Here is a 57,522-nt window from a genome sequence, read left to right on the forward strand (position 1 = left end):
TCTTAGTCTGCGCTACACCTACCCGACACCCGTACAGATTCCCTGTCCCTGTGCGTACCTCAATCATCCCCCGAACTGGCACCAACCGCATCACCCACACGAAGACAAAGCCCTCATGTTTCGGACCGAACACCCTGCACCGCAAGCAAACCCGCACCCAACTCACGCCGCCGCCACCCGCACCCAACACCGGCCCCGCATCCCGCCAACCGACCCCGGCCGCCCACCCGCCACTCCGTCGCTGCCGCTTTTGACTTTGGCCCACCACCGGCCCCGCATCCCGCCACCGGGTCCCACCCACGCCCTCTCTTCGTCGCTGCCGCCTTTGACTTGACGCCTAGTTTCTCGGCGCCTTGACATCCCACGACTCCCCGCACCCGGCACTCACCCCACACCATGAGGTCAGGGCCGGAGTGCGAGTTCGACCAGCCTCTCGGTGTGGATCCGGGTGGAGTCGAAGACCGGGACCGGGCTATCAGAGGCGTCCACCAGCAGCGTGATCTCAGTGCAGCCGAAGACGATTCCCTCGCTCCCTCGTGCGGCCAGCGCCGCCATCACCTCCCGGTACACCTCCCGCGACTCCTCGCGGACCTTCCCGAGCGTCAACTCGCCGTAGATGATCTCGTGCACCGCCTCGCGTTCCTCCGCAGTCGGGACCAGCACCTCGACACCGTGCATTGCCATCCTGTCGGCATAGAAGCCCATCTCCATGGTGAATCGGGTGCCGAGCAGCCCGACCCTGGTCGAACCGGCGGCTTTCACGCTCTCGGCCACCGCGTCCACCAGATGCACGAACGGCACCTCGATCGCGTCTTCGATCGCCTCGGCGACCACGTGCATCGTGTTGGTGCACAAGGCGATGAAGTCCGCACCGCCTCTTTCGAGCGCGGCGGCCGCCTCGGCCAGGATCCGCGCGCTCGCCTCCCAGTCGCCCTTGCGCTGCAAGGCCTCGATCTCGGCGAAGTCCACGGTCGCCATGAGGCTCTTCGCGTTGTGCTGGCCGCCCAGCGCCGCCCGGACCGACTCGTTGACGAGGCGGTAGTACTCCGCCGACGACTCCCAGGACATCCCGCCGATCAACCCCATGGTGCGCATCGCTCCATTATGCGCGCCTGACGCGGAAAGGCCGCCCCGGTTTTCGGGGCGGCCCTCCTCGTCTCAGGCTTCGGCGAGGGTTATTGCTGTGGACCAGCCTCCGTTGATCTGGTCTTGCACCTTCATGTGCAGCAACTGGAACGCCTCCAGCGCTCCCGCGTGCTTCAGGCCTCCCACGTCGATCGGGCGCAGGTCCGCGTCCAGACCGAGCCCGACCACGGTCTTCTTCGCGTCCGGGTCGTCGCCCGCCACGAACAGGTCCAGCGGCGTGGAGTTCACCAGCCTCGACGCGAACGTGGTGTTGAAGGCCTTGACCACCTTCGCCCCCGGCGCCGCCTCGGCGATCTCCTCTGCCGCGGACTTCCCGACCGGCGTCACCAGCCCGTCGAAGGTCGTGAAGTCCACCGGGTTGCTGATGTCGACCACGGTCTTGCCGCCGAGCTGGTCGGCCCACAGCCGCGCGATCTCCTTGCTTCCGTCATACGGCGTCGCCAGCACGATCACCTCGGACCCGGCCGAGCTGTCGAGCGGCTCGCCCACCGCGCTGTCGCCGAGTTCGGCGGCCAGGTCGGCGGCCTTGTCGGGATTGCGGGCCGCGATGCGGACCCGGTGCCCGCCGCGCACCAGGCGCAGTCCGATGCCGCGGGCCATGTTGCCCGCGCCAACGATCAGGATCTCCATGTTTGTTCCTCCTTGTTCAGACGTTCGCGGGGCCTCAGGGGGAGGTCTCGGCCTTGATCTCGGCGGCCTTGGCGTCGGGGTCGTCGTTCACCGAGGCCTGCGTGCTGCGCAGCGTCAGGTTCGGCATGAACAGGGTGAGCACGATGGTGACCCCGGCGATGCAGGCCGCGACCAGGAACACCCGGTCGAGGCCGTCGGTGAAGGCCTGCTGGACGACGATCCGCACCGGTTCGGGCAGGTGCGCGACCACGGTGGGGGACTCCATGACCGCGTTCAGGTCGGACTCGTCGAACGCCGCGGCCTGGTCGGCGTCGAGCTCGGAGACGGCCGCCGGCAGGTTCGCGTCGAGTTCGCCGCTGAGCCTGGCGGTCATGACCGCGCCGAGCACGGCGGTGCCGACCGCGCCGCCGAGGGACCGGGCGAAGTTGTTCGTGCTCGTGCCAGCGCCGAGGTCCTCGAGCTTGACGATGTTCTGCATGGCGAGCACCAGCGGCTGCATGAACATGCCCATGCCGATACCCAGGACCAGCAGGTACATGCTGGAGAGCCACAGCGGCGTGTCGACGTGGAGGTTCGTGAACAGCCACAGCCCGGCGGTGATCACGACCGCCCCGGCGACCAGGAACCACTTGTAGCGCCCGAGCCGGGAGATGACGAAGCCCGAGGAGACCGAGGTGAGGACCATCCCGCACATCATCGGCAGCATGAGCAGCCCCGACTCGGTGGGGGAGTAGCCGCGGACCATCTGGAAGAACAGCGGGATGTAGACGATCCCCGAGAACATGCCGACGCCGAAGATGAGCGCGATGACGCTCGCGAGCGCGAACGTGCCCTGCTTGAACATCCGCAGCGGCAGGATCGGCTCCTCTGCGCGGGCCTCGACGACGAGGAACGCGACCGTCAGGGCCGCCGCGGCGCCGAACAGCCCGATGATCACCGCCGAGTCCCACGCGTAGCTGTTCCCGCCCCACGTGACGGCCAGCAGGAGGCTCACGACGGCCGGGACGAGGCAGCTCGCGCCGAGCCAGTCGATGCGGTGCGGCCGGGTCGGGAAGTGGTGGCGGCGCAGGATCTGGTTCACCGCGATCATCGCGGCGAAGCCGAGCGGCAGGTTGATGTAGAAGATCCACCGCCAGTCGACCTCGGCGAGCCAGCCGCCCAGCACCGGCCCGGCCACCGAGGAGATCCCGAAGACCGCACCGAAGAACCCCTGGTAGCGGCCTCTCTCCCGTGGGGAGACGACGTCGGAGACGACGGTGAAAGCGAGCGTGATGAGCCCGCCGCCGCCCAGGCCCTGGAGGCCGCGGAACAGCACCAGTTGCAGCATGTTCTGCGCGAGCCCGGCGAGCGCGGAGGCGACCAGGAAGATCACGATCGCCGTCAGGATCACCGGCCGGCGCCCGTACAGGTCGCTGAGCTTGCCGTACAGCGGGACCGAGGCGGTCGTGGCGATGAGGTAGGCGGTCACGACCCACGTGTAGTCGTCCATGCCCTGGAGGTCGCCCACGATGGTGGGCAGCGCGGTGCCGACGATGGTCTGGTCGAGCGAGGCGAGGAGCATCGTGAGCATGAGGGCGCCGAAGAGCGTGTACAGCTCTCTGCGGCTCATGTTCGCCGCGCTCGGTGCGCTCATAGGTGCGAGCGTATGGCCCGCCTCCGCGGAGGCGGGCCGAAACGGCTCATCTCTTGTTGACCGCCCAGGACCCGGCGGGGACGATGACGTTCCCGACCTGGGCCTCCTTCTCGGTGTGGTTCACGACGAACCGCCACGGGCCGCGGTCGACCACGTCGACGCCGCGGGTGCCGGGCCCGTCGAGCTTGAGCTCCTCGAACAGGCGGTCCCAGGCCTCGTCGACGAGCTTGCACGAGACGTACCAGGCCTCGCCCTCGCCGAAGGGGTTCACCGTGACCGCGGGCTGGTTCTCGATGACGTCGCCGGTGGCGTACTGGGTGACGCACTGGGCGCCGCGCAGCTCCACGAGTTCGCAGAAGCGCTCGGCCGCGCCGAAGTTCCACAGGGCCCGCAGCTCGCCCGAGGGCTGGGGGAGGTGCTCGGTGACGCGGATGCCGAACAGGTCGGTGAGGCCGCCGAGGAACCCGTCGAGCCACACCTGGCAGTGCTCGTCCACCGCCCCGGTGAGGTAGGAGGCGACGAGCCGCCCGCCGCCGGCGGTGAACCAGCGGAGGTTCTCGGCGGCGGCCTCGCTGAGGACGTAGGTGCTCGGGGCGATCACGGTGGTGTACCGCGACAGGTCGCCCTCGGGGGCGACGAAGTCGACGACGACGCCGCGGTCGCGCAGGACGCGGTGGATCTGGGCGACGTTCTCCAGGTAGTCCACCGGGGCCGGCAGGTGCGGGCCCGAGGAGGCCCACCAGGACTCGGGGCTCCACAGGATCGCCACGTCGGTCTTGACCGGGGCCTCGACGGTGTGGGCGATGCCCGGCAGGGTGTTCCCGAACGCGGCGACCTCGGCGAACATGCGGGTGTGCTTGCCGGCGTGGGGGAGCAGCGCGGAGTGCCACTGCTCGGCCCCGCCCCTCCCGGCGCGCCACTGGAAGAACATGGCGCCCTTGGAGCCGCGGCTGATGTGGATCATCGAGTGGCGGGCCATGCGGCCCGGAGCTTTGGCGACCGCGCCGTCCTTGGAGTGGATCGTGGCCGCGGCCTGCTCCATGAGGATCCAGTCCCCGCCGCCGGCCCACGAGCGCGAGAGGTCGGCGTGGAGGGCGCTCTGCTGCTCGGCCCGCTCGTCGGGCGCCGAAGGGTAGGAGTCGAACGCGACGAGGTCCACTTCGGAGGCCCACTGCCACGGGTCGACCGGGACCCACTGCCCGAACACGAAGTTCGTGGTGATCGGGATCTCGGGGTTCGCCGCCCGCAGCACGTCCCGCTGGCTCTTGTAGTGCTCGAGCATCGCGTCGGAGGTGAAGCGCTTGAAGTCGAGCTCGTGCGCCGGGTTCGACAGGTACTGGGTCGCCCTGGGGGCGAGGATCTGGTCCCACTCGCCGTAGTGCTGGCTCCAGAACGAGCCCCACCACGCGTCGTTGAGCGCCTCGATCGTCTCGTACTTCTCCTGGAGCCAGATCCGGAAGGCCCGCTCGGCGTGCGCGGAGTAGGTCGCCGAGCCGTACTCGTTGTGGACGTGCCACATCGCCAGCGCCGGGTGCTCGGCGTAGCGCTCGGCGAGCTTCCCGGCGATCCGCAGGGACGCCTCCTGGTAGGCGGGCGCGCAGACGTCGTAGGTGTCGCGCGAGCCGTGGACCTGCCGCACCCCGTCGGGGCGGGTGTTGAGCGCGTCCGGGTGCGCGAGGGTGAACCACGGCGGCGGGGAGGCGGTCGGGGTGGCGAGGTTGACGCCGACGCCTCCGGTGTGGAGCTTGTCGAGGACGCGGTCGAGCCAGTCGAAGTCGTACTCGCCCTCGCGCGGCTCCAGGCGCGACCAGGAGAAGACGCCGACGCTGACGAGGTTGACCCCGGCTTCGCGCATGAGGTGGACGTCGTCGTCCCAGATCTCCTCGGGCCACTGCTCGGGGTTGTAGTCGCCGCCGTAGGCGAGGCCGTCGACGCCTTTGGGCCAGTCCATGGGGTCCTCCGGGGGATGCGGTCAGTTAGTTGCAAGACAAAACTAACTGCCTCTGGGGTGATTTGCCCAGCCTAATGCGACCCCGGTTCGGATTTCCCTACTGGGCCGCCGACAGCGCCTCGAAACGCTCGCGGCGCAGCCGCTCGGGCCACGTGTCGTCCACCGGCGGGAGCGAGGCCGGGTCCACCCCGACCGCCCACGACAGCAGCAGGTCCGCCAGCTTCGGGTTCCGCGCCAGCGCCGGACCGTGCATGTACGTGCCGACCACGTGCCCCGCCCAGGCCCCCTCGGTCGCCCCGTCGTTGCCGACCCCCGCAGTCACCCGCGCCAGCGGCTGCACCGCCTGGCCCAGGTGCGTGCGCCCGCCGTGGTTCTCGAACCCCGTGATCGGGCCGATGCCCAGCTGCGGCGCCGACTCCCCGGCGATCTCGCCCACGGCCCGCGACGGGCCCCGGTCCGAGCGCAGGTCGAGGATGTTCAGGCCCGCGTAGGCGCGCCCGTTCGCGTAGAACGACTCGCCGAGCAGCTGGTACCCGGCGCAGATCGCCAGGATCGGCTTCCCGGCCTCGGCGGCCCGGATCACCGCGCCGTCGTCGAGCAGCCGCTCGGCCGCGACCGCCTGCGGCCCGTCCTCGCCGCCGCCGATGAGGTACATGTCGGCGGTCGCCGGGACGCGCTGGTCGCTGCGGACCTGCATCGGCTCCACGTCGATCCCGCGGGCGCGGGCCCGATGGGCCAGCACCAGCAGGTTCCCCCGGTCGCCGTACGTCGACAGGAGGTCGGGGTAGAGCCAGACGATGCGCAGGGTGCTCAGTGCCACGGTAGAACGCTCGCTCTCTAGTTGACCCGGTTGAATTCGGCGCGGACGTCCTGGAACGCCGTGTAGTTCGCCACGACCTCCACCCGCCCCGGCGGCACCGCCGCGATCGCCGCCCTGATGTCGTCGACCACCACGAAGTCGACCCCGTCGACCTCCAGGCGCACCGCCAGGTCCGTGCGGCGGTCGCCGGTCACGACCACCTTCCGGCCCGCCAGGGACGTGAAGTCCACGTCGTAGATCCACGAGGTGTCGAAGCCGTCGACCTCGCGGGCGTTCAGCGACAGGACCACCGGCGGGCCCTGCTCGATCATGTCGAACGACTCCAGCCAGCCGGCCGGGTTCTTCGCCAGCAGCAGCCGCAGCTGCCGCCCGTCGCGCTCGACCCTCGCGTACCGGCCCGCCACCGAGGCGACCTCCGACAGCTTCGGCGCCGCCTGCGCCGGGTCCACCCCGAACAGGCTCGCGATCGCCAGCGCCGTGGCCGCGTTCGCGCGGTTCACCCGGCCCGGCAGTTGCAGGTTCAGCTCGTACCGGCGCCCGTCGGGGCCCACCACGGCCTCGCCCTGGTGCGCCACCGACCACTGCGGGCTCGGCCGGTTCAGACCGCAGTTCGTGCACCGCCAGAACTCGCCGAACCGGTCCAGGTGCGAGCCGCAGTTCGGGCAGATCGCCGAGTCGGCCGTCCAGCTCTGGCCCGCCGAGACCCACACCACGCGCTGGCACACCGAGGCGGCCCACACGATGAGCGGGTCGTCGGCGTTGGCCACGATCGTGCTCTGGCCCGCCGAGGCCTGGAGCGTCTGGCGCCACTTCGCGGCCAGCGCCGTGACCTCCATGGCCCGGTCGAGCTGGTCGCGCGAGAGGTTGAGCAGCGCCACGACCTTCGGGCTCGCCGCGTCCAGCAGCTGCCCCAGGTAGTGCTCGTCGCATTCGAGCGCCGCGTACTCGGCCTTCGGGGCCTTCGCCAGGGCGGTCGTGTGCCCGGTCGGCATGTTCGCGCCGAAGGAGTTCGTCGCGACCTTCCCGATCGCCTCCAGGGCGGCGGTGGTGAACCGGGTGGTCGTGGTCTTGCCGTTGGTGCCCGAGATGAGCACGACGTGGCGCCCGTCGGCCAGCAGCTCCAGAAGCCGCGGCTCGACGATCAACCCGACGCGACCGCCGATCACCGAGCCGTCCCCGCGGCCGGTCGCGCGCGAGAGCGCGGCGGCGGTCCGCAGGAGCGCGGTGGCGAATTTCGCGCGTGGGGTCAGATTCGCGCTCATGCGGGCTCGCTTTCGGCTTGATCGGGACCAACGGTTATGCACAAGAGTTTGTCACACGGCCACCGGAACCCGTGATGAGTGGCATGGGAGCGTGAGGCCGCCCGCCCCTCCCCGGCGGCCCCGGGACCGGAGGCAGTCACGGACGCGAATGCGCCTCACGCGCCTGCCTGGCACTCCGCCCCGCGGCCCCCGCCAAAGGCCGCCCCGGGACCCCGCCGGACCGCTTCCCCCACCTTCCTCCACCGCCGGCGGGGCCGACGCTCCACAGTGACCGCCCGGCCGCGCACCGTGCCCGCGACCGGTCGCTTTGCGTGCGCAAGCGACCCCGCAGGACCGATCCGATTGGGGCCCTTGCCACCCGAAGGAGTGAACAATGAGGAAACCTCGCCTCGTGGTGCCGCTGTTGCGCACTCGGCACTCCACCTTCCTCCACCGACACTGACCAGCCTTTTCGCCATGCCCACCACGGAAGTCGCGCCGAAACAACCCCCACGGGTGGTGCGGAGTGGAGTAAGGTGGGGCGCAATGGCGGGACTGGTGGCCCGTCAGCGCGGTCGGGGAGGCCGCGCAGCCTGAGAGTCACGGGGGGTGGCGCCGATGTTCCTCGGCACCCATACCCCGCGCCTGGACGACAAGGGCCGCGTCATCCTTCCCGCGAAGTTCAGGGAAGGGCTGGCGGAAGGGGTCGTGATCACCAAGGGCCAGGAGCGGTGCCTGTACGTGTTCCCCGAAGGGGAGTTCACGCGCATCGCCGAAGCACTCCAGCAGGCCCCCATGTCCAGCAAGACCGCCCGCGCCTACAGCCGGGTGTTCTTCGCCTCCGCACACGACGAGACCCCCGACAAGCAGGGCCGCGTCACCATCCCGCCCCGACTGCGCGAATACGCCGGCCTCGACCGCGACCTGGTCGTCATCGGCGCCTCGAACCGGGTCGAGATCTGGAACAGCGCTACCTGGGACGAATACCTGGAGGCCTCCGAGGAGGCCTTCGCCGACATCGAAGAGGGCGACCTGCCCGAAGGACTGTAGAGAAGGAGGTGAGCGACATGAACGCACCGAATGCACCGCACGTCCCCGTCATGCTCGACGAGGTCCTCGACCACCTCGCGCCCGCCGCGTCCCGGCCCGGCGCCGTGGCGGTCGACGCCACCCTCGGCGCCGGAGGCCACACCGAGGCCCTCCTGAACGCTCACCCCGACCTCACCGTCATCGGCGTCGACCGCGACCCCAGCGCCCTCGAACTCGCCTCCAAGCGCCTCGCCGGCTTCGGCGGCCGCTTCATCCCGGCCCGCGCCGTCTACGACGCGCTTCCCCAGGTGCTGGCGGACAACGGGTTCGAGTCGATGGACGCCGTCCTGTTCGACCTCGGCGTCTCCTCGATGCAGCTCGACCAGGCCGACCGCGGCTTCGCCTACAGCCAGGACGCCCGCCTCGACATGCGGATGAACCCCGACGACGACCTCACCGCCGAGACCGTCGTCAACACCTACGAGCCGGGAGCGCTGGTGCGCCTCCTGCGCGAGTACGGCGAGGAGAAGTTCGCCACCCGCGTCGTCAGCGCCATCGTCGACGCCCGCGCCAAGGCCCCGATCACCTCCAGCAGCGCCCTGGCCGACCTGGTCCGCAACGCGATCCCGGCCGCGGCCCGCCGCACCGGCGGCAACCCCGCCAAGCGGACCTTCCAGGCCCTGCGCATCGAGGTCAACGGCGAACTCGTCACCTGGGAGCGGGCCCTGCCCGCCGCCCTCGACCGCCTCTCCCAAGGCGGGCGCGTGGTCGTCATGTCCTACCACTCGCTCGAAGACCGCATCACCAAGCAGGAGCTGGCCCGCAGGGCCGTCTCCACCAGCCCGGCCGGCCTCCCCGTCGACCTCCCCGGAACCGAACCGACCTTTCGACTCCTCACGAAGAAGGCCCAGCAACCGACTCAGACCGAACTCGACCGGAATCCGCGATCGGCGCCCGCCCGGCTCCGTGCGGCCGAACGCATCAGACCGTCCACAGGAGCAGGAGGCGCACCATGAGCGACCAGCCCTACCGCCGGCCGCAGGCCGACCCCGAGGAGATCATCAAGGCCGCCCGCCGCCGGGCCCGCGCCGCGTCCTCGCGGCGACGGTCCCTGGTCGGCGAGGCGTCCGAGGCTCCCGTGTTCGACGGGAACCTCGCGATGCAGCCCGCCCCGGTCGAAGCGCCCGTCGAGACCCCGGTCGAGAGCCCGGCCTCGCCGCAGCGCGAGACCGTCGTGCTCCCGCGCACCCGGCCGACCGCGAAGCCGGCCCCCGAGCCGGTCGACGTGCCGCGCCCCGCCTTCGTCGGCGGGATCGCGGCCCTGGTCGTCGCCGGGATCGTCGGACTCCTGCTGCTCAACACGGTCATCAACGAGGACGCGTACCACCTCCAGGAACTGCGGGGCAACGCGTCCGAACTCGACCAGACCGAGCAGGCGCTGGCCGACGAGCTGACGAACCTCAACTCGCCCAACAGCCTCGCGGCCGAGGCCGAGCGGTTCGGCATGGAGCGGCCCGACACGGTGACCTACCTGTACCTGCCCGGCGGCGAGACCGTCGAGATGCCCTGGAGCAACGATTAGAGGACGTCGATGACCGAATCGGATCCCCGTCGACGGCGTGACCCCTCCTCGATCAGCCGGGCCCGTCGCTACACGCCTCGCGGACGCACCGTCCGCGAGGCGGCTTCGGCCTCGTCGGAGGACAACCGGGCCAGGGAGAACGGGGCGCGCGACCGCGAGGCCGCGCGCCGCGAGCGCAACCGCGCGGCCGAGACCGGCCCCGCGCAGCAGGACGAGGCCGCCGACCTCGCGGCGAAGCGACGCCGCGAGGCGGCGGCCCGCTCCCGCGAGCGCCGCCAGCGGGACACCGGCACGGTCCCCGACGAGCCCCGCACCCCGCGACCGGCCTCCCGCGCCGCCGCGACCCGCCGCGGCGCCGCCAAGTCCGAACCGCTGCGCCGCAACGGCACCGCGCGCCCGACCGCGCCGAGACGCACCGGCACCGTCGGCGCGCAGCGCCGCGGCGCCAAGCCCACCGGACCGGTCCCGGTCCGCCCGCTGCCGCGCCTGCCCAAGCTCGGCCGCCCCGCGCGGCGGCTGCGCATGGCCTCGGCCTTCGTCATGATCCTGCTGGTGGTCTCGGGGACGCGCCTGATCCAGTTGCAGGTCACCGATTCGGCCGTCTACGCCGCCGAGGCGATGAACCAGCGCCTGACCACCGAGCCGCTCCCGGCCGAGCGCGGGGCGATCCTCGACCGCAACGGGAACCGGCTCGCCTACTCCGTCGAGTCCAACTACATCGCCGTCGACCCCGTCCTGCTCAAAGGGGACCCCGCCGAGCTCGCCGCCCGCCTGGCCTCCCTGCTGGGCCGCACGGCCTCCGAACTGGAGCCGCTCCTGGCGACCGACGAGACCGCGCAGGGCGACCCCATCCGCTTCGCGTACCTCCAGCGGGGCGTGAACCTCTCGATCGGCGACCAGATCCGCGAGATGGAGGACCCGGGCCTCATCATCGGCAACGACGAGCGCCGCGTGGTCCCCGGACACGACCTGGCCGCCAACGTCATCGGCTTCACCGGCCAGGAGGGCACCGGCCTCGGCGGCCTGGAGGCCGCCTACGACGACTGGCTGCGCGGCACCGACGGCGAGGTCTCCTACGAGCGCAGCCAGCAGTCCGGCCTGCCGATCCCCGGCGCCTTCTACCGCGAGGAGGAGGCTATCCCGGGCAAGGACATCCAGCTCACCCTCGACGCCGACGTCCAGTACCAGGTGCAGCGGATCCTGGAGGCCACCGTCACCGAGCACGACGCCGAGTTCGGCTCGGCGCTGGTGATGGAGGTCGGCTCGGGCGAGATGCTCGCGATGGCCTCCACCCCGACCTACGACGCGGCCAACCCGTTCGCGGTGGACGACGAGGAGGCCTACCGCGACTACGCCACGCAGGCCACAGTGGACCCCGGCTCGATCCACAAGGCGATCGTCTTCGCTGCGGCGCTCGAAGAGGGCTGCATCGAGGCCGACGGCACGATGGCGGTGTCGCAGTCGATCAACAAGGGCGGCGAGCAGTACACCGACGGCTACCACCACGGCGACGCGGTCCTGAGCCTGGCCGGGATCATCGCGCAGTCCTCGAACGTGGGCACCATCCAGCTCGCCGACTGCATCGGCAAGGAGAAGCTCTACGAGTACCAGCTGGCCTTCGGGCTCGGCGAGCCCTCGGGCGTCGGCATCGCCGGCGAGGCCGCGGGCATCCTCCAGCCGCCGGAGCAGTGGTCGGGCACCTCGTACGGTTCGGTCCCGATCGGCCACGAGGGCACCGCGACGATCATGCAGATGGCCGCCGTCTACGCGGCGATCGCCAACGACGGCGTGTACGTCCAGCCCTCCCTCGTCTCCCACAAGATCGACGCCGACGGCGAGGTGGTCGCGAACGATCAGGAGCAGGAGACGCGCCGCGTGGTCTCCACCGAGACCGCCCAGGACCTCCAGTACCTCCTCCAGGCGCCCATCGTCGACGAGACCGGCACCGGACGGGGCGCCCAGTTGGAGAACTACCACCTCGCCGGGAAGACCGGCACGGGCGGACTGGTCGTCGACGGCGAGTACGCGCCGGGCAACGTGACCTCGTTCGTGGGATTCGCCCCGGCGGAGGACCCGCAGTACGTGGTGGCGGTGAGCGTGTACGTCCCCGACGGGGGCGGCGGCGGCTCGACCACCGGCCAGGCGTTCAAGGAGATCAACGAGTTCGCGTTGGGGTACTTCGGGGTTCGCCCCGCGGCCGAGCCGCCCCCGGTCTTCGACGTGTGGGGCTAGGGGGTGTCCGGCGCGGGCGTGACGCTTCTCCGAAGTTCTCCCCGAGGGGGAATCGGGGGTCGGCCCCGGGCGTTAGCATCGAAGGCGTCAAGGAAGAAGGAGCCGATTGTTTTGAACGTTGACCCTTGGGCACTGTGTGAAGTCCTCGCCGAGCCCCCGGAGGCGCGGGGTGCGGTGCTGCTGCACTTCCTCGACGGGTTCATGGACGCGGGCCAGGCAGGGCGCGGGGTCGTCGACCACCTGTTCAAGACCTGCGAGCACACGCCGATCGCGTCCTTCGACGTCGATCAGCTCATCGACTACCGGTCCCGGCGGCCGAACCTGACCTTCTCGATCGACCGCTGGTCCGACTTCGAAGCCCCGCAACTGGTGGTCTACCTCATGCGCGACGCCTCCGAGCGGCCGTTCCTGCTCATGACCGGACCCGAGCCCGACTTCGCCTGGGAGCGGTTCGTGGACTCGGTCGAGGACCTCATCGAGCACTGGCACGTCCCGCTCACCCTGGGCTTCCAGGGCATCCCCATGGGCGTCCCGCACACCCGCTCGCTCGGCATGACCGTGCACGCCACCCGCCCCGAACTCGTCTTCGACAACCGCCCGGTGTTCAACGAGGTCACCGTGCCCGGCAACGCCGCCGGACTGCTGGAGTACCGCCTCGGGGAGTCCGGGCGCGACGCGATCGGCCTGTCGGTCCACGTGCCGCACTACGTCATGCAGATGACCTACCCGGCCGCCACGATCAGGCTGCTCGACGGCATCCGCGAGGCCACCGGCCTCGACCTGCCCTCCGACGAGGAACTCGAACTCGAACGCGGACAGGTGGACTCGGACATCGCCGAGCAGGTCGCCGAGTCCGACGAGGTCGCCGACGTGGTGAAGACCCTTGAGGAGCAGTACGACTCGTTCGCCGAGGCCGCCGAGGCCGACGAGATGCTCCAGGACGGACGGATGCCCACCGCCGACGAACTCGGCGCGGCCTTCGAGACCTTCCTGGCCGAGCGCCAACGAGGCGAGGACGACAAGTAAACCGACCGAAAAGCGGGCCCGGCCATCGGCCGGGCCCGCTTTTCCCTTGCGGCGCTACTTGTTGTGCTTCGCCTTCGAAGCGCTGCGGCCGCGCTCCTTCTGGTCGAGCACCACTTTGCGGATGCGGACGGTCTCGGGGGTGATCTCCACGCACTCGTCCTCGCGGCAGAACTCCAGCGACTGCTCCAGCGACAGCGCCCGCGGCGGGACCACGTTCTCGGTCGAGTCGGCCGAGGCCGCGCGCATGTTGGTGAGCTTCTTCTCCTTGGTGATGTTGACGTCCATGTCGTCCGAGCGCGAGTTCTCGCCGACGATCATGCCCTCGTACACCTCGGTGGTCGGCCCCACGAACAGCGTGCCGCGCTCCTGGAGGTTGATCATCGCGAACGCGGTGACCGCCCCGGCCCGGTCGGCCACCAGGGACCCGTTGTTGCGGGTGCGCAGCTCGCCGAACCACGGCTCGTGCTTCTCGTAGATCGAGTGGGCGATGCCCGTGCCCCGCGTCTGCGTCAGGAACTCGGTGCGGAAGCCGATGAGGCCGCGGGAGGGCACGAGCCACTCCATGCGGATCCAGCCCGAACCGTGGTTCGTCATGGTCTCCATGCGGCCCTTGCGGGTCGCCATGAGCTGCGTGATCGCGCCCAGGTGCTCCTCGGGGGAGTCGATGGTCAACCGCTCCACCGGCTCGTGGGTCTTGCCGTCGATCTGCTTGGTCACGACCTCGGGCTTGCCCACGGTCAGCTCGAAGCCCTCGCGGCGCATCTGCTCGACCAGGATCGCCAGGGCCAACTCGCCGCGGCCCTGCACCTCCCAGGCGTCGGGGCGCTCGGTCGGGAGCACCCGCAGCGACACGTTGCCGACCAGCTCGCGGTCGAGGCGGTCCTTCACCAGGCGCGCGGTGACCTTGTGGCCCTTGCCGCCCTTGCCGACCAGCGGCGAGGTGTTGGTGCCGATGGTCATCGAGATCGCCGGCTCGTCCACGGTGATCAGCGGCAGCGCCACCGGGTTCTCCGGGTCGGCCAGGGTCTCGCCGATCATGATGTCGGGGATGCCCGCGATGGCGCAGATGTCGCCGGGGCCGGCCATCTCGGCGGGCTTGCGGGTGAGCGCCTCGGTCATCATCAGCTCGGTGATGCGCACGTTCGACATCGACCCGTCGCGCTTGATCCACGTGACGGTCTGGCCCTTGCGCAGCTCGCCCTCCTCCACGCGGCACAGCGCGATGCGGCCGAGGAAGTTGTCGGCGTCGAGGTTCGTCACGTGCGCCTGGAGCGGCGCGCCCGGGGTGTACTCGGGCGCGGGCACGTGCTCGATGATGGTGTCGAAGAACGGCTTGAGGCTGTCGGAGTCCTCGGGGACCGTCCCGTCCTTGGGCTTGGTCAGCGAGGCGACCCCGTCGCGGGCGCAGGCGTAGACGATCGGGAACTCGATCTGCTCCTCGTCGGCGTCGAGGTCCAGGAACAGGTCGTACGTCTCGTTGACGACCTCGTCGATGCGGGCGTCGGGGCGGTCGGTCTTGTTGATGCACAAGATGACCGGGAGCCTCGCGGTGAGCGCCTTGCGCAGCACGAAGCGGGTCTGGGGCAGCGGGCCCTCGGAGGCGTCCACGAGGAGGACCACGGCGTCCACCATGGACAGGCCGCGCTCGACCTCGCCGCCGAAGTCGGCGTGGCCGGGGGTATCGATGATGTTGATGACCATCGCGGAGCCGTCGGCGGGGTTGGTGTAGTGGACCGCGGTGTTCTTCGCGAGGATCGTGATGCCCTTCTCGCGCTCCAGATCCCCCGAGTCCATGACGCGGTCGTCGACCGCCGCGCCTTCGCGGAAGGCGCCGGCCTGTTTGAGCATGGCGTCGACGAGCGTGGTCTTGCCGTGGTCGACGTGGGCGACGATGGCGATGTTTCGCAGATCAGAGCGTATAGACACGACGACCATTGTCGCTTAAGCAGATGTCGGGCCCGAAGTCAACCCCGGTGATCGCCGACACCTCGCCCATACGGCTCCGCGGGCGTTCGCCGCGGCCGGCCTCCACGAACTGGGGAAGAATGCTCACATTACGGCTTTCCATGAAGGATTATCCGGCAGTGCATAAACTGCCGTGTTATGGGCGTATTCCGTGTATTCATCCGATTCGTAATGGTTCTCGCGCTCGCCGCCGGAGCCGTTCTCGTCGTCGCGCTCCCCGCTCAGGCCGCCGTCACCGGCGCGACCGTGAGCACCGCCTCAGGACCGCTCAACGTCCGGTCCGGGCCCGCCACCGACCAGAAGGTCGTCGCCAGTCTCAATCGGGGCGCCGCCGTCTCGGTCGTCTGCAAGGTCCGCGGCGAGCACGTCAGCGGCCACGTGCGCAATTCCTCGACGTGGCTGCGCCTCGGCGCCGACCGCTGGATCGCCGACGCCTACGTCGCCTGGAGCCCCGCCAGGAACGTCCCCTGGTGCACCGCCTCCGGCAAGGAGGCCACCGGCGCGAAGGTCGCCACCGCCGGCGGCGAGCTCAACGTCCGCGCCGCCGCGAAGTCCTCCAGCGACCGCAGGGGCGCCTACCCCAACGGCACCGCCGTCGCCGTCGAATGCCAGGTCTGGGGCCAGCAGGTCGACGGCACCGCCGGCAAGACCGGCGTCTGGTACAAGATCGGCGACAAGCGCTACGTCTCGGCCGCCTACATCAAGTGGAGCAAGGGCCAGCCGTGGCTGCCGTGGTGCGGCCAGGACCCGCCCACCATCCCGCGCGGCGGCAACGCCGGGTTCATCAAGGCCCAGGCGCCCGCCGCCAAGGCCAGCGACAAGGCCACCGGCGTCCCCGCCTCGGTGACCCTCGCGCAGGCGATCCTCGAGACCGGCTGGGGCCGGGGCGCGCTGGCGCGCGAGGACCACAACCTGTTCGGCATGAAGTGCTTCGGCTCGCCCGGCGCCCACGCGGTCGGCTGCCGCGACTACGCCACGTTCGAGTGCAGCCCCACCGCCGGGTGCTTCGACATCAAGGCCACCTTCCGCGCCTACGGCAGCGTCGCCGACTCCTACCGCGACCACGGGGACCTGCTCGCGAACTGGTCGCGCTACGCCACGGCGATGAAGCACGCCGACGATCCCAAGCGCTTCGCCAAGGAGATCCAGAAGGCCGGCTACGCGACCGACCCGAAGTACGCCGACAAGCTCATCGGGATCATGGACCAGTACAACCTGTACCAGTACGACTAGTCGCACCGACCGCGCCACTCCTGCGGCCGGCATGCGGGCGGGACGCGCGCCGAGACGACCGTCTCGGCCCGCGTCCCGTCTGCGTGAAAGTTGAGTTAAAGGTCACAGTCGCCTCGGAATCCGCAGTACACGGCGGGGTAGCCTCGACAGGCGGCCCGGTGCAGCGGCACTGTCGAACAGCGGGCCTCCCGGAACTGTCGGACCCTAACGTTAGATTTCCACCGTGGCGAACGAGCAGCGTCTTTCAAGAGCGCAGTTGACCGAAAAGCAGCCTTCCTCCGGCACCATCGTCGTGCGCGGCGCGCGGGAGCACAACCTCAAGGACGTCGATCTCGACCTGCCCCGCGACTCGCTGATCGTCTTCACCGGCCTGTCCGGCTCCGGCAAGTCCTCCCTGGCGTTCGACACGATCTTCGCCGAGGGGCAGCGCCGCTACGTCGAATCGCTCTCGGCCTACGCCCGCCAGTTCCTCGGCCAGATGGACAAACCGGACGTCGACTTCATCGAGGGCCTTTCCCCCGCCGTCTCGATCGACCAGAAGTCCACCTCGCGCAACCCCCGCTCGACCGTCGGCACCATCACTGAGATCTACGACTACATGCGGCTGCTGTACGCGCGCATCGGCGTCCCGCACTGCCCGCAGTGCGGCGAGGAGATCGGCCGCCAGTCGCCGCAGCAGATCACCGACCAGATCATGGCCATGCCCGAGGGCACCCGCTTCCAGGTCCTCGCGCCGGTCGTCCGCAAGCGCAAGGGCGAGTTCGTCGACCTCTTCGCCGACCTCCAGCAGCAGGGCTACGCCCGCGCCCGCATCGACGGCGAGGTCTACGCCCTCACCGACGCGCCCAAGCTCAAGAAGCAGGAGAAGCACGACATCGACGTGGTCATCGACCGCCTCGCCGTCAAGCCCTCCTCCGTGCAGCGCGTGACCGACTCAGTCGAGTCCGCGCTCGGCCTCGCCGACGGCGTGGTCGAACTCGACTTCGTGGACGTCCCCGAAGGCGACCCGGGCCGCACGCGCCGCTTCTCCGAGAAGCTCGCCTGCCCCAACGACCACCCGCTCGCCCTCGACGAGCTCGAACCGCGCACCTTCTCCTTCAACGCCCCCTTCGGCGCCTGCCCGGTCTGCCACGGCCTCGGCGTGCGCAAGGAGGTCGACCCCGAACTGGTCATCCGCGACCTGGAGTCGACCATCCGCGGCGGCGCGCTCGCCCCGTGGTCCTCGGTCGGCATGGGCGACTACTTCCTGTACCAGATCGTCGCGCTCGGCGAGGCCGTCGGCTTCGACGTCGACACCCCGTGGGCCGACCTGCCCGCGCGGGCCCAGAAGGCCGTCCTCTACGGCTACGACGAGACCCTCCAGGTGGCCTACCGCAACAAGCGCGGCCAGAAGCGCTCCTACGAGACCCGCTTCGAAGGCGCGGTCCCCTGGGTCGAGCGCCGCCACATGGAGACCGACTCCGAGTGGACCCGCGAGAAGTACGAGCAGTTCATGCGGGAGATCCCGTGCTCGACCTGCGCCGGGGCCCGCCTCAAGCCCGAAGTCCTCGCCGTCACCGTCGAAGGGCTCTCGATCCACGAGGTCTGCACCCTCTCGGTCGCCGACTGCTCCGCGTTCTTCAACGCGCTCGAACTCTCCGACCGCGACACGATGATCGCCACGCCGATCGTCAAGGAGGTCACCGCGAGGCTCCGGTTCCTGCTCGACGTCGGCCTCGACTACCTGACGCTCGCGCGCGCCTCCGGCAGCCTCTCCGGCGGCGAGGCCCAGCGCATCCGCCTTGCGACCCAGATCGGCGCGGGCCTCGTCGGCGTCCTCTACGTCCTCGACGAGCCCTCGATCGGCCTGCATCAAAGGGACAACAACCGGCTCATCGCCACGCTCGAACGCCTCCGCGACCTCGGCAACACCCTCATCGTCGTCGAGCACGACGAGGACACTATCCGCGTCGCCGACCACATCGTCGACATCGGCCCCGGCGCCGGCGAGCACGGCGGCTCGGTGATCTACTCCGGGCCCGTCTCCGGCCTGTCCGAGGCGAAGGGCTCGATCACCGGCGACTACTTCGCCGGCCGCCGCCAGATCCCCGTGCCCGACAAACGCCGCCCCACCGACCCGGACCGCGAACTGGTCGTCAAGGGCGCCAGGGAGAACAACCTCAAGAGCATCGACGCGGTCTTCCCGATGGGCTGCATGGTCTCGGTGACCGGCGTGTCCGGCTCCGGCAAGTCCACGCTCGTCAACGAGATCCTGTACAACACGCTCGCCGCGGAGATCAACGGCGCCAAGGTGGTCGCCGGCAAGCACCGCACCATCACCGGCCTCGACGGGGTCGACAAGGTCGTCGGCGTCGACCAGTCCCCGATCGGGCGCACGCCCCGGTCCAACCCGGCCACCTACACCGGCGTGTTCGACAAGGTCCGCAAACTCTTCGCGGGCACGCCCGAGGCGAAGGTCCGCGGCTGGGGCCCCGGCCGCTTCTCCTTCAACGTCAAGGGCGGGCGCTGCGAAGCGTGCAGCGGCGACGGCACGCTCAAGATCGAGATGAACTTCCTGCCGGACGTGTACGTGCCCTGCGAGGAGTGCGGCGGCGCGCGGTACAACCGCGACACGCTCAAGGTCCACTACCGCGGCAAGACCATCTCGGATGTGCTCGACATGCCGATCGAGGAGGCCTCGGACTTCTTCGAGCCGATCCAGTCGATCCACCGCCACCTCAAGACGCTCGTGGACGTCGGGCTCGGCTACGTGCGGCTCGGCCAGCCCGCGCCGACCCTCTCGGGCGGCGAGGCCCAGCGCGTCAAGCTCGCCTCCGAGCTCCAGAAGCGCTCGACCGGCAAGACCGTCTACATCCTCGACGAGCCGACCACCGGCCTCCACTTCGAGGACGTGCGCAAGCTCCTCGGCGTGCTCGACGGCCTGGTCGACAAGGGCAACACGGTGATCACCATCGAGCACAACCTCGAAGTGATCAAGTGCTCGGACTGGGTCGTCGACCTCGGCCCCGAGGGCGGCGACAAGGGCGGCACCCTCGTGGCGGCCGGCACCCCCGAGGAGGTGGCCGCGATCGCGGCGAGCCACACCGGCGCGTACCTGCGCCCGCTGCTGGGCCTCGACGGCCCCGGCAAGGGCGACGGCGCCGCGGCCCGCAGGGCCCGGTCCGGCAACGGCCGCAAGGCCGCCGCGAAGCGCTGAGCGAGACGAACGAACGGGAGCGACGCGGCCGATTCCGGCCGCGTCGCTCCCGTTTTCGGTCCCGTGGCGATGCGACCATGCCCGGAGGTCCAAGGGCGGCACGGGTATCGGGGGAGCGGTGTACGAAGGCGCGCAATTCGCTGGGCTGCTGCTCGCGAGCGCGGCCGCCGCGCTGCTGGCCGCTCCGGGACTGCGGCGCACGGTCGAAGCGGCGACCGCCCGGCGACCCGACGCGCTCCCCATCGCGGCGGTGAGTGTCGCCGTGGCGTTGCTGATCGCCTGGCGCGCAGAGGGAGCGCTGCACGCGCTCGCGCTGGCGGCGGTGGGGGCGACGGGCATCGCGGCGGGCTGGATCGACGCCTACGAGCGGCGACTGCCGGACGTGCTGGTGCTGCCGGTCTACCCGGTGGTCGCGGCGCTGCTGCTGGGGACCGGCGACGCGGACGCGATGCTGAGGGCCGCCGCTTGCGCGGCGGCGGGGATGGCGCTGTACGGGATCGGTTGCGCGGCAGGGCAGGTCGGCTTCGGCGACGTGAAGCTCGCGGGACTGCTCGGCCTGGTGCTGGGCTGGGCGAGCTGGCAGGCGGCGGTGGTCGCACTGGCGGCGACGGTGCTGATAGGCGGGGGACAGGCGGCGGTGGTGATGGCGATGGGCCGCAGGCACTTCCCGTATGGACCCGCGATGCTGGCCGGGGCGGCCGCCGCGTTGGCGGTCACGCCGTGGATCCGGAACTGAGCACCGCAGACGGCCGGACCGGGGCAATCGGCGATCGTGATCGCTACGGGCCGCAGGCACTTCCCGTACGGTCCGGCAATGCCGGCCGGTGCTGCCGCAGCGCTCGCGGTGACGCCTTGGCTTCAGACCTGACCACCGTCGACGGCCGGATCGTGGGGGACCGGCGGCGATCGTGATCGCTTCGGGCCGCAAGCACTTCCCATTCGGCCCGGCGATGCCGGCTGGTGCCGCCGTCGCACTCGCCGCCACGTCCTGGCTTCAGGCCTCACCACCTTCAGCGGCCCGACGACCGTTTTTCTGATTCTCTCTTCTCGACACTCACGCGACGTTATATTCATGGCCGACCTGGCACAAATGGGTCACATGGAGACATCTACGCTGAGAGGTGACAGTGATTCGTCTTATCGCCAAAACCGCCGTCGCGGCAGCCGCCGCCGGTGTCCTGGCCGCGGGTGCGGCCGCACCCGCCTTCGCCGCGGGTTCGGCTCCGACCGAAGGGGCCGGCTACGACCCGTCCGACTTCGGCGGCGTCAACTTCCTGTCGAACCTGTGCATCGGCAACTGGAGCGGCGACGTCATCAGCCTGCTCAACGTCGCCAAGAGCGACGTCACCAACCTCTGCAACGGTTGGGACCAGAACCCGAACGGCGTCAACGTCGCCTCGAACATCTGCGCGCTGAACTGGGACTGGAGCAACGCCGCGAGCCTGGGCCTGCTCGGCGTCTCCGACGTCGACAACGTCTGCAACTGGACGTCCGAGGAACTGGCCGCCGCGAGCGAGTAGCGGCGACGAACTTCGGGGCGGCCACCTCGCGGTGGCCGCCCCGATGCCGTCCCCGGGCTCACCCTTCCCGGTCGCGGCCAATCAAGCCTTCCCGGCCCGGAGGCCGGGCCCTTCTCAACTCACCGTGCAGACGACCGACGCGGGTGCGACCGTCTCGCCCTCGCCCTTCGTCCCGATGAACCCGAACGTGAACGTCCGGCCCGATTGCAGCGTGTGGCCGCCGCCGACCGCCGAGACGGACACGATCTGCCCGTCCTGGCTCAGGTCGGCGCTCCAGAACTGCGTCACCGTCTGCCCGGCGGGAAGCTCCCACCGCAGCGCCAGCCCGTCGAGCGGGGCGTCGCCGGTGTTCGTGACGATCACCTGCGCGGTGAACCCGGTGGCCCACTGCCCGTTGATGAGGTACTGGACGTCGCAGTTCGGCGCCGACGGCTCCGGGACCCCGCTCTGGTCGGCCGCGAAGCTCGCGACCTGCGACAGCGAGGCGTTCCAGTTGATCGTCAGCTCGTTCGTCGCCCACGACCCGATGTCGTCGATGTAGCAGGCCTGCGGCGCGCAGCCGGTCAGCCAGCGCTGCGCGACCGGGTCCCACGAGAAGGTGTCGGAGTTCGGACCGCCCGAGAGCGTCCCGGCCGGCGGGTTCGGCAGGCTCGGGTCGAGCTGGTTGGCGTACCAGCGGCTGTGCTGGTTCTTCGAGTAGTGCGAGCCGTAACCGGTCACGTACGAGTTCCCGAGCGCGTTGCGGCCCAGGATGTAGTCCAGACCCGAGAACACGCCGTCGCGGTAGCTCGTGTCGCCGGTCAGGTCGAACGCCGCCCCGACCACCACGAGCTGGTTGAGCACCACGCTCGTCGAACCCCACTCGAAGCCGTCGGCCCCGTAGCCGAGGTCCCACGGGCTCGCGTCCTGCGCGGCCAGGTACACGTCGGCACCGGCCACCACCTGGGCGATCACGTCGTCGCGGCCCGGCAGCTCGTTCGGCACCAGCGCGAGGTCGAGCTTCGCGAGCTGCGCGACCGAGCCCCACCAGAAGCCGCCGTCGCTGAAGACGTCCGCCTCGTGGTGCTCAGAGGCGAGCACGTCGTCGGCGTAGGCCTGCTCGCCGGTGGTCAGGAACAGCTCCGTCGCGGCCCAGTAGAACTCGTCGGTGACGTCGTCGTCCCCGTAGGGACCGCCGCCCGCGCCCCGGTCGATCGCGTAGACCTCGGGGTTGGCCAGCGCCGCCGCGTAAGCGGTCTCGGCCGCCTCCAGGGCCTGCGCCGCGAACTCGGCGTCGAACGGCTCGAACAGCCGCGCGGCCTGGGCCGCGGTGGCGGCCAGGTTCAGCGTCGCCGCCGTCGAAGGCGGCTCCAGGAACCGCTCTTCCGGGTCGTCGGCCGGCATGAGCGGCAGTCCGGTCCAGTTCTCGTCGTGGATCTTGTGGTGGGCCATGCCCGCCAGCTCCTGGCCGGCCGGAACCTGCATCGACAGCAGGAACTCCAGCTCCCAGCGGGCCTCGTCGAGGACGTCGGGGACGCCGTCGCCGTGCTCGGGGATGCGCAGGGTGCCGTCCGCGAGCCGCTCGGCGTCGCCGGTCGGGGCGTGGAGCGCCCGCTCGTAGATCGACAGGAGCTGCGCGACCGAGATGCCGCCGTTGACCACGTACTTGCCGTGGTCGCCCGCGTCGTACCAGCCGCCGCGCACGTCGAGCGTGTAGTCGCAGGCCCCGCCGTAGCAGGTGACCGCGCCGTCGCCGAGGTTCGGGGCGACGTCCAGGTGCCCGGCCTCGCGGCCGTAACCGGGGGCGATCTCCTCCTCGATGGCGATGCCCGAGCGCTGCGGGTAGTAGAACGACAGCGCGTCGACGGCCAGGTCGGCGTACGCCTCGGTGCCGCCGATCGCGAACGGGTAAGAAGTCTCCTCGTCGGCGGTGAGCGTGAAGCCCTCGCCGGCGGTGTCGACGCCCGAGAAGTCGATGACGTGCACCGACTCGCCCGAGGTGGACTCGGGGCCGTGCGGGACCGTCTCGCCCTCGGCGACGAGCGCGCCGTCGGCGTCGTGGAGCTCCCACGCGACGGCTTCCTCGGACTCGGTCACGAGCGTGGCCCGCTTGGGGGCGTCGAGCACGTAACCGACCTGGTTGACCCGCACGCGCGGGCCGGTGTCGGGGTCGTAGACGGGCGGTTCGGCGCCGGTGAGCAAGGCCACCTCCGAGAGACAGAACTGCCAGGGCTCGGCGTTGCGGCCGATCTGGAACGCGAGCTGCGCGTCCGGCCAGTCGGCGCTGGCGGTGAAGGCGTAGCTGAACTGCTGCGCCTCGGTGGTGAACGCCGGGAACTCCTCCAGGGCGGTCAGCCACGGGTCGACCGGCTGCTGGACGAGCGCGCGGACGCTGACCTCGGTCGAGGCCCGGGCGGTGAACTGGAGTTCGTAGGACTCGCCGGTGACCAGCGGCAGGTCGTCCTGGCCGACGATGGCGTCCCAGGGGTTCAAGGTGTCACCGGGTACGTCGATGCACCATTCGCCGTCGGCCACTTCGCCGGTGAGGTTCTCGGTGACCCACCAGCCGGTGTCGCCGTCGGCGAAGTCGCCGTTGACCACCAGGTTGGTCGGTTCCTCGTCGTCTTGGGCCATCGCGGTCGGCACGGCGAGTGCCAGGCCCACCGCGAAGGCGGACGCCGTGGCGATCGCGAGGCTGCGACGTCGGCGCAGGGGCCGAATCGCGCTTGATAGAGCTGGTCGCGGCATGGGGGTGCTCTCCTCCAAGGGTTTGGGAGCGATACCACGACCATCTTGTCATCGAAATTCATGAATGTCAATAAGTCTTTTCGATTTCCCGTTCGACACCCCTTCGCAGTGCCCCTCCCGCGCACCGGAATCGGCGGACTCACCGCGAGGGCGGACCGCTCGTACCCCTCACGACCAGCTTGGACTCCAGTTTGAGTATCGCGCCCGACTCCCTTTCGCCCCGCAGCTGCTCGTCCGCGGCGGCCACCGCCGACTGCGCCAGACGCGGCACGTCCTGGCGCACCGTCGTCAGATCGATATGGCTCAGACCCGCGACGTGGCTGTCGTCGTAGCCGACGATCGAGACCTGCTCGGGGACCTTCACCCCCGCCCGCGTGAGCACGTCGAGCACCCCGATCGCGCACAGGTCGTTCGCCGCGAACACGGCCGTGGGCAGCGGATTCTCCTCTTTCAAGAGCAACTGCGCCGCCTCGACGCCGCCTTCTTCGAAGTGGTTGCCCGGCAGGATCCGCATCCGGTCCTCCAGGCCGTGGGAGCGCATCGCGTCCCGGTAGGCCCGCCGCCGCTCCGGTCCGCCGGGCTTGTTCCCCCCGTCGACGTGCACGATGTCCCGATGCCCAAGCTCCACAAGGTAATCGATCACCTCGCGGGCGCCCGGGCGATCGTACGAGGTCACCGCGTCCACCCCGGCGTCCTTGACCTGGCGCCCGATCAGCACCGTCGGCAGCCGCGCTCCCAGCGACCGCACCGCCTCGTCCGGGATCGTCGGCCCGCACAGCAGCAGCGCCTCGCTGCGGTGCCCGATCAGCGCCTCGATCGCCTTGTGCTCGTCCCGCGTCGGCACCGCCGCGCTGAGCACCAGGTCGTAGCCGAGCTCCTCGGCCGCCGGGTAGATCGCCTCCACGAGGTCCACGTGGTAGGGGTTCCGCGCCGTGAACAGCACCCCCAGCACCTTGCTGCGCCCGCGCGCGAGCAGCCGCGCGGCCATGTCGGGCTTGTACCCCAGCCGCGAGGCCGCCGCGAAGACCCGCTCGCGCGTCTCCGGGCTCGCCCCGGGCTGGCCGCGGAACACCAGCGACACCAGCGCCCGCGAGACGCCGACCTCGGCCGCCACGTCCGCCATCGTCGGTTTGCGCGACCGCGGTGCCGGGGAGCGGTCTGCGGATCTCCGTGCGCGTCGGGGACTCATCGCACCGTCGTCCTTTCCGTTGGAGCTTCCTTGAAATTTGCACTATCCATTGCCTGACCTGCGAACACGATCGACCGAGTCTAACCGGCCGCGCCCTGTCGGAGCGTCCCCGCGAATCGTGATCAATCACCCGATTCCAAGCGCCCCAGCGGCTTCGAAGCCGCCTTTGCGGCCCTCACGGCTGCGGCCCCGCGGCCCGCTGCGGGCGCCGCGGCCCAAACGCTGGGACACCACGTCCACCAGGTGCCGAATCACACCCGTCCCAGTGGCAGACTTGACGGCGTGTTGCGATGGATGACTGCTGGAGAATCACACGGGCCCGAACTCGTGGTCACGCTCGACGGCCTGCCCGCCGGCATTGAGCTGACCACCGAAGCCGTGGCCGCCGAACTCGCCCGCAGGCGCCTCGGCTACGGCCGCGGCGCCCGCATGAAGTTCGAGGCCGACGTCGTCAACTTCATCGGCGGCGTCCGCCACGGCCGCACCCTCGGCTCGCCCGTCGCCGTCCGCATCGGCAACTCCGAGTGGCCCAAGTGGGAGACGGTCATGGCCGCCGACCCGGTCGACCCCGACGAACTCGCCGGGATCGCCCGCAACGCCCCCCTCACCCGCCCCCGCCCCGGCCACGCCGACCTCGCCGGGATGCAGAAGTACGACCACGACGACGCCCGCCCGATCCTCGAGCGCGCCTCCGCCCGCGAGACCGCCGCGCGCGTCGCCGGCGGCACCGCCGCCAAGGCCTTCCTCAAGCAGGCCTTCGGCATCGACATCGTCTCCCACGTCAAGGCCCTCGGCCCCGTCCGCGCCAAGGACGGCCTCGTGCCCACCCCCGCCGACGCCGCCGCCGTGGACGCCGACCCGCTGCGCTGCATGGACCCCGAGGCCTCGGCCCGCATGGTCGCCGAAGTCGACGCCGCCAAGAAGGACGCCGACACCCTCGGCGGCGTCGTCGAGGTCCTCGCCTACCACCTCCCGCCCGGCCTCGGCTCCCACGTCCAGTGGGACCGCAAGCTCGACGCCCGCCTCGCCACCGCGCTCATGTCGATCCAGTCGGTCAAGGCCGTCGAGATCGGCGACGGCCTCATGCAGGCCGCCGTCCGCGGCTCCTCGGCCCACGACGAGATCGTGCCCGGACCCGACGGCGTCGAACGCCTCACAGACCGCGCCGGCGGCCTCGAAGGCGGCATCACCACCGGCCAGCCGCTGCGCGTCTCGGCCATGCTCAAGCCCATCTCCTCGCTCACCCGCCCGCTGCGCACCATCGACACCGTCACCGGCGAGGCCACCGAGGCCATCAACCAGCGCTCCGACGTCTGCGCCGTCCCAGCCGGGGCCGTCGTCGCCGAGCACATGGTCGCCTACGTCCTCGCCGAAGCCGCCCTGGAGAAGTTCGGCGGCGACTCCATCGGCGAATCGCGCCGCAACTTCGAGCACTACGTCGAGAACCTGCGGGTGAAGTAGCCCGGCTTCCCACCCGGCGGGCGATCGCGCCCGCCGGGCCCGCCATCGAACCGGAGTGAAACTGATGAGTCTGGTCGTCATCGTCGGGCCCCCCGGCTCGGGCAAGACCACGATCGGCCGCGCCCTCGCCGAGGCCCGCGGCGCGCCCTTCCGCGACACCGACGCCGACATCGCCGCCGCCGCGGGCAAGTCCATCCCGGACCTCTTCGTGGACGAGGGCGAGGACCGCTTCCGCGCGCTCGAACGCGAAGCGGTCCGCCGCGCCGTGGACGAGCACGACGGCGTCCTGGCCCTCGGCGGCGGGGCCGTCATGGCCGAGGAGACCCGCAAGATCCTCGCCGGCGTCACCGTCGTCCACCTCCGCGTGGACCTCGCCGAAGCGGTCAAGCGCACCGAACTCGACCGCGGCCGCCCGCTCCTCCAGGTCAACCCGCGCGCCCAGCTCCGCCGGCTCATGGACGAGCGCCTGCCGCTCTACCGCGAGGTCGCCGACATCGAGATCGACACCACCGCAAGGGAAGTGAGCGAGTTGACCGAGGAGATCGCCTCCCGCCTGGCCGTGCGCACCGTCGTGGTCGGCGACGCCGAGGCCCCCTACGACGTCCTCATCGGACGCGGCACCGTCGACCGCCTGCCCGAATACCTCGGCAAGGCCGCCCGCGTCGCCGTCCTCCACACCGCCAGCACCGCCGCCCTCGCCGAACGCGTCGGATCGCTCCTGCCCGAAGGGGTCGAGGCGACCCTCATGGAACTGCCCGACGCCGAGGACGGCAAGACCGTCGCCGTCGCCGAGCAGTGCTGGGAGGCGCTCGGCGCCGAAGGCTTCACCCGCACCGACCTCGTCGTCGGCGTCGGCGGGGGAGCGGTGACCGACCTCGCCGGGTTCGTCGCCGCCTGCTGGCTGCGCGGCGTCGCCGTCGTCCACGTCCCCACCTCGCTGCTCGGCGCGGTCGACGCCGCCGTCGGCGGCAAGACCGGTGTGAACACCGCCGCCGGGAAGAACCTCGTCGGCGCCTTCCACCCGCCCCGCGCGGTCCTGGTCGACCTCGACAACTTCGCGACCCTCCCCAGGCGCGACCTCGCCGCGGGCCTCGCCGAGGTCGTCAAGGCCGGATTCATCGCCGACCCGGTGATCCTCGACCTCATTGAGGCCGACCCCGAAGCCGCGCTGGACGCCGCCAACCCCGTGCTCGCCGAACTCGTCGAACGCGCCATCGCCATGAAGGCCGACGTCGTCGCCTCCGACCTCAAAGAAGGGGGCCTGCGGGCCGTCCTCAACTACGGGCACACCTTCGCCCACGCCGTCGAGAAGCGCGAGCAGTACCGCTGGCGCCACGGCGACGCCGTCGCCGTCGGCATGGTCTACGCCGCCCACCTCGGCGCGATCACCGGCCGCGCCGACCTGGTCGAGCGCACGAAGGCGGTGCTCGAAGCCCTCGGCCTGCCCACGACCTACGAGGCGGGCCTGTGGGACGAGCTCTCGGCGGTCATGAAGATCGACAAGAAGAACGTCGGCGCGACCCAGCGGTTCGTGCTCCTCGACGCGCTGGCGAAGCCCGTGGTCGTGGACGACGTGACTCCCGAGCAGCAGCGCGAGGCGTATGAGAGGCTGACGGCATGAGCGACGCCTCGAAGGTCCTGGTGCTGAACGGCCCCAACCTCAACCGGCTCGGCAAGCGCGAGCCCGCGATCTACGGCTCCCAGACCCTCGCCGACCTTGAGGCGCTCTGCGTGAAGACCGGCGCCGAACTCGGCCTCGACGTGGACTTCCGCCAGACCAACCATGAAGGCGAACTCCTGGAGTGGCTCCACGAGGCCGCCGACGGCGATTTTCCCGTGGTCCTCAACGCCGCCGCCTGGACCCACACCTCGGTGGCGGTCGGCGACGCGTGCGCGCAGCTCACGGCCCCGCTCATCGAGGTCCACCTCTCGAACGTCCATCGGCGCGAGGCGTTCCGCCACCACTCGTACGTCTCGGCCCACGCCGTCGGGGTCATCGCCGGGCTCGGCTCCGGCGGCTACGTCGCGGCCCTGCGCCACCTCGCCGAGCACTGATCGCGCCGACTGCTCACCGCGCCGCCTCCGGGACCTCCAGGTCCACCGCGTGGCCGTTCTTCCACACCGCCGCGATCCCGTAGGTCCCGATGACCGCTTCAGGCGACGATGCCTCCAGCAGCACCAGGTCCCCGCGCTTGCCCGGGGCGATCCGGCCCCTCTCGCCGAGCCCGAACGCGTCCGCCGTCAGCGACGTGGCCCCGGCCAGCGCCGCCTCCACCGGGACGCCGCGCTCGGCGAACAGCTCCAGCTCGTGGAACACGCTCACCCCGGTCACGACCGGCGCGTTGCCGCTGTCGGTGCCGATCAAGAGCGGCAGCCCGGCGTTGCGGACCGCCTGGAACGACGCCTCGGACGCCTCGCGCCACCAGTCGTGGTCGCGCCGGTCGCAGGCGTCGGGATAGCGGTCCGCCTCGGCCCGCTGGTACTTGTCGAGCCGGTCGGCGATGGCGGGATCCTCCAGGAACACACCCGCATCGTGCTCGCACCGCGCGCCCGAGGTCACCGTCAGCGTGGCCACCACCGGCGTGCCGCGCTCGGCGAGCAGGTCGAGCGCCTCCGGGTCCGGTTTCTCACCGACCGGCAGGTGCACGAGCACGTCCGCGCCCGCCTTCGCGGCCACGAGGGCGTCGTCCCACCCGCCGGCGTGGGCGACGGCGAGCATCCCGTGCGCGTGCGCCGCCTCGACGCCCGCGCTCGCCTCGCCCTGGCTCAACGTCGAAGCGAAGTCTCTGCGCTGCACCACGATCTTCAAGAAGTCCGACCCCTCGGACACGCGGTCGGCCACGAATCCCTCGACCTCCGCGGTGACCGCGACCGTCGGCGCGTCCGGGAACCACTGCGTCGGGTGGCCTCCGGGGACGGTGAGTCCCCAACCGGCCCACCAGACATCGGCATACCGGTGCTCGCCGAGGTCGGCCCGCCCGTCGAGGCGGGTGTCGATCCCGCCGTACATGTCGAGCATCGCCGTGATCCCGAACCGCAGACCACCGCGCGCGTTCCAGCCCGACTGGTGCGCGTGGGCGTCGATGAGGCCCGGGATGAGGACCCGGCCCCCGCCTTCGAACACCGGCAGGTCCTCGGCCGCGAGGCCGCTGCCGACCTCGTCGACGAGCCCGCCGCGCACGGCCACGGCGTCGTGCTCGGTGAACCGCTCGCCGTCGAAGACCACCACGTCGGTGACCAGGACGTCCCCGCCCGCCGAGCCGTAGTCGTGGCGGTCGACCAGCGTCGGCGGTTCCTCTTCGGCGCAGGAGGCGAGCAGCGGCGCCGCGGCGGCGACGGCGCCGGAGGCGAGCAGGGTGCGGCGGGCGACGGGCGGCATGGGCGCCTCCTCAAGGAGCGGCGACGGCGCTGCGCGGACGTCACCAAGGCATCTATTCATGTCAATATAGCGTCATCGGGTCGGCATGGCGAGCCCCGAAGCGCCCACTTCGGAGCGCGAACGCGTGCACGGTGGAATTCGGCAAACCCCCGCCCTCCCTGGTACGGCGGTGATCGAATGTCCGAGTGGAACTCAAAGACACCGTCGCCGCGCTGATGCCGCGGCTGTGCGACGAACTCGAACGCCTCGTCGCCATCCCGTCCATCGCCTTCCCGAACTACCCGCGCGAGCGCGTCGCCGAGGCCCACGACCACGTCGCCGACCTCCTGCGCGACGCCGGGGTCCGCAACGTCGCCGCGCTCGAACTGCCCGACACCTCGCCGGTCATCACCGGCGAGATCCCCGCCCCGCCCGGCGCGCCCACCGTGCTCCTGTACGGCCACTACGACGTCCAGCCGCCCGGCGACGAGAGCGCCTGGGACACGCCCCCGTTCACCCCCACCCGCAAGGACGGCGCGATCTACGGCAGGGGCGCCGCCGACTGCAAGGCCAACCTCATCGCCCACATCGGCGCGATCCGCGCCCACGGCGGCAGGCCGCCCGTCGGCGTCCGCATCGTCTTCGAAGGCCAGGAGGAATACGGCTCGGCCTTCGACGACTACCCGCCCACCGACCCCGACCGCTTCGCCGCCGACGCCATGCTCATCTGCGACATGGGCAACGTCCGGCCCGGCTTGCCCACCCTCACCGTCGCCCTCCGCGGCGCCGCCGACGTCTTCGTCGAGGTCCGCACCCTCAAGCGGCCCGTCCACTCCGGAGAGTTCGGCGGCGCCGCCCCCGACGCCCTCCTCACCCTCATCGCCGCGCTCGGCTCGCTCCACGACGCCGAAGGCGACGTGGCCGTCCCGGGCCTGCGCCGCGACGCCTGGGACGGCACCGCCTACTCCCCGGAGGAGTTCTCCCGGATCACCGGGATGCTCCCCGGCACCGCCCAACTCGGCACCGGGCCCATCGGCGAACGCCTCTGGCACGGCCCCGCCATCACCGTGATCGGCCTCGACGCGCCCGCCGTCGACACCGCCGCCTCCGCGGTCGTGCCCTACGCCCGCGCCTACCTCAACGTCCGCGTCCACCCCGAACAGGACGTCAAGGAAGGCCAGGCGGCCGTCATCCGACACCTCGAAGCCCTGCGGCCCTTCGGCAACGAACTCAAGGTCACCGGCGGCGACGCCGGAGCCGGCTACGCCGCACGCCTCGGCGGCCCCGCCTACCGCGCCATGCAGCGGTCCATGGCCTCCGCCTGGGGCGCCGAGGTCGCCGAGATGGCCTCCGGCGGCTCGATCCCGCTCGTCAACGCCCTCGCCAAGGCCCAACCGGACGCCGAGATCCTCATGTTCGGCGCCGAGGACGGCGAATGCGGCCTCCACGGCCCCAACGAACGCGTCCTCATCGACGAGATCGAGAAGACCGTCCTCGCCGAAGCCCGCTTCTTCGACGAGTACGCCAAGGAGGCCGGGAAATGAACGCCCCCACCGACGACAACCCCACCGCCGAGGCCCAGGCCGAGGACGCGGCGGAGGAGCCCACCGTCAAGCAGTGGAAGTTCCCCACCGCCTACACCGTCCTCGCCGTCGTCACCCTCGCGGTGTGGATCCTGACCTTCGTCATCCCGCCCGGACAGTACGACCTCGACGACGACGGTCGACCCGTCCAGGGCTCCTACGCCCAGATCGACGGCGACCAGTCCTTCGGCGACCGCCTCTACGACCTGTTCGTCTCCCCGGTCAACGGCCTCTACGGCATCCAGGACCCCGCCACCGGCCTGGTCGCCCCCGGCAACACCGGCGACCTCTACGGCGCCGTCTCGGTGTTCCTCTTCGTCCTCGCCGTCGGCGCGTTCATCACCGTCACCTTCGCCACCGGCGCCCTCGACCGCGGCATCGGCCGCCTCGCCCACCGCCTGCGCGACCGCGGCATCCTCCTCATCATCGGCATCATGGTCGTCTTCGCGATCGCCGGCACCGTCGAGGGCTTCGCCGAGGAGACCCTCGGCTTCTACGCCCTCATCGTGCCGCTCACCCTCGCCCTCGGCTACGACCGCATGACCGCCGTCGGCGCCATCATCCTCGGCGCCGGCGTCGGCGTCCTGTGCTCCACGGTCAACCCCTTCGCGACCGGCACCGCCTCCTCGGCCGCGGGCGTCGCCATCGGCGACGGCATCGGCCTGCGCCTGGCCATGCTCGTCGTCCTCACCGGCGTCACGATCCTCTACGTCCTCTGGTACGCCCGCCGCGTCAAGGCCGACCCGTCGAAGTCCCTCTCCGGCTGGCAGCGAGGCGACCGCGAAGCCGCCGCCTCCGAAGCGCCCGTGCCCGACCCGCTCACCGGCCGCCAGCAGTTCGCCCTCTGGTTCGTCGCCTTCACGTTCCTGTTCATGATCTTCGCGATCATCCCCTGGGCCTCGGTCATCGAAGGCCCCGACGCCGACTCCTACCCCTGGCAGCTCGACTGGTACTTCCCCGAGCTCACCGCCATGTTCCTCGTCGCCGCCGTCATCACCGGCGTCGTCGGCGGCCTCGGCGAGGAGGGCGTGACCGGCAAGATCGTCGCCGGCTTCGGCGACTTCGTCGGCGCCGGACTCGTCATCGTCCTCGCCCGCGGCATCACCGTCATCATGAACAACGCCCACATCACCGACACGGTCCTGCACTCCCTCGAAGGCGTGGTCTCCGGGACCTCCTCGGGCGTCTTCGCCGTCGCCGTGTTCGTCGTGAACATCCCGCTGGCCTTTCTCATCCCCTCGACCTCGGGCCACGCCACGCTCGCCATGCCGATCATGGCCCCGCTCGCCGACTTCGCCGGCATCCCGCGCTCGCTGGTCATCACCGCCTGGCAGTCGGCCAGCGGCTGGATGAACCTCATCGCGCCGACCACCGCCGTCGTCATGGGCGGCCTCGCGCTGGCGAAGGTCCGCTACGACCGCTACCTGCGCTTCGTGGGCCCGCTGCTGGGCCTGCTGTTCGTCCTCATCTGCGGATTCCTCGTGCTCGGGGCGGTCGTCTCCTGAAACGGGGCCCGTCCGATCGGGGGAGGGGCTGCGCCGTCGGCCACAGCGGCGGCGGGCGGAACGCTGACCTGCGGGCCCGCCCGCTACCATTGACGGTCGGTTAAGACAGATACCTCTACCGAAAGAGACGGACGCCCGTGGCATCCACGAACGATCTCAAGAACGGCCTGGTGCTCAACCTGGAGGGCCAGCTCTGGCAGGTGCAGGAGTTCCAGCACGTCAAGCCCGGTAAGGGCCCGGCGTTCGTGCGCACCACCCTCAAGCAGATCCCGTCGGGGAAGATCGTCGACAAGACCTTCAACGCCGGCACCAAGGTCGAGACGGCCAACGTCGACCGCCGCAACATGCAGTACCTCTACAAAGAGGGCGAGGACTTCGTGTTCATGGACATGGAGACCTACGAGCAGTTCCCGCTCGGCCCCGCCCTGGTCGGCGACGCGGCCAAGTTCATGCTGGAGAACTCCGACGTGACCGTCGCCTGGCACGACGGCAAGGCCCTGTACGTGGAGCTCCCCGCCTCGGTCGAGCTGGTCATCACCTACACCGAGCCGGGCCTCCAGGGCGACCGCTCCTCGGGCGGCACCAAGCCCGCCACGGTCGAGACCGGCGCGCAGGTGCTGGTGCCGCTGTTCATCGACAACGGCGAGAAGATCAAGGTCGACACCCGCGACGGCAAATACCTCTCGCGGGCATAGGCGTGGCGAACCAGCAGCGCAGCGGACCCGACCGGCTCACCGCCCGCACCAAGTGGCGGATGCGGGCCGTCGAGATTCTGTACGAGGCCGAGAGCCGCGACATCGAGCCCTCGAAGGTGCTCGTCGAGCGCGCCGACCGCGCGTTCGCCGATCCCGAGGCGCCGCGCCTGCCGGCCTATTCGGAGCAGCTCGTGCGCGGCGTGGCCACGCACCTGGACGAACTCGACGACCTCATCGGCCGCGCCGCCTCGGGCTGGTCGGTCGAGCGGCTGCCCGCGGTGGACCGGAACGTGCTGCGGGTGGGCCTCTACGAGATCCGCCACGTCGCCGACGTGGACACGCCCGTCGCCATCAAGGAGGCGCTGCGGGTCGCCGAGCAGATCGGCTCCTCCGACGACACCTCGTTCGTCAACGCCGTCCTCGACGCGGCGGCCAAGTCCGCCCCGAAACCCGACGACGACGTGCCCGGCTGGAACCAGGTCGTCATCGACGAGGACCGGGACTGACGAGCGAACGCGAAGCGGCCGTGCCTGGAGAGGCACGGCCGCTTCGCGTTGCTGCGCGAACGGAGAACGGCCAAGCCTTCCGATCCAAGGCCCGGCCGTTCGACGTACAGTTCCGCGAGGGTCGTGAGGGCGGCCTCGCCTCGGCAGTGGGAAGCGCTGTCGAGACCCGGCCGCTCACGGCCCCTCGGGCCTACTCCTCCGAGGCGAAGAAGGCCTGGAGGTCGTGCACGAGGACGCCGAAGTCCTCGAGCTTCTCGATGAGGCCCGACGGCGTGGTCGAGTAGACCACCGCGAGCGTGTAGAGGTCGTCGGCGCGGATCGAGAGGATCCGGCCGTTGTAGTCGCCGCGACGCTGCTGGATCGACCGGGCGAGCTTCGCCACGTGCTCCAGGTCCGAGTCGGGGTGGTCGTAGAGCGCCTCGAGGTTGAGGACGATCTTCTCGGCCTGCTCGACCGGGAGCGGGACGCCCTCGGGGAGCAGCTCCGAGACGGGGATCCGGTAGAAGTCGGCCAACTCCGCGAGGCGGCTGACGGTGATCGACCGGTCGCCCCGCTCGTAGGAACCGATGACGACGGCCTTCCACTTGCCGCCGGACTTGTCCTCGACGCCTTGGAGCGACAGGCCCTGCTGCATGCGGATGTCCCGCAGCCGGTTGCCGAGCGCCTTGGCGTAGTCAGATGTCGCCATGCTGGGATCAACTCCTATTTCGGTATGAGAGGAATCCTATTGTTGACTACGGTCGGTGACCATCGGCCGTTGGGGTGCCCCCAAACAGTGTTCTTCGTCGCGTGAACCCCTCGCAACCGCCGTGCAAACCTTACTAAATCCGTCATCGAGACCCGTATCGACGCGGCGCGTTTGGGATCGGCCTTTACGCTCCGTCACCGGCGACGTATGCTGGCCCCCGACGAAACCGTTCTTTAACAGACCGTCCAGTGAGGCGGAGAAGGAGGTTCGCGTGGTTTCCCCTGCCCTCAGGCAGCACGAGGACGACCCCTCGGGCAAGCACATCCTCGCCGTCGACGACATCGGCCGCATCCTCGACCGCATCGCGCACCAGATCCTCGAGAAGACCAAGGGCGCCCCCGACACGATGCTCCTGGGCATCCCCACCCGCGGGGTCGCCCTCGCCGGGCGCCTCGCCGAGCGCATCCGCCGCTTCGCCGACATCGACGTCCCGGCCGGCACCCTCGACATCACCCTCTACCGCGACGACCTGCGCCGCAACGCGCTGCGGGCGCTCGGCCCGACCGAGCTGCCCGCCGGCGGCGTCGACGACCAGCGGGTCATCCTCGTCGACGACGTGCTCTACTCCGGGCGGACCGTGCGCGCCGCGCTCAACGCCGTCCACGACCTCGGCCGCCCCGCCAGCGTCCAGCTCGCCATCCTGGTCGACCGCGGCCACCGCGAGCTGCCCATCCGCGCCGACTACGTCGGCAAGAACATCCCCACCGCCCGCGACGAGAACGTGGCCGTGCGCCTGACGGAGTACGACGGGTTCGACGCGGTGGTCCTGACCGGAGGCCGGGAGCGATGAGACACCTGCTCACCACCAAGGAGCTCACCCGCGAGGAGGCCGAGCTCATCCTCGACCTCTCCGGGCAGATGGCCGACGCCGTCACCGGGCGCGAGGTCCCCAAACTCCCGGCGCTGCGCGGGCGCACCGTCGTGAACCTCTTCTACGAGGACTCCACGCGCACCCGCACCTCCTTCGAGACCGCCGCCAAGCGCCTCAGCGCCGACGTCGTGAACTTCGCGGCCAAGACCAGCTCGATCAACAAGGGCGAGAGCCTGCGCGACACGGCGCTGACCCTCCAGGCCATGGGCGCCGACGCGGTGGTCATCCGCCACCCCGCGGCCGGGGCCCCGCAGCGGCTCACCGAATGGCTCGACGGCGCGGTCCTCAACGCCGGGGACGGCACCCACGCCCACCCCACGCAGGCCCTCCTCGACGCCTACACGATGAAGCGCCGCCTCGGCGGCATCGAGGGGCGCACCGTCGCCATCGTCGGCGACATCCTCCACTCGCGCGTGGCCCGCTCCAACATCTGGCTGCTGTCCAAACTCGGCGCGAACGTGCGCCTGGTCGGACCGCCCACCCTGCTGCCCAAGGGCATCGACGACTGGCCCGTGGAGATCGGCTACGACCTCGACGCGAGCCTCAAGGGCGCCGACGCGGTCATGATGCTCCGCGTCCAGCGCGAACGCCAGAACGCCGCGTTCTTCCCGACCGCGAACGAGTACGCCCGCCTCTACGGCCTCGACGAGCGCCGCCTGGCCCTCCTGCCCGACCACGCGATCGTCATGCACCCCGGCCCGATGAACCGCGGCATGGAGATCGCCGCGACCGTCGCCGACTCGCCCCGCGCCACCATCACCGAGCAGGTGACCAACGGCGTCTGGGTCCGCATGGCCGTCCTGTACCTCCTGCTGACGAACGGTGAAGCGCGATGACCGACAGACTGATCAAAGGGGCCGACCTCGTCGGCAAGGGACGCCGGGACGTCCTCATCCGCGACGGCCGCGTCGCCGAGATCGGCTCGCTGACCGCCGCTGGAGCCGAAGTCGTCGACGCCGACGGCCTGGTGCTCCTGCCCGGCCTCGTCGACCTCCACACCCACCTGCGCGAACCCGGCCGCGAGGACGCCGAGACCGTCCGCTCCGGCACCCGCGCCGCCGCCAAGGGCGGCTACACCGCCGTGTGCGCCATGGCGAACTCCTACCCCGTCGCCGACACCGCCGGCGTCGTCGAGCAGGTCGCGGCCCTCGGCAAGGCCGCCGGCTACGCCGACGTCCAGCCCATCGGCGCCGTCTCGATCGGCCTCGAAGGCAAGCAGCTCGCCGAGATCGGCGCCATGGCCGGGTCGGCGGCGAACGTCCGCGTCTTCTCCGACGACGGCCACTGCGTGTCCGACCCGGTCCTCATGCGGCGCGCCCTCGAATACGTCAAGACCTTCGGCGGCCTCATCGCCCAGCACGCCGAGGAGCCGCGCCTGACCGAAGGCGCCCAGATGAACGAGGGCCCCGTCTCGGCCGAACTCGGCCTGCCCGGCTGGCCCTCGGTCGCCGAAGAGGCCATCATCGCCCGCGACGTGCTCCTCGCCGAGTACACCGGCGCGCGCGTCCACTTCTGCCACGTCTCCACCGCCCGCTCGGTCGACATCATCCGCGAGGCCAAGGCCCGCGGCGCGCAGGTCACCGCCGAGGTCTGCCCCCACCACCTGCTGCTCACCGACGAGGCCGCCCGCACCTACGACCCCGTCTACAAGGTCAACCCGCCGCTGCGGCGCGACGCCGACGTCGCCGTCCTGCGCGCCGCGCTCGCCGAAGGCGTCATCGACGCCGTCGCCACCGACCACGCCCCGCACGCCCCGCAGGACAAGGACTGCGAATGGGCCGCCGCGCGCCCCGGGATGCTCGGCCTGGAGACCGCGCTGTCCATCGCCGTCCTCGCCCTCGGCGGACCCGACGACGTGGACTGGGACCTGCTCGCCGAGCGGACCTCCCGCACCCCCGCCCGCATCGCCGGACTCGAAGCCCACGGCCGCGACCCGCAGCCGGGCGCCGAGGCCAACTTCACCCTCGTCGACCCCGCCGCGTCCTGGACCGTCGTCCCCGAAGGACTCGCGTCCCTGTCGCGCAACACCCCCTACGCCGGGAGGAAGCTCCCGGTCACCGTCCAGGCGACGTTCCTCCGCGGACGCGCCACCGTGCTGAACGGCACCATCGCAGAGGAGATCCAATGAGTCGAGCACCAGCGATCCTCGTTCTCGAGGACGGCCGCGTCTTCCGCGGCGAGGCCTTCGGCTCGGTCGGCGAGACCTTCGGCGAGGCCGTCTTCAACACCGGCATGACCGGCTACCAGGAGACCCTCACCGACCCGTCCTACTACGGGCAGGTCGTCGCCCAGACCGCCCCGCAGATCGGCAACACCGGCTGGAACGACGAGGACGACGAGTCCCGCCGCATCTGGGTCTCCGGCTACGTCGTGCGCGAGCCCTCCCGCACGGCCTCCAACTGGCGCGCCAAGCGCGGCCTCGAGGACGAACTCGCCGCCCAGGGCGTCGTCGGCATCTGCGAGGTCGACACCCGCGCGCTCACCCGCCACCTGCGCGAGTCCGGCGCCATGCGCGTCGGCATCTCCTCGCGCACCACCGACGCCGAGGAACTGCTCGCCAAGGTCCTCGCCTCGCCGCAGATGGCCGGCGCCAACCACGTCGGCGCCGTCACCACCGCCGAGCCCTACACCTACGAGGCCAAGGGCGCCGCGAAGTACACCGTCGCCGCGCTCGACCTCGGCATCAAGCGCAACACCCCGCGCCGCCTCGCCGAACGCGGCGTCACCACCACCGTCCACCCCGCGCACGCCACCGTCGAGGACCTCCTCGCGGCCGGACCCGACGCGGTCTTCCTCTCCAACGGCCCCGGCGACCCCGCCACCGCCGACCACCAGATCGCCCTCACCCGCGAACTCCTGCGCCGCGGCGTACCCGTCTTCGGCATCTGCTTCGGCAACCAGATCCTCGGACGCGCCCTCGGCCTGGGCACCTACAAGCTCAAATACGGCCACCGCGGCATCAACCAGCCCGTGCTCGACCGCCACACCGGCAAGGTCGAGGTCACCGCCCACAACCACGGGTTCGCCCTGGCCGCCCCCGAATCGGGCGAGTTCTTCGACACCGAGTTCGGCCGCGTCCAAGTCAGCCACGTCTGCCTCAACGACGACGTCGTCGAAGGCCTCACCTGCCTCGACGTGCCCGCCTACTCCGTGCAGTACCACCCCGAGGCCGCCGGCGGGCCGCACGACGCCGACTACCTGTTCGACCGCCTGATCGAGCTGATCGAGAAGACCGAAGGGGCCAACACCAATGCCTAAGCGCGAAGACCTCAAGCACGTCCTGGTCATCGGGTCCGGCCCCATCCAGATCGGCCAGGCCTGCGAATTCGACTACTCCGGCACCCAGGCCTGCCGGGTCCTGCGCGAGGAGGGCCTGCGCGTCACCCTCGTCAACTCCAACCCCGCCACCATCATGACCGACCCCGAGTTCGCCGACGCCACCTACGTCGAGCCGATCACCACCGAGGTCATCGAGCAGGTCATCGCCAAGGAGAAGCCCGACGCGCTCCTGCCGACCCTCGGCGGCCAGACCGCCCTCAACGCCGCCGTCGCCCTCCACGAGGCCGGCATCCTCGAGAAGCACGGCGTCGAACTCATCGGCGCCGACATGGACGCCATCCAGCGCGGCGAGGACCGCCAGCAGTTCAAGCAGGTCGTCCTCAAGGCCGGCGGCGAAGTCCCCGCCTCCGCGGTCTGCCACACCATGGACGAGGTCCGGGCCACCGTCAAGGAGCTCGGCCTGCCCGTGGTCATCCGCCCCTCCTTCACCATGGGCGGCCTCGGCTCGGGCATGGCCCACACCTGGGAGGACGTCGACCGCATCGCCGGAGGCGGCCTCGCCGAGTCCCCGACCACCGAAGTCCTCATCGAGGAGTCCGTGCTCGGCTGGAAGGAGTACGAACTCGAACTCATGCGCGACCGCAATGACAACGTCGTCGTGGTCTGCTCCATCGAGAACGTCGACCCCATGGGCGTCCACACCGGCGACTCGGTAACCGTCGCCCCCTCGATGACCCTCACCGACCGCGAGTACCAGCACCTGCGCGACATCGGCATCGCCGTCCTGCGCGAGGTCGGCGTCGACACCGGCGGCTGCAACATCCAGTTCGCCATCGACCCCGAGACCGGGCGCATCATCGTCATCGAGATGAACCCGCGCGTCTCCCGCTCCTCCGCCCTCGCCTCCAAGGCCACCGGCTTCCCGATCGCCAAGATCGCCGCCAAGCTCGCCATCGGCTACACCCTCGACGAGATCCCCAACGACATCACCAAGGCCACGCCCGCCGCGTTCGAGCCCGCCCTGGACTACGTCGTCGTCAAGGTCCCGCGCTTCACCTTCGAGAAGTTCCCCGGCGCCGACCCCACCCTGACCACCACCATGAAGTCCGTCGGCGAGGCCATGAGCCTCGGCCGCACCTTCCAGCAGGCCCTCCAGAAGGCCCTGCGCTCCACCGAGACCAAGGCCGCCGGGTTCTGGACCCGCCCCGACCCCGAGGGCGCCACCCTCGAGAACACCCTCGAAGCCCTCCGCACCGCCCACGACGGCACCCTCTACACCGCCGAGCGGGCCCTGCGCCTGGGCGCCTCCGTCGCCGAAGTCCACGAGGCCTGCAAGATCGACCCGTGGTTCCTCGACCAGGTCGCCCAGCTCATCGACCTGCGCGACGAGATCGAGGCCGCCGCCGTCGTCGACGCGGCCCTCCTGCGCCGCGCCAAGCGCGCCGGATGCTCCGACGCCCAGATCGCGGCCCTGCGCCCCGAACTCGCCGGCGAGGCCGGCGTCCGGCGCCTGCGCCACCGCCTCGGCCTGCGCCCGGTCTTCAAGACCGTCGACACCTGCGCCGCCGAGTTCGAGGCCCACACCCCCTACCACTACTCCACCTACGAGGACGAGACCGAGGTCGCGCCCTCCGACCGCCCCAAGGTCATGATCCTCGGCTCCGGGCCCAACCGCATCGGCCAGGGCATCGAGTTCGACTACTCCTGCGTCCACGCCGTCCAGGCCCTGCGCGCGGTCGGCTACGAGACCATCATGGTCAACTGCAACCCCGAGACCGTCTCCACCGACTACGACACCGCCGACCGGCTCTACTTCGAACCGCTCACCTTCGAGGACGTCACCGAGGTCTTCCACGCCGAGGACACCACCGGCAAGGCCGCCGGCGGCCCCGGCGTCATCGGCGTCGTCGTCCAACTCGGCGGCCAGACCCCCCTCGGCCTCGCCGAACGCCTCGAACAGGCCGGGCTCCCCATCGTCGGCACCAGCCCCAAGGCCATCGACAACGCCGAGGACCGCGGCGTCTTCGGACGCCTCCTCGACGAACTCGGCCTCGTCGCCCCCGCCGGCGGCACCGCCACCTCCTACGAGGAGGCCCGCGCCGTCGCCGACCAGATCGGCTACCCCGTGCTCGTGCGGCCCTCCTACGTCCTCGGCGGCCGCGGCATGGAGATCGTCTACGACGAGGACACCCTCGCCGGATACATCTCCCGCGCCACCGAGGCCAGCCCCGAGCACCCCGTCCTCATCGACCGCTTCCTCGACGACGCCGTCGAGATCGACGTCGACTGCCTCTGCGACGGCACCGAGTTCTACCTCGGCGGCATCATGGAGCACATCGAGGAGGCCGGCGTCCACTCCGGCGACTCCTCCTGCGCCCTGCCGCCCATCACCCTCGGCGCCGCCGTCATCGAGCAGATCCGCGACTACACCGCCAAACTCGCCTTCGGCATCGGCGTCCGCGGCCTCATGAACGTCCAATACGCCCTCAAGGACGAGCAGCTCTACGTCCTCGAGGCCAACCCGCGCGCCTCCCGCACCGTCCCCTTCGTCTCCAAGGCCACCGCCGTCCCGCTCGCCAAGGCCGCCGCCCGCATCGCCCTCGGCGCGACCATCGCCGAACTGCGCGCCGAAGGGATGCTCCTGCCCGAAGGCGACGGCTCCGACGCCGGACCCGACGACCCCATCAGCGTCAAGGAGGTCCTCCTGCCCTTCAAGCGCTTCCGCACCGTCGAGGGATCGGGCATCGACGCCGTCCTCGGCCCGGAGATGAAGTCCACCGGCGAGGTCATGGGCATCGACGCCACCTTCGGCCTCGCCTTCGCCAAGGCCACCCTCGCCGTCTACGGCAAACTCCCCACCTCCGGGAAGATCTTCGTCTCCGTCGCCGACCGCGACAAGCGCTCGATCGTCTTCCCCGTCCGCCGCCTCGTCGACCTCGGCTTCACGGTCTACGCCACCGAAGGCACCGGCCTGGTCCTCAAACGCCACGGCATCGACTTCACCCCCGTCGCCCGCCACAGCGACAGCGACGGCAGGGGAGAAGGCCGCCAAGACGCCGTCAGCCTCATCGCCTCCGGCGAGATCGACCTGGTCATCACCACCCCCTCGGCCTCCTCCGGACCGCGCACCGACGGCTGGGAGATCCGCTCGGCCACCGTCGTCGCCGACGTCAGCTGCGTCACCACCATCCAAGGCGCCGCCGCCGCCGTCCAGGCGATCGAATCGGCCTCCCGCGGCGAGATCCGCGTCGCCTCGCTCCAGGAACTCCACCGCCGCCTCCGCGGCGCCGAAACGGCCGCGGCCTGACCGCCGAGACCGACCCACCGGGCGGGCCCGGTGCCCGTGCCGCCCGCCCGGTGGACTGACGTATACAGGAACGACCATGCTGTATCAGAAACTGGCCCGCCCGGTCCTGTTCCGGATCGGACGCGGCGACGCCGAGCGAGCGCACGAGACCACCCTGCGCTGGCTCGCCCGCCTGTCCGGTCAACGCCAGGCCCGCAACGCGCTCATCCGACTCAACCGCCCCAGCGCCCCCGTCACCGTCTGCGGCATCCCCTTCCCCAACCCCATCGGCCTCGCCGCCGGCATGGACAAGAACGGCGTCGCCGTCGGCGCCTGGCCCGCGCTCGGCTTCGGCTTCGCCGAGATCGGCACCGTCACCGCCCAGCCCCAGCCCGGCAACCCCGCCCCCCGCATGTTCCGCATGACCCGCTCCCAGGGCATCGTCAACCGCATGGGCTTCAACAACGACGGCGCCCAGGCGCTGGCCGCGCGGCTCAGCGCCGCCCCGGCCGTCGACTGCCCCCTCGGCATCAGCATCGGCAAGTCCAAGGCCGTCGCCATCGAGGACGCCATCGAGGACTACCTCCAGTCGATGCGCTTCCTCTACCCCTTCGCCGACTACATCGCGATCAACGTCTCCTCGCCCAACACCCCGGGCCTGCGCAAGCTCCAGGACTCCGGGGCCCTGCGCGACCTGCTCGGGGCCCTGCGCGCCGAAGGCGAGCGCCTCGCGGCCGGGCGCGCCGAGCGCCCGATCCTCGTCAAGATCGCCCCCGACCTCACCGAGTCGGCGATGGCGCAGCTCCTGGAGGTCTGCCTCGACGCCGGGGTCGCGGGCGTCATCGCCACCAACACCACCCTCGGGCGCGACCGGGTCGACCCGGCCGACGACGCCGTCGCCGTCGAGGCCGGCGGCATGTCCGGCCGGCCGCTGACCGAGTTCGCCCGCGAAATCGTCCGCTTCGTCCACCGCGAGACCGGCGGGAACCTGCCGATCATCGGCTCGGGCGGCATCATGACCCCCGACGACGCCCAGGCCATGTTCGACGCCGGGGCGAGCCTCGTCCAGATCTACTCCGGACTCGTCTACAACGGCCCCGGCGTCGTCCGCGGCAGCGTGCGCCGCTACAAGAGCGCCGCCCGACGCCGCCACCGCGCCAAGGCCTAGACCCGACCCGAAGACCGCGCCCACCGGAAAGAGACCACACCATGTCGACCAGCAAGGACTTCGGCGCCCGCGCCCACCACCTCTCGGCCGCGCGCGGCCCGCTGTGCGCCGGCGTCGACCCCCACGGGGCGCAGCTGCTGGACTGGGGCCTCGACGACGACCTCGCCGGGGCCGAGCGGTTCTGCCTGACCCTCGTGGAGGCCCTCGCCGGCACCGTCGCCTTCCTCAAACCGCAGTCGGCGTTCTTCGAGCGCTTCGGCTCGGGCGGCATCGCCTTGCTCGAACGGGTGATCGCCGAGTCCCGCCGCGCCGGGGCGCTCGTCATCCTCGACGTCAAGCGCGGCGACATCGGCTCCACGATGGCCGCCTACGCCCAGGCCTACCTCGACCCGGCCTCGCCGCTCGCGGTCGACGCGGTCACCCTCAGCCCGTTCCTGGGCACCGGCTCGCTCCAGCCCGCCTTCGACCTCGCCGCCGCCCACGGCAAGGGCGTGTTCGTGCTCGCCCGCACCTCCAACCCCGAGGGCAAGCAGGTCCAGCTCGCCCGCCGCCGCGACGGCAGGTCCGTCGCCCAGGGCGTCATCGACGAGGTCAACGAGCGCAACCTCGGGGCCGAGCCGATGGGCTCCTTCGGGCTCGTCGTCGGCGCCACGATCGGCGCCTGCGCCACCGAGGGCGAGGCCCGCCTGCGTGAGTCGACTTACGGAATCACCCACACCACCGCGAGCCAACGTGACTCCGCTCACGACTTGTCCCAGTTCAACGGCCCGCTGCTGGTCCCGGGCATGGGCGCGCAGGGCGGGAGGCCGAGTGATCTTCCGCGCGTCCTCGGACCCGCCGTGAACTTCGCAATCCCGTCCTATTCCCGACAAATCGCACAGCCGGGGCCCGCCGTGGCGAGCATTCGCGCCGCCGCCGAGGCGTTGCAGGACGAATGCCGCGCCGCGATGGGGGAATAAACCGCCGAATTCAGGGTCCGGGAAATGCCCCACCCCCGGTCGCAGGCGTGTCGGACCCTGGGGTTACCGTTCCCGAGCTGGGTATGCTTTGGCGATACCCGCACGCGAAGGTCCACAGGGACGAAACCATCGACTGCAAGGAGACCCCGTGCCGCTCCCTAAACTGACACCGGAACAGCGCGCCGCAGCCCTTGAGAAGGCCGCCGCGGCCCGCAAGGCCCGCGCCGAGCTCAAGGAGAAGCTGAAGTCGGGCGAGACCACCCTGGAAGCGGTCCTCAAGTCCGCTGCCACCGACGACATCTCCGGGAAGATGAAGGTCTCGGCCGTGCTCAAGGCACTCCCGGGCATCGGCGACAAGCGCGCCACCCAGATCATGGAGAAGCTCAAGATCGCCGACTCCCGTCGGCTGCGCGGCCTCGGCGAGCACCAGCGCGCCGCGCTTTTGGATGAATTCAAGGGCGACCAGGCCTAAGTTCGGGTAGTAGTAGTCGCGTGAGCATCGATCGTCACCACGCCGCCTTCGCCCAGCGCCTGACAGTGCTCTCCGGCCCGTCCGGAGTGGGCAAGGGCAGCGTCAAGGCCCTCATCCAGGAGTACTACCCGTGGGTCTGGCTCTCCGTGAGCTGCACGACCCGCAAGCCGCGCCCGGGTGAGGTCGACGGCGCCGACTACCACTTCGTGTCGACCGAGCAGTTCGAGTCGATGATCGCCGCGGGGGAGTTCCTTGAATGGGCCTCCTACGCGGGGAACCTCTACGGAACCCCCCGCGGCCCGGTCGAGGAGCGCCTGCGCGCCGGACTCCCGGCGCTGCTGGAGATCGAACTGCAGGGCGCCCGACAGGTCCGCCGGGCCATGGCAGACGCCCAACTGGTGTTCCTGGCGCCGCCGTCGTGGGACGAACTCGTCCGCCGCCTCACCGGGCGGGGGACCGAGGACGAGGCCACGATCGCGCGCCGCCTGGACGCCGCCCGTTCCGAACTGGCCTCGGAGGCCGAGTTCGATCACACAGTCACCAACGTGTCGATCGAGCAGGCGGCCGCCGAGCTGGTAGAGTTGCTCAGTTCTCCGGCTCTCGCGTCGGCATCGCTGACGAGCCGCAAATAGCCTCGCCTCGGCGAAGCCCGCGAGCCGCACTTCCGCTCAGCAAGTCCGGAGCCACTGAGCACCACGAGTCGCACACGAAGGATTACACGTGTCAGGGACTGTCGCCGACCCCGTCGGCATCACCAACCCGCCGATCGACGATCTGCTGGAGAAGGCCCAGTCGAAGTACCAGCTGGTCATCTACTCCGCCAAGCGGGCCCGTCAGATCAACGCCTACTACTCCCAGCTCGGCGAAGGCCTGCTGGAGTACGTCGGACCGCTCGTCGAGACCACGCCCGAGGAGAAGCCGCTCTCGATCGCCATGCGCGAGCTCGACAAGGGCCTCCTCGAGACGAAGGCCTTCGACGACCCCGAGGCGTAGGCCGCGTTGAACGTCGTCCTGGGCGTGTCGGGCGGCATCGCCGCCTACAAGGCGTCCATACTGCTCCGCCTCCTCAAGGAGTCCGGTCACGACGTGACCGTGGTCCCCACCGAGGCGGCGCTCAAGTTCGTCGGTGAAGCCACCTGGGAGGCCCTGTCGGGCCGCCCGGTGGCTTCCGGCGTGTTCTCCGAGGTGTCCGAGGTCAAGCACGTGCGCCTCGGCCGCGCCGCTGACCTCGTGGCCGTCGTCCCGGCCACCGCCGACCTCCTCGCGCGCGCGGCCCACGGCCGCGCCGACGACCTGCTGACCGGCACGCTGCTCACCGCGACGTGCCCGGTGGTCTTCGCCCCGGCGATGCACACCGAGATGTGGGAGCACGCCGCCACGCGGGCGAACGTCGCGACCTTGCGCGAGCGCGGCGCGCACGTCGTCGAACCCGACTCGGGCCGCCTCACCGGCGCCGACACCGGCCCCGGGCGCCTGCCCGAGCCCGAATCGCTCTTCGCCCTGCTCAAGGGCTTCCTCACGTCTCCGGCCCGCGACCTCGTCGGCCGCAAGGTCCTCGTCACCGCCGGCGGCACCCGCGAGCCGATCGACCCGGTCCGCTTCATCGGGAACCACTCCTCGGGCCGCCAGGGCATCGCGATCGCCGCGGCCGCCGCCGCGCGCGGCGCCGAGGTCCACCTCATCGCCGCCCACGTCGAAGCGCCGCTGCCGGCGGGCCTTCGCGTCGACCGCGTCGCGACCACCGCCGAGCTGTACGACGCGACCGTGGCCGCCGCCCGCGACGCCGACGCCGCGGTCCTGGCCGCGGCCCCGGCCGACTTCACCCCCAAGTCCTCCTCGGACCGCAAGCTCAAGCGCAAGGGCGACCTCGACCTGGCGCTCACCGCCACGCCCGACATCGCCGCCGCGGTCGGCCGGGCCAAGCGCCCCGGCCAGGTCCTCGTCGTCTTCGCGGCCGAGACCCACGACGGCCCCGAGCACGCCCGGGCCAAGCGCGAGGCCAAGGGCGCTAATCTGGTGGTGCTCAACGACGTCTCCGGCGGCGCCGTGTTCGGCTCGGCGGAGAATTCGGTCACGATCTTCGACGAACGTGGCGAAGTCGACGCGATGGTCGACGCCTCGAAGGAATCGGTGGCCGACGCGGTCTGGGACGCGGTCTCAGCAGCGCTGCCGCCGCGCGACTCCCGGTGAGTGGACGCGACTGACACCGCCTCGGCTCCGCGTGCCGACTTGGTGGCAGGATCGTGAGCGCATAGACTTGTGAGCTGCGAAGTCAGTCGAAGAGCGCCGCTTGGCGGCGTGGATGTGTGTTGAGGAGTGCCGTGGCACGTCGCCTGTTCACCTCCGAGTCGGTCACTGAGGGCCACCCGGACAAGATCGCCGACCAGATCTCCGACGGGATCCTGGACGCCCTGCTGGGCGAGGACCCCGGGAGCCGGGTCGCGGTCGAAACCCTCATCACCACCGGGCAGGTGCACGTGGCGGGGGAGGTCACGACCCATGCCTACGCCGACATCCCCCGGATAGTGCGCGACACGATCCTGCGGATCGGCTACGACTCCTCCAAGAAGGGCTTCGACGGCGCCTCGTGCGGCGTGAACGTCTCGATCGGCGGCCAGAGCCCCGACATCGCCCAGGGCGTCGACAAAGCCTGGGAGTCGCGAGTGGACTCCGGCGAGCTCGACGAGCTCGACCTCCAGGGCGCGGGCGACCAGGGCCTCATGTTCGGCTTCGCCTGCCGCGAGACCCCCGAGCTCATGCCGCTGCCGATCGCCTTGGCGCACCGGCTCTCCCAGCGCCTCACCGAGGTCCGCAAGGACGGCACGGTGCCCTACCTGCGCCCGGACGGCAAGACCCAGGTCACCATCGAGTACGAAGGCGACCGTCCGGTGCGACTGGACACCGTGGTCGTCTCCAGCCAGCACGCCCCGGACATCTCGCTGGACTCGCTGCTGTCGCCCGACGTCGCCGAGCACGTGATCGCGCCGGTCGTCTCCGGTCTCGACCTCGACATCGCCGACTACAAGCTGCTGGTCAACCCGACCGGCCGCTTCGAGATCGGCGGGCCGATGGGCGACGCGGGCCTGACCGGCCGCAAGATCATCGTCGACACCTACGGCGGCTACGCCCGCCACGGCGGCGGCGCCTTCAGCGGCAAGGACCCCTCGAAGGTCGACCGCTCGGCCGCGTACGCGGCCCGCTGGGTCGCCAAGAACGTGGTCGCCGCCGGGCTCGCCGAACGCTGCGAGGTCCAGGTGGCCTACGCGATCGGCAAGGCGAAGCCGGTGAGCATCGCGGTGGACCCGATGGGGACCGGCACGGTCGACCCCGCGCGGATCGAGCGCGCGGTCCTGGAGGTCTTCGACCTGCGCCCGGCCGCGATCATCCGCGACCTCAACCTGATCCGGCCGATCTACTCCAAGACCGCCGCGTACGGCCACTTCGGCCGCGAACTGCCGGAGTTCACCTGGGAGGCGACCGACCGCGCCGCCGCCCTGAAGGAAGCCGTCAACTAAGACCTCCCCGAGCCCCCGACCGCCGAGGCGGTCGGGGGCTCGGGCGCGCATACGACCCGGTAACGTCGCAGCCGGAGCCGGCGACGGCGCCACTGCGATGCGGGACCGTCCCGCCCCGATTCCGGAAGGGCCGCGACCTCTGTTGCCACCTCGCACCGTCCTGGCCGCCGCGACCGCCGCCCTCGGCCTCCTGGCCGCCTGCTCGACCGCGCACGGCGTCGTCGCCGACCTCGCCGACGAGCCCGAAGCGATCGTGTTCGCCGACTTCGAGGACGGGGACGTCAAGTCCGGCTACCCCGACATCGGCCACAACGAGTGTTGCTCGAGCTCGGTGCAGGTCGCCGGCTTCGGCCGCGACAGCGACGCCTCCGTCCGCCACGAGCTGCGGCAGGGCGACCCGCCGCAGGCCGGCGGGATGCGCGCCGAGAGCGACGCGATGCGCGTGCCCGAGGCGCGGTACGGCCTCGGCGACACCCGCTACTACGCCTTCAGCGTCTACCTCCCCAGCACCTGGGAGCACGACGACCGGAGCGGGGACATCGTCTTCCAGTGGCACAACGCGCCCTCGCCCGCCGAGCCCTGCGAGACCAGGAAGGCGCCGAGCGCCTTCCTCCAGGTCCACCCCCACGACGGCGGCGAGTGGCGCCTGCGCCTCAACTCGGACCCGAATCCCTGCACCACGCCGGAGACGATCGACAAGCTCCACCTCGGACTCGGGCCGATCGCGCTCGGCGAGTGGACCGACTTCGTGTTCCGCTTCGACTGGGCCTACGACGACTCCGGCGTCGTCGAGGTGTGGCAGCGCACCGGCGCCGACCCCGACTGGGCCCACACCCACTGGGAGGGTCCGAACACCTACAACGACGCCCACGACAGCGGCTACATCAAATGGGGCCTCTACAAGCCCGGCTGGAACGGCGGGGCGTCCAGCGGCGTCGACAAGCGCGCCGTCTTCCACGACAACATCGCGCTCGGCACCACCTGCGGCTCCGTGATGCCGCCGGGCTGGGACCCGCCGTGCGAGGCCGTTCCGGCGTTGTCCGCCGCCGCTGCCGTCCCCGAGCCTCCCGCGGTCCGCGCCCGGCGCCGCCGCTGAGGGAGACGGTCCGCGCCGCTTCGCCGTGCGGCGGCCCGGCGTCGGGGCCGCCCGGTACGTTTATCGGATGGACGAGTCACCGGCGATCGCAGCGGTCTGCGTCGACCAGCCGCTGCCGCAGCTCGACCGGCTCTTCGACTACCGCATTCCCGAGGACCTCGCCGGCCAGGTCAGGCCCGGGTGCCGCGTCAAGGTCCGCTTCGGACGGCGCAAGGTCGGCGGTTACGTCATCGCCCTCAAGGACGCCAGCGACTTCACCGGCAAGCTCCTGTGGCTCTCCGACCTCGTCTCGCCCGAGCCCGTGATCAGCCCCGAGACCGCCCGCCTCGCCCGCGCCGTGGCCGACCGCTACGCCGGGACCCTCGCCGACGTACTGCGCCTGGCCGTCCCCGAACGCCGTGTCCGCGTCGAGGCCGAGGCTCCAGGAGAGACGCTGCCGGTGGCCGCACCCGTCCCGACTCACTGGAAGAGATATATCGCGGGCGAGGCATTCCTGCGCGCACTGCGCGAGACCAAGTCACCGAAGGCGGTATGGAGCGCCCTCCCCGGCGAGGACTGGCCCGCCCGCCTCGCCGAGGCCGCCGCGGCCACCGCCTCCGCCGGACGCGGCGCGGTCCTCGTCGTCCCCGACCAGGCCGACCTCGACCGCCTCGACGCCGCGCTCGACGCCGTGCTCGGCCCCGACCGGCACGTCACGCTCTCGGCCCAGATGGGCCCGACCAAGCGCTACCGGGCGTTCCTGAAGGCCGCCCGAGGCCAGGTGCGGATCGTGGCCGGCACCCGCGCCGCCGCGTTCGCGCCCGTCGCCGACCTCGGCCTCGTCGCGATCTGGGACGACGGCGACCAGTCCCACGTGGACCGCCACGCCCCCTACCCGCACGCCCGGGAGGTCCTGCTCACCCGCGCCGGCCTCGCCGAGGCCGCCTGCCTCGTCGGCGGCCACGGCCGCACCCCCCAGGCGCAGCTGCTGGTCGAGACTAAATGGGCGGTCTCCATGGTCGCCTCCCGAGACGAGATCCGCTCGGCCGCACCGAGGATCGTGCCTGTCGGCGACGAGTCCGACCTGGAGCGCGACCCGTCCGGCGGCGCCGCCCGACTGCCCACGATCGCCTGGGAGGCCGCCCGAGGCGCGCTCGCGAAGGACCGGCCCGTCCTCGTGCAGGTCCCCAGGCGCGGGTACGTGCCCGCGGTGTCCTGCCAGCGCTGCCGCACCCGCGCGGCCTGCCCGAACTGCTCGGGGCCGCTGCGGCTCCTAGGCGCCCGCCGCGCCCCCGTGTGCGGCTGGTGCGGCACGGTCGCCGAGGACTTCCGCTGCTCCGAATGCGGATCGAACCGGGTCCGCGCCCTGATCATCGGCGCCGAACGCACCGCCGAGGAACTGGCGCAGGCCTTCCCGGACGTCCCGATCGCGGAGTCGACCGGCCTGGACCGCCTCGAATCGGCCCCGGCCGGCGCCTCGGTGGTGGTGGCGACGCCCGGCGTGGAGCCCGCGGCCCCCGGCGGCTACGGCGCGGTGCTGCTGCTGGACACGTGGGCGCTGCTGACCCGCGCGGAGCTGACCGCGAGCGAAGAGGCCTTGCGCCGCTGGATGAACGCGGTGGCGCTCGCGCGCCCGGACGCCACGGCGGTGGTGGTGGCCGACGGGGGACTGGCGGTGGTGCAGGCCCTGATGCGCTGGGACCCCGCGTGGTTCGCGGTGCGGGAATTGGAGGAGCGCGCCGAACTCGGCTTCCCGCCGGTGATGAAGTTCGCGGCCCTGACCGGCCCGAACGGCGAACCCGAGAAGCTCGCCGCCGATCTGCCCGCCGAACTCGGCACGGAGGCGATCGGTCCGATCCCGGTGGACGAGCATTCGGAGCGGCTGCTGGTGCGGGTGCGGCGCAGGGACGGGGCGGCGCTGGCGAGCGTGCTCGCGAAGGCGACGGCCGCGCGCTCGGGCGCGAAGGCCGAACCGGTGCGCGTGCAGATCGACCCGCGCGAAATCGCCTGAGCCACCGGTAGCGTCGCCCTCGGTCGTACCGGGGCCCGACGACGGCCGGTCTTCCTGCGGAGGCCGCCGCACGGGTCCGGAAGCGGCCCGGGGCGCGCCACCGGTGCGCACGGAGATGTTTCGAGGTCAAGGGCCAGTAGCGCTCAGCGGGACGGCAATGCCGCAGGCAGGCGTGAGCGCCGTGTGGAGTTCCATTGCGGCAGTGGCGCTCTCGGCCCCGGCGACATAGCGGCGCCGTCAGCGGCCCGAGCCGGCGAAACGCGCGCGGGTCGCGCGCCACAGGCCGCGCACGCGCTCGCGAAAGAAGTAGACGGCGGCGAAGACGATGAGCACGAAGGGAATCGCGATCGGCAGCACCGTGGTGAACCCAAGGACCACGATGAGGGTCTCGACGCCGATGAGCGAGGCCACGCCCATGTACCCGAAGACGGTGAGCGCCTGCATGCGGCACACGAGCGCCGCGAGCGTGGTGCGGATGCGGCTCTCCCGTCGTTCGGTCACCGCTCCTGTATACCAGCGGCGCACGGGCCAGGAGGTGCGCCATCGGTCCGCGAGGCGGCGCCCGGGCGTCCGCCCACCGGTTCGGTCGGTCCAGGACCGCGGCGAGCGCGGTCCGCCGCCTCCCCGGCTCACCGCTCAGCAGATCGGGCCGCCGGTCGCGGCCGTCGCCCTCGCCAGGTCCCTGATCAACGCCAGGTCCACCCGTTCCGGACCGCTGAACCGCAGGCAGCCCTTGCCCATGTCCTGATCCGCCAGCCGCTCGGCGAACGCCTCCCGCACATCGGTGCGCAGCAGGTAGAACGAGAGGTACCGCTTCTGCGACGCGAACGCGATCTCGATCGCCTCGACGGTGCCGTCGCGCGAGAAACCGGGCATCCCGTACGCCATGACCTCCGCGAAACCCGCCAGCTCCTCGCGGCAGACCTCGCGGATCGCGGCCATCGCCTCCCTGCGCTCCTCCGGCAGCGCGGCCAGGTAGGCGTCCACGTTCTCGGCATCGCTCCGCACCATTCCAGAAACCTAGCCCGAACGGTTCCCGGAGCGACGAGTTTCGACCCCGCGGCTCGTCTCAACTGATGCAATCGGCTTCTCACGCCACCGGGAAAGGAAACCCACCATGCAGCAGAAGATCGTCACCAACCTCTGGTACGACGGCGACGCCGAAGCGGCCGTCGACTTCTACCTCACACTGTTCGCCGACGGCAAGGTCACCGGCACCATCCCCTTCGTCGAGGACGCGCACGGCAAGGTCGGCGAGCCGATGGTCGTCAACTTCGACCTCGCCGGGCAGGCCTTCACCGCCATCAACGGCGACGGCTCCGCCAAGCACGACCACGCCATGTCCCTGCTCGTCAACTGCGAGGACCAGGCCGAGATCGACCGCCTCTGGAGCGCGATCCTCGAAGGCGGCGGCAAGGAGATCGAGTGCGGCTGGATCGCCGACAAGTGGGGCGTCAACTGGCAGATCTGGTCGCCCGAGGCCGACGCCTACGTCGGCGGCCCCGACAAGGAGGCCGCCCTGCGGGCCGTCAAGGCCATGTACGGCATGAAGAAGATCGACCTCCAGGGCCTCAAGGACGCCTACGAGGGGAAGTAGCGGACGCGGCGCGGGCCGGTCCCCCGCGCGGGGGACCGGCGCCCTGCCCCGGGGGGAGGCCCCCGCGCCCGCGCCCGGCCAAACTGGAGCCATGAGCCCACCGCGCCGCTGGCACAATGGCGCCATGCGCCTGATCGCCCCGCTCTGGTCCCGCGCCACCTACCGCGGCTGGGTGTGGGTCATCCTCGGCGGCGCCCTCATGATGCCGTTCATGATGGTCGGCGCGCTGGTCCACAACTGGCTCGTCCCCGAGAGCGGCTTCAACGGCATCCTCCACCCGCTCGTCTACGTCGGCGTCCTCCCGCTGGTCGCGGCCGCCTCGCTGCTCCTGCCCGACCGCGAGATCGAGCGGACGGCCGCCCGCCGGCTCCTCGGCGCCGAGTTCGCCTCCCCGGCCGACGACGGCTCCTGGAACTCGCGCTGGCGCACCGGCTGCTGGTTCACCCTCCACGCGGCCGCGGGCGGCCTGCTCAGCGGCCTGACGCTCGCCATGGTGCCGTTCGCGGCGTACCTGCTCTACAACGGCGCCCTGCTCGCCTTCGGCGTCATCGACGAGCCGCCCGAGCTCTACACCGGCCATCTCACCACGTGGGGCCTGCTCACCGGCCCGCTCGTCTTCATCGGGCTCACCGCCTCGGTCGCGCTCCTCACCGCCGCGATGAAGGCCCTCGCCCCGCGCCTGCTCGGGCAGGGCTCGGCCGACCGCCTCGCCGCCTCCCGCGCCGAGGCCGCGCGCCTCGCGGCCCGCAACCGCATCGCCCGCGAACTGCACGACGCGGTCGGCCACGCCCTGTCGGTGGTCGTGGTCCAGTCCGAGGCCGCCGCCCGCGTCATCACCGCCGACCCCGCCTTCGCCGCGCAGGCCATGGCCGCAGTCGGCGAGACCGCCCGCGGCGCCCTGGCCGACCTCGACGCCGTCATCGGGGCCCTCCGCGAGGACCGGGACCACTCGCGCGGCCCGCAACGCGACCTCGCCGACCTCGAGTCCCTGATCGCCGAGTCCGGCGTCGACGTGGAGCTGCGCCAGAGCGGCGACCGCGGCGCGCTCAGCCGCCTCGCCTCCCGCGAGATCTACCGGATCGTCCAGGAGTCGCTGACGAACGTGCTCCGCCACGCCGACGAACCCCGGGCGAGCGTGGCCGTCGACGTCGGCGCCCGCGAAGCGACCGTGGCGGTGACCAGCCCCGCGACGCGCAGGCCGCGCCCTCGCCGAGGCGGTCGCGGCCTCATCGGCATGGCCGAGCGCGCCGCCGTCCTCGGCGGGACCGCCGACGCCGACTGGACCGCGGGGGCCTGGACCGTCCGCGCCGCCGTTCCCATCGACACCAGAAAGGCCGAGGATGACCGCTCCGCTGCGCATCGCGCTGATCGATGACGAGGCCCTGATCCGCTCCGGCTTCGCCGCCGTCATCGGCGCCGAACCGGACCTCGACGTCGTCGCCGAAGGGGCCGACGGCATCGACGCGGTCGCCATCGCCCGCTCCGGCCGGGCGGACGTGCTGCTCATGGACGTGCGGATGCCGAAGGTCGACGGGATCGAGGCGACCGAGCGGATCGTGTCCGAACTCGACTCGCCGCCGAAGATCCTGGTGGTCACCACCTTCGACAACGACGACTACGTGTGGCAGGCGCTGCGCGCCGGCGCCGACGGGTTCCTGCTCAAGCGCACCCGCCTGGAGGACCTGCTCGCCGCGGTGCGCCTGGTGGCCCGCACCGACGCGCTCCTGTTCCCCGAGGCCGTGCGCCGCCTCGCCGCGGCCGCACCGACCCGCAAGCCCCCCAAGGGGATCGCCGATCTCAGCGACCGGGAGAAGGAAGTGCTCACGCTCGCCGCGCGCGGGCTGTCCAACGCCGAGATCGCCGCCGAGCTGTTCCTCGGGCGCGAGACCGTCAAGACCCACCTGAGCAGCGTCTACACCAAACTCGGCGTCCGCGACCGCACCCAGGCCGTCATCGCCGCCTACGAAGGCGGCCTCGTGTAGGTCCGCCCGAGTCTCCTCAAGACAAGTCGACCCCCTTTAACGACCGAGCCCTCTTCCGCCTGGAAGAGCGCTGCCCGGCGCCTCGTGCCGCCCTGTGATCCGTCGAACCCCGGCATCAGTGTTGACAGTCGTGGGTTCGTTCGTGCTATGGTTCATTAGTCAAGTAATGAACCTCTGAACCGAGGAACCGAACCACGAAACCTAAGGAGGCGAGATGTTCGATGACGGCACGCCGATCTACCGACAGATCGCCGACCAGATCAAGGCCGAGATCATGAACGGCTCGCTCGAACCGGGAGGCAAGGTCATGTCGACCAATCAGTACGCCGCGTTCTACCAGATCAACCCGGCCACGGCGCAGAAGGCGTTCCGGGAGCTGGTCGACGAAGGCATCCTCTACAAGCAGCGCGGCGTCGGCATGTACGTCGCCGACGACGCCCGCGACAAGCTCGCCGCGGACTTCCGCGAGCGCTTCTTCGAGCGGGTCCTGGCCCCGCTGGTCCGCGAGGCCCGCCAGGCCGGCATCCCCCTGACCGACATCATCGACTACCTCCGTGCACAGGAAGGCGCCCTCAAATGAGCTTCTCCGTCAACCTCCGCGACGTCACCCTCAAGTACGGCAAGGAAGACGCCCTCGCCGACGTGGACCTCACCCTCGAGGCGGGCAAGATCTACGGGCTGCTCGGACGCAACGGCGCCGGCAAGACCAGCCTGCTGAGCCTCATCGCCGCGTTCCGCAAGCCCACCACCGGCCAGATCCTCGTCGGCGGCGAGCCGGTCTGGGAGAACGCCCCGATCGTCTCCCGCGTCGCCCTCATCCGCGAAGGCGGCGACTTCGACGACTCCGACACCGTCAAGGCCACCATCGAGACCGGGCACGTCCGCCTGGGCTTCGACGCCGACTACGCCTACAAGCTCGCCGACAAGTTCGAGCTGCCGCTCACCAAGCGGGTCCGCGAGCTCTCCCGCGGCAAGCGCTCGGTCCTGGCCGCCGTCACCGGCCTGGCTGCACGCGCCGAACTGACCATGTTCGACGAGGTCCACCTCGGCATGGACGCCCCCACCCGGGACGCGTTCTACAAGGAGCTGCTCGCCGAGTACATGGACCGCCCGCACACCGTCGTCCTCTCCACCCACCTCATCGACGAGGTCGCCAACTACCTCGAAGAGGTCATCATCGTCGACAGGGGACGCATCCTGCGCCACGAGGAGGTCGAGGCCTTCCAAGGCATGGGCGCCACCCTCACCGGCCCCGCCGAATCGGTCGACGCCGTCGCCTCCGGCCTCGAGGTCCTCGCCGAGCAGCGGCTCGGCGCCACCAAGAGCATCACCGTCGCCGCCGCCCCGGACGCCCCGACCCGCGAGCGCGCCGCCGCCGCAGGCATCGAGATCGGCCCCGTCGGCCTCCAGGACCTCTTCATCCACCTGACCGAACCCGGCAAGAACGGAGCCTGACCATGCCCGCCCTCGCCAGCAGCCAACTGCCCCGGCGCCGCTACTCCCTCGGCCTCGGCCTCAGCTGGGAAGTCCTGCGGTACTTCAAGTACTGGATCATCGCGGTCCTGATCCTCTCGTTCCTCGGGCCGCTCGCGCTCTCGCGCTACACCGACATCGACCTCTCGGCCTGGTTCTACACCGCGAACGTCGCCAAGTGGTTCTCCGCGTTCGTCGGCGGCGGCTTCGTGTACGTGCTCGTGCCCAGCCTGATCGCCGCGGGCGTGACCCGCCGCGAACTCGCCGTCTCCTTGGGGGTCTTCGGGACCGTCTGGTCCGCCGGCATCGGCGCCGCCGCCATCGGCGGGCTCCTCACCGAGCGCTTCTACTACGGCGCGATGGGCTGGACCCAGGCGGTCGAACTCAACGAAGCGACCGCTCCGATCGGCACCTGGGGCGAGACCCTCGGCTTCGCGGCGGTCTACCCGCTGCTGTACCTCGCCTACTTCACCGCCGGCACCGTCATCGGCGTCGCCTCCTACCGCTGGGACGGCACCGGCTGGCTGCTGGTCGTCCCGATCCTGCCGGTGCTGTTCAGCCTCGACAACGCCCTGTACAACACCAAGCCCTTCGGTCCGGGCTGGCTGGGCTTCCTCGGCCGGTTCGTCGACGAGGCGGGCCGCGGGCTCGTCCTCGCCGCGATCGTCCTGGTGATCGCCGCGCTCGCGGCGAGCGCCTACCGCATCCTCATCGACATTCCGCTGCGCTCCAAGAAGGCCTGATCATGACCACCGCACTCGCGCGCCGTCGCTACCGCCTCGGCCTCAGCCTCTTCCTCGGGTCCGCCCGCTGGCTCCGCTGGCCGCTGCTGTGCTGGATCGTCCTCACCCCGATCGC

General features: G+C 71.0%; 50 protein-coding genes (1 of these 50 only partly in view). 37 read left to right on the forward strand and 13 right to left on the reverse strand.

All coding sequences use genetic code 11. The features are described from left to right. Window positions 1–402 precede the first annotated feature (402 nt). From IF12_RS0107895 to IF12_RS0107920, 6 genes are all read right to left on the reverse strand, one after another. Window positions 403–1,095 (reverse strand): aspartate/glutamate racemase family protein, encoded by a 693-nt coding sequence (locus tag IF12_RS0107895; RefSeq protein ID WP_030156590.1) that lies wholly within the window; start codon window positions 1,093–1,095, stop codon window positions 403–405. A gap of 63 nt (window positions 1,096–1,158) precedes the next feature. Beyond that, window positions 1,159–1,776 carry an NADPH-dependent F420 reductase gene (locus IF12_RS0107900; RefSeq protein WP_030156593.1) on the reverse strand — a complete coding sequence of 206 codons (618 nt, stop codon included), beginning with the start codon at window positions 1,774–1,776 and terminating at the stop codon, window positions 1,159–1,161. 34 nt (window positions 1,777–1,810) lie between these two features. Then, window positions 1,811–3,409, reverse strand: coding sequence for an MDR family MFS transporter (locus IF12_RS0107905; protein ID WP_030156595.1), 1,599 nt, complete (start codon window positions 3,407–3,409; stop codon window positions 1,811–1,813). Window positions 3,410–3,455: 46 nt separating this feature from the next. Then, entirely contained in the window at window positions 3,456–5,360 is a 1,905-nt protein-coding gene (locus IF12_RS0107910) for a beta-galactosidase (protein WP_030156598.1), read from the reverse strand. A gap of 97 nt (window positions 5,361–5,457) precedes the next feature. After that, on the reverse strand, window positions 5,458–6,180 hold the full coding sequence (locus IF12_RS0107915) for a type 1 glutamine amidotransferase (RefSeq protein WP_030156600.1): 723 nt from the start codon (window positions 6,178–6,180) through the stop codon (window positions 5,458–5,460). A 17-nt stretch (window positions 6,181–6,197) separates the two neighbouring features. Then, window positions 6,198–7,442 carry a MurT ligase domain-containing protein gene (locus IF12_RS0107920; protein WP_030156602.1) on the reverse strand — a complete coding sequence of 415 codons (1,245 nt, stop codon included), beginning with the start codon at window positions 7,440–7,442 and terminating at the stop codon, window positions 6,198–6,200. A gap of 597 nt (window positions 7,443–8,039) precedes the next feature. On the opposite strand from IF12_RS0107920, the gene mraZ reads away from it, so the two are divergent. From mraZ to IF12_RS0107945, 5 genes are all read left to right on the forward strand, one after another. Continuing rightward, window positions 8,040–8,471, forward strand: coding sequence for a division/cell wall cluster transcriptional repressor MraZ (gene mraZ, locus IF12_RS0107925; RefSeq protein WP_030156604.1), 432 nt, complete (start codon window positions 8,040–8,042; stop codon window positions 8,469–8,471). Window positions 8,472–8,488: 17 nt separating this feature from the next. Beyond that, the gene (gene rsmH / locus IF12_RS0107930) at window positions 8,489–9,466 is read left to right on the forward strand and encodes a 16S rRNA (cytosine(1402)-N(4))-methyltransferase RsmH (RefSeq protein ID WP_030156606.1); all 978 of its coding nucleotides are present in this window, start codon (window positions 8,489–8,491) and stop codon (window positions 9,464–9,466) included. Then, window positions 9,463–10,032, forward strand: coding sequence for a hypothetical protein (locus IF12_RS23880; protein ID WP_051704115.1), 570 nt, complete (start codon window positions 9,463–9,465; stop codon window positions 10,030–10,032). Before rsmH ends, IF12_RS23880 begins: the two co-directional genes overlap by 4 nt. 9 nt (window positions 10,033–10,041) lie before the next feature. Then, window positions 10,042–12,264, forward strand: coding sequence for a penicillin-binding protein 2 (locus tag IF12_RS22800; RefSeq protein WP_051704116.1), 2,223 nt, complete (start codon window positions 10,042–10,044; stop codon window positions 12,262–12,264). A 111-nt stretch (window positions 12,265–12,375) separates the two neighbouring features. Then, window positions 12,376–13,290 carry a proteasome assembly chaperone family protein gene (locus IF12_RS0107945; protein WP_030156609.1) on the forward strand — a complete coding sequence of 305 codons (915 nt, stop codon included), beginning with the start codon at window positions 12,376–12,378 and terminating at the stop codon, window positions 13,288–13,290. Window positions 13,291–13,344: 54 nt separating this feature from the next. Here the strand turns inward: IF12_RS0107945 and typA are convergent, their stop codons facing one another. Further along, window positions 13,345–15,216 carry a translational GTPase TypA gene (gene typA, locus IF12_RS0107950; RefSeq protein ID WP_133884282.1) on the reverse strand — a complete coding sequence of 624 codons (1,872 nt, stop codon included), beginning with the start codon at window positions 15,214–15,216 and terminating at the stop codon, window positions 13,345–13,347. Between the two features lie 210 nt (window positions 15,217–15,426). Between typA and gsmA the strand changes: the two genes are divergently transcribed. From gsmA to IF12_RS0107970, 4 genes are all read left to right on the forward strand, one after another. After that, window positions 15,427–16,488: a sporangiospore maturation cell wall hydrolase GsmA gene (gene gsmA / locus IF12_RS23885; RefSeq protein ID WP_051704117.1), complete on the forward strand. Its 1,062-nt coding sequence runs from the start codon at window positions 15,427–15,429 to the stop codon at window positions 16,486–16,488. A gap of 286 nt (window positions 16,489–16,774) precedes the next feature. After that, window positions 16,775–19,684, forward strand: a complete 2,910-nt coding sequence (uvrA, locus tag IF12_RS0107960; protein WP_030156616.1) for an excinuclease ABC subunit UvrA — start codon at window positions 16,775–16,777, stop codon at window positions 19,682–19,684. A 118-nt stretch (window positions 19,685–19,802) separates the two neighbouring features. Beyond that, window positions 19,803–20,420, forward strand: coding sequence for a prepilin peptidase (locus IF12_RS0107965; protein ID WP_051704118.1), 618 nt, complete (start codon window positions 19,803–19,805; stop codon window positions 20,418–20,420). A 385-nt stretch (window positions 20,421–20,805) separates the two neighbouring features. Next, the gene (locus tag IF12_RS0107970) at window positions 20,806–21,204 is read left to right on the forward strand and encodes a hypothetical protein (protein ID WP_133884283.1); all 399 of its coding nucleotides are present in this window, start codon (window positions 20,806–20,808) and stop codon (window positions 21,202–21,204) included. Window positions 21,205–21,318: 114 nt separating this feature from the next. Here IF12_RS0107970 and IF12_RS0107975 read toward each other — a convergent pair whose 3' ends face one another. Together IF12_RS0107975 and IF12_RS0107980 are read right to left on the reverse strand one after the other, a co-directional pair. Further along, the gene (locus IF12_RS0107975) at window positions 21,319–23,931 is read right to left on the reverse strand and encodes a glycoside hydrolase family 9 protein (protein ID WP_166659589.1); all 2,613 of its coding nucleotides are present in this window, start codon (window positions 23,929–23,931) and stop codon (window positions 21,319–21,321) included. A 139-nt stretch (window positions 23,932–24,070) separates the two neighbouring features. Further along, the gene (locus IF12_RS0107980; protein ID WP_030156625.1) at window positions 24,071–25,054 is read right to left on the reverse strand and encodes a LacI family DNA-binding transcriptional regulator; all 984 of its coding nucleotides are present in this window, start codon (window positions 25,052–25,054) and stop codon (window positions 24,071–24,073) included. A 348-nt stretch (window positions 25,055–25,402) separates the two neighbouring features. Between IF12_RS0107980 and aroC the strand changes: the two genes are divergently transcribed. The 3 genes from aroC (at window position 25,403) to aroQ (ending at window position 28,636) form a co-directional block, all read left to right on the forward strand. Beyond that, window positions 25,403–26,581: a chorismate synthase gene (gene aroC / locus IF12_RS0107985; RefSeq protein WP_030156627.1), complete on the forward strand. Its 1,179-nt coding sequence runs from the start codon at window positions 25,403–25,405 to the stop codon at window positions 26,579–26,581. A gap of 64 nt (window positions 26,582–26,645) precedes the next feature. Further along, window positions 26,646–28,202, forward strand: a complete 1,557-nt coding sequence (gene aroB / locus IF12_RS0107990) for a 3-dehydroquinate synthase (protein ID WP_030156629.1) — start codon at window positions 26,646–26,648, stop codon at window positions 28,200–28,202. Continuing rightward, complete coding sequence (aroQ, locus tag IF12_RS0107995; RefSeq protein WP_030156631.1) at window positions 28,199–28,636, forward strand: type II 3-dehydroquinate dehydratase; 438 nt, start codon at window positions 28,199–28,201, stop codon at window positions 28,634–28,636. Before aroB ends, aroQ begins: the two co-directional genes overlap by 4 nt. A gap of 13 nt (window positions 28,637–28,649) precedes the next feature. On the opposite strand, the gene IF12_RS0108000 is transcribed toward aroQ, so the two are convergent. After that, window positions 28,650–29,960, reverse strand: coding sequence for an amidohydrolase family protein (locus IF12_RS0108000; RefSeq protein WP_030156633.1), 1,311 nt, complete (start codon window positions 29,958–29,960; stop codon window positions 28,650–28,652). Between the two features lie 215 nt (window positions 29,961–30,175). Between IF12_RS0108000 and IF12_RS0108005 the strand changes: the two genes are divergently transcribed. The 4 genes from IF12_RS0108005 to nusB all read left to right on the forward strand — a co-directional run bounded on the left by IF12_RS0108005 (window position 30,176) and on the right by nusB (window position 34,228). Continuing rightward, a complete protein-coding gene (locus IF12_RS0108005) occupies window positions 30,176–31,483 on the forward strand; it encodes a M20/M25/M40 family metallo-hydrolase (protein WP_030156635.1) in 1,308 nt (435 codons plus the stop codon). After that, window positions 31,480–33,027, forward strand: a complete 1,548-nt coding sequence (locus tag IF12_RS0108010; protein ID WP_030156637.1) for a YfcC family protein — start codon at window positions 31,480–31,482, stop codon at window positions 33,025–33,027. Before IF12_RS0108005 ends, IF12_RS0108010 begins: the two co-directional genes overlap by 4 nt. A 137-nt stretch (window positions 33,028–33,164) precedes the next feature. Continuing rightward, window positions 33,165–33,722 (forward strand): elongation factor P, encoded by a 558-nt coding sequence (efp, locus tag IF12_RS0108015; protein ID WP_030156639.1) that lies wholly within the window; start codon window positions 33,165–33,167, stop codon window positions 33,720–33,722. A gap of 2 nt (window positions 33,723–33,724) precedes the next feature. Further along, the gene (gene nusB / locus IF12_RS0108020) at window positions 33,725–34,228 is read left to right on the forward strand and encodes a transcription antitermination factor NusB (protein WP_051704119.1); all 504 of its coding nucleotides are present in this window, start codon (window positions 33,725–33,727) and stop codon (window positions 34,226–34,228) included. Between the two features lie 190 nt (window positions 34,229–34,418). Here nusB and IF12_RS0108025 read toward each other — a convergent pair whose 3' ends face one another. Then, complete coding sequence (locus tag IF12_RS0108025; protein WP_030156643.1) at window positions 34,419–34,916, reverse strand: transcriptional regulator; 498 nt, start codon at window positions 34,914–34,916, stop codon at window positions 34,419–34,421. A gap of 271 nt (window positions 34,917–35,187) precedes the next feature. On the opposite strand from IF12_RS0108025, the gene pyrR reads away from it, so the two are divergent. From pyrR to IF12_RS0108095, 14 genes are all read left to right on the forward strand, one after another. Continuing rightward, the gene (gene pyrR, locus IF12_RS0108030; RefSeq protein WP_030156645.1) at window positions 35,188–35,766 is read left to right on the forward strand and encodes a bifunctional pyr operon transcriptional regulator/uracil phosphoribosyltransferase PyrR; all 579 of its coding nucleotides are present in this window, start codon (window positions 35,188–35,190) and stop codon (window positions 35,764–35,766) included. Next, window positions 35,763–36,683, forward strand: coding sequence for an aspartate carbamoyltransferase catalytic subunit (locus tag IF12_RS0108035; protein WP_030156647.1), 921 nt, complete (start codon window positions 35,763–35,765; stop codon window positions 36,681–36,683). The genes pyrR and IF12_RS0108035 overlap by 4 nt, the downstream gene beginning before the upstream one ends. Then, window positions 36,680–37,975, forward strand: coding sequence for a dihydroorotase (locus tag IF12_RS0108040; protein WP_030156649.1), 1,296 nt, complete (start codon window positions 36,680–36,682; stop codon window positions 37,973–37,975). The genes IF12_RS0108035 and IF12_RS0108040 overlap by 4 nt, the downstream gene beginning before the upstream one ends. Continuing rightward, window positions 37,972–39,105, forward strand: coding sequence for a glutamine-hydrolyzing carbamoyl-phosphate synthase small subunit (carA, locus tag IF12_RS0108045; RefSeq protein ID WP_030156650.1), 1,134 nt, complete (start codon window positions 37,972–37,974; stop codon window positions 39,103–39,105). The genes IF12_RS0108040 and carA overlap by 4 nt, the downstream gene beginning before the upstream one ends. Beyond that, window positions 39,098–42,433 (forward strand): carbamoyl-phosphate synthase large subunit, encoded by a 3,336-nt coding sequence (carB, locus tag IF12_RS0108050; RefSeq protein ID WP_030156652.1) that lies wholly within the window; start codon window positions 39,098–39,100, stop codon window positions 42,431–42,433. Before carA ends, carB begins: the two co-directional genes overlap by 8 nt. A 76-nt stretch (window positions 42,434–42,509) precedes the next feature. Beyond that, a complete protein-coding gene (locus tag IF12_RS0108055) occupies window positions 42,510–43,580 on the forward strand; it encodes a quinone-dependent dihydroorotate dehydrogenase (RefSeq protein ID WP_030156654.1) in 1,071 nt (356 codons plus the stop codon). Between the two features lie 41 nt (window positions 43,581–43,621). Beyond that, the gene (gene pyrF / locus IF12_RS0108060) at window positions 43,622–44,539 is read left to right on the forward strand and encodes an orotidine-5'-phosphate decarboxylase (protein WP_030156656.1); all 918 of its coding nucleotides are present in this window, start codon (window positions 43,622–43,624) and stop codon (window positions 44,537–44,539) included. 148 nt (window positions 44,540–44,687) lie between these two features. Then, a complete protein-coding gene (mihF, locus tag IF12_RS0108065; RefSeq protein WP_030156658.1) occupies window positions 44,688–45,011 on the forward strand; it encodes an integration host factor, actinobacterial type in 324 nt (107 codons plus the stop codon). A 20-nt stretch (window positions 45,012–45,031) separates the two neighbouring features. Beyond that, window positions 45,032–45,643: a guanylate kinase gene (gene gmk / locus IF12_RS0108070; protein WP_081913386.1), complete on the forward strand. Its 612-nt coding sequence runs from the start codon at window positions 45,032–45,034 to the stop codon at window positions 45,641–45,643. A gap of 88 nt (window positions 45,644–45,731) precedes the next feature. After that, entirely contained in the window at window positions 45,732–46,004 is a 273-nt protein-coding gene (gene rpoZ / locus IF12_RS0108075; RefSeq protein WP_030156662.1) for a DNA-directed RNA polymerase subunit omega, read from the forward strand. A gap of 6 nt (window positions 46,005–46,010) precedes the next feature. Further along, entirely contained in the window at window positions 46,011–47,201 is a 1,191-nt protein-coding gene (gene coaBC / locus IF12_RS0108080) for a bifunctional phosphopantothenoylcysteine decarboxylase/phosphopantothenate--cysteine ligase CoaBC (RefSeq protein ID WP_030156665.1), read from the forward strand. Window positions 47,202–47,332: 131 nt separating this feature from the next. After that, on the forward strand, window positions 47,333–48,526 hold the full coding sequence (gene metK / locus IF12_RS0108085) for a methionine adenosyltransferase (protein WP_030156667.1): 1,194 nt from the start codon (window positions 47,333–47,335) through the stop codon (window positions 48,524–48,526). A 142-nt stretch (window positions 48,527–48,668) separates the two neighbouring features. Then, window positions 48,669–49,622, forward strand: coding sequence for a polysaccharide lyase (locus tag IF12_RS0108090; RefSeq protein ID WP_030156669.1), 954 nt, complete (start codon window positions 48,669–48,671; stop codon window positions 49,620–49,622). Between the two features lie 67 nt (window positions 49,623–49,689). Then, the gene (locus tag IF12_RS0108095) at window positions 49,690–51,612 is read left to right on the forward strand and encodes a primosomal protein N' (RefSeq protein ID WP_166659590.1); all 1,923 of its coding nucleotides are present in this window, start codon (window positions 49,690–49,692) and stop codon (window positions 51,610–51,612) included. A gap of 237 nt (window positions 51,613–51,849) precedes the next feature. Here the strand turns inward: IF12_RS0108095 and IF12_RS0108100 are convergent, their stop codons facing one another. Then, entirely contained in the window at window positions 51,850–52,113 is a 264-nt protein-coding gene (locus tag IF12_RS0108100) for a hypothetical protein (protein WP_030156671.1), read from the reverse strand. Window positions 52,114–52,248: 135 nt separating this feature from the next. After that, window positions 52,249–52,623, reverse strand: coding sequence for an iron chaperone (locus IF12_RS0108105; protein ID WP_030156673.1), 375 nt, complete (start codon window positions 52,621–52,623; stop codon window positions 52,249–52,251). Between the two features lie 106 nt (window positions 52,624–52,729). Between IF12_RS0108105 and IF12_RS0108110 the strand changes: the two genes are divergently transcribed. From IF12_RS0108110 to IF12_RS25530, 7 genes are all read left to right on the forward strand, one after another. After that, a complete protein-coding gene (locus IF12_RS0108110) occupies window positions 52,730–53,209 on the forward strand; it encodes a VOC family protein (RefSeq protein WP_030156675.1) in 480 nt (159 codons plus the stop codon). Window positions 53,210–53,300: 91 nt separating this feature from the next. Further along, entirely contained in the window at window positions 53,301–54,584 is a 1,284-nt protein-coding gene (locus IF12_RS0108115; RefSeq protein WP_081913390.1) for a sensor histidine kinase, read from the forward strand. Further along, entirely contained in the window at window positions 54,550–55,191 is a 642-nt protein-coding gene (locus tag IF12_RS0108120) for a response regulator transcription factor (protein WP_030156680.1), read from the forward strand. Before IF12_RS0108115 ends, IF12_RS0108120 begins: the two co-directional genes overlap by 35 nt. Window positions 55,192–55,405: 214 nt before the next feature. Then, window positions 55,406–55,771 carry a GntR family transcriptional regulator gene (locus IF12_RS0108125; RefSeq protein WP_030156682.1) on the forward strand — a complete coding sequence of 122 codons (366 nt, stop codon included), beginning with the start codon at window positions 55,406–55,408 and terminating at the stop codon, window positions 55,769–55,771. Beyond that, window positions 55,768–56,646 (forward strand): ATP-binding cassette domain-containing protein, encoded by an 879-nt coding sequence (locus IF12_RS0108130; protein ID WP_030156684.1) that lies wholly within the window; start codon window positions 55,768–55,770, stop codon window positions 56,644–56,646. Before IF12_RS0108125 ends, IF12_RS0108130 begins: the two co-directional genes overlap by 4 nt. A 2-nt stretch (window positions 56,647–56,648) precedes the next feature. After that, window positions 56,649–57,407: a hypothetical protein gene (locus tag IF12_RS0108135; protein ID WP_030156686.1), complete on the forward strand. Its 759-nt coding sequence runs from the start codon at window positions 56,649–56,651 to the stop codon at window positions 57,405–57,407. A 2-nt stretch (window positions 57,408–57,409) separates the two neighbouring features. Further along, window positions 57,410–57,522, forward strand: partial view of a hypothetical protein gene (locus IF12_RS25530; RefSeq protein ID WP_030156693.1) — the beginning only. Its footprint extends 565 nt past the window's final position; only the first 113 of its 678 coding nucleotides appear in the window; its start codon is at window positions 57,410–57,412; the stop codon falls past the right edge of the window.

It is taken from the genome of Glycomyces sp. NRRL B-16210 (assembly GCF_000719515.1).
Lineage (GTDB): Bacteria > Actinomycetota > Actinomycetes > Mycobacteriales > Micromonosporaceae > Glycomyces.

What these genes read in the sequence shown, in the direction of transcription:
- IF12_RS23880 (WP_051704115.1), top strand. Translation starts at nt 9,463, where the DNA reads ATGAGCGACCAGCCCTACCGCCGGCCGCAGGCCGACCCCGAGGAGATC.
- aroB (WP_030156629.1), top strand. Translation starts at nt 26,646, where the DNA reads ATGAGTCTGGTCGTCATCGTCGGGCCCCCCGGCTCGGGCAAGACCACG.
- rsmH (WP_030156606.1), top strand. Translation starts at nt 8,489, where the DNA reads ATGAACGCACCGAATGCACCGCACGTCCCCGTCATGCTCGACGAGGTC.
- IF12_RS0108130 (WP_030156684.1), top strand. Translation starts at nt 55,768, where the DNA reads ATGAGCTTCTCCGTCAACCTCCGCGACGTCACCCTCAAGTACGGCAAG.
- IF12_RS0108000 (WP_030156633.1), bottom strand. Translation starts at nt 29,960, where the DNA reads ATGCCGCCCGTCGCCCGCCGCACCCTGCTCGCCTCCGGCGCCGTCGCC.
- IF12_RS22800 (WP_051704116.1), top strand. Translation starts at nt 10,042, where the DNA reads ATGACCGAATCGGATCCCCGTCGACGGCGTGACCCCTCCTCGATCAGC.
- IF12_RS0108005 (WP_030156635.1), top strand. Translation starts at nt 30,176, where the DNA reads ATGCCGCGGCTGTGCGACGAACTCGAACGCCTCGTCGCCATCCCGTCC.
- mraZ (WP_030156604.1), top strand. Translation starts at nt 8,040, where the DNA reads ATGTTCCTCGGCACCCATACCCCGCGCCTGGACGACAAGGGCCGCGTC.
- IF12_RS0108035 (WP_030156647.1), top strand. Translation starts at nt 35,763, where the DNA reads ATGAGACACCTGCTCACCACCAAGGAGCTCACCCGCGAGGAGGCCGAG.
- IF12_RS0108095 (WP_166659590.1), top strand. Translation starts at nt 49,690, where the DNA reads ATGGACGAGTCACCGGCGATCGCAGCGGTCTGCGTCGACCAGCCGCTG.
- IF12_RS0108125 (WP_030156682.1), top strand. Translation starts at nt 55,406, where the DNA reads ATGTTCGATGACGGCACGCCGATCTACCGACAGATCGCCGACCAGATC.
- IF12_RS0108135 (WP_030156686.1), top strand. Translation starts at nt 56,649, where the DNA reads ATGCCCGCCCTCGCCAGCAGCCAACTGCCCCGGCGCCGCTACTCCCTC.
- IF12_RS0107905 (WP_030156595.1), bottom strand. Translation starts at nt 3,409, where the DNA reads ATGAGCGCACCGAGCGCGGCGAACATGAGCCGCAGAGAGCTGTACACG.
- IF12_RS0108120 (WP_030156680.1), top strand. Translation starts at nt 54,550, where the DNA reads ATGACCGCTCCGCTGCGCATCGCGCTGATCGATGACGAGGCCCTGATC.
- gsmA (WP_051704117.1), top strand. Translation starts at nt 15,427, where the DNA reads ATGGTTCTCGCGCTCGCCGCCGGAGCCGTTCTCGTCGTCGCGCTCCCC.
- IF12_RS0107975 (WP_166659589.1), bottom strand. Translation starts at nt 23,931, where the DNA reads ATGCCGCGACCAGCTCTATCAAGCGCGATTCGGCCCCTGCGCCGACGT.
- IF12_RS0107895 (WP_030156590.1), bottom strand. Translation starts at nt 1,095, where the DNA reads ATGCGCACCATGGGGTTGATCGGCGGGATGTCCTGGGAGTCGTCGGCG.
- aroQ (WP_030156631.1), top strand. Translation starts at nt 28,199, where the DNA reads ATGAGCGACGCCTCGAAGGTCCTGGTGCTGAACGGCCCCAACCTCAAC.
- IF12_RS0108025 (WP_030156643.1), bottom strand. Translation starts at nt 34,916, where the DNA reads ATGGCGACATCTGACTACGCCAAGGCGCTCGGCAACCGGCTGCGGGAC.
- IF12_RS0108040 (WP_030156649.1), top strand. Translation starts at nt 36,680, where the DNA reads ATGACCGACAGACTGATCAAAGGGGCCGACCTCGTCGGCAAGGGACGC.
- IF12_RS0108115 (WP_081913390.1), top strand. Translation starts at nt 53,301, where the DNA reads ATGAGCCCACCGCGCCGCTGGCACAATGGCGCCATGCGCCTGATCGCC.
- carA (WP_030156650.1), top strand. Translation starts at nt 37,972, where the DNA reads ATGAGTCGAGCACCAGCGATCCTCGTTCTCGAGGACGGCCGCGTCTTC.
- IF12_RS0108010 (WP_030156637.1), top strand. Translation starts at nt 31,480, where the DNA reads ATGAACGCCCCCACCGACGACAACCCCACCGCCGAGGCCCAGGCCGAG.
- IF12_RS0108105 (WP_030156673.1), bottom strand. Translation starts at nt 52,623, where the DNA reads ATGGTGCGGAGCGATGCCGAGAACGTGGACGCCTACCTGGCCGCGCTG.
- pyrF (WP_030156656.1), top strand. Translation starts at nt 43,622, where the DNA reads ATGTCGACCAGCAAGGACTTCGGCGCCCGCGCCCACCACCTCTCGGCC.
- IF12_RS0107980 (WP_030156625.1), bottom strand. Translation starts at nt 25,054, where the DNA reads ATGGCGGACGTGGCGGCCGAGGTCGGCGTCTCGCGGGCGCTGGTGTCG.
- IF12_RS0108055 (WP_030156654.1), top strand. Translation starts at nt 42,510, where the DNA reads ATGCTGTATCAGAAACTGGCCCGCCCGGTCCTGTTCCGGATCGGACGC.
- carB (WP_030156652.1), top strand. Translation starts at nt 39,098, where the DNA reads ATGCCTAAGCGCGAAGACCTCAAGCACGTCCTGGTCATCGGGTCCGGC.
- IF12_RS0107910 (WP_030156598.1), bottom strand. Translation starts at nt 5,360, where the DNA reads ATGGACTGGCCCAAAGGCGTCGACGGCCTCGCCTACGGCGGCGACTAC.
- IF12_RS0107920 (WP_030156602.1), bottom strand. Translation starts at nt 7,442, where the DNA reads ATGAGCGCGAATCTGACCCCACGCGCGAAATTCGCCACCGCGCTCCTG.
- IF12_RS0108110 (WP_030156675.1), top strand. Translation starts at nt 52,730, where the DNA reads ATGCAGCAGAAGATCGTCACCAACCTCTGGTACGACGGCGACGCCGAA.
- IF12_RS0107900 (WP_030156593.1), bottom strand. Translation starts at nt 1,776, where the DNA reads ATGGAGATCCTGATCGTTGGCGCGGGCAACATGGCCCGCGGCATCGGA.